Source organism: Pseudomonas sp. SZ57, from assembly GCF_009495975.1.
In the GTDB taxonomy this organism is placed as follows: domain Bacteria; phylum Pseudomonadota; class Gammaproteobacteria; order Pseudomonadales; family Pseudomonadaceae; genus Aquipseudomonas; species Aquipseudomonas syringae.
Genome location: NZ_WIBD01000005.1, coordinates 230,687 through 285,945 on the forward strand (window position 1 = coordinate 230,687; position 55,259 = coordinate 285,945).

Annotated in this window: 47 protein-coding genes and 1 tRNA gene (1 of these 48 cut by a window edge); 26 read left to right on the plus strand and 22 right to left on the minus strand. The window is 58.4% G+C overall.

Going from position 1 to position 55,259, the window contains the following annotated elements; translation table 11 throughout:
• The 3 genes from GE543_RS09270 to dibA form a co-directional block, all read right to left on the minus strand.
• Positions 1-349 carry the 5' portion of a sulfate ABC transporter substrate-binding protein gene (locus GE543_RS09270; protein ID WP_103696631.1) on the minus strand. 662 nt of this gene lie to the left of the window's left edge, so 349 of the gene's 1,011 nt are visible here — the first part of the coding sequence; the start codon lies at positions 347-349; its stop codon lies off the left edge, out of view.
• Between the two features lie 152 nt (positions 350-501).
• Positions 502-681 (minus strand): sulfur starvation response protein OscA, encoded by a 180-nt coding sequence (oscA, locus tag GE543_RS09275; RefSeq protein ID WP_003318679.1) that lies wholly within the window; start codon positions 679-681, stop codon positions 502-504.
• Between the two features lie 201 nt (positions 682-882).
• The gene (dibA, locus tag GE543_RS09280; protein WP_100073910.1) at positions 883-2,802 is read right to left on the minus strand and encodes a phosphodiesterase DibA; all 1,920 of its coding nucleotides are present in this window, start codon (positions 2,800-2,802) and stop codon (positions 883-885) included.
• Between the two features lie 153 nt (positions 2,803-2,955).
• On the opposite strand from dibA, the gene desA reads away from it, so the two are divergent.
• Entirely contained in the window at positions 2,956-4,140 is a 1,185-nt protein-coding gene (gene desA, locus GE543_RS09285) for a delta-9 fatty acid desaturase DesA (protein WP_004408828.1), read from the plus strand.
• A gap of 129 nt (positions 4,141-4,269) precedes the next feature.
• On the plus strand, positions 4,270-5,268 hold the full coding sequence (locus tag GE543_RS09290; protein WP_004408830.1) for a sensor domain-containing diguanylate cyclase: 999 nt from the start codon (positions 4,270-4,272) through the stop codon (positions 5,266-5,268).
• A gap of 478 nt (positions 5,269-5,746) precedes the next feature.
• Here GE543_RS09290 and GE543_RS09295 read toward each other — a convergent pair whose 3' ends face one another.
• The 5 genes from GE543_RS09295 to GE543_RS09315 all read right to left on the minus strand — a co-directional run bounded on the left by GE543_RS09295 (position 5,747) and on the right by GE543_RS09315 (position 12,546).
• Complete coding sequence (locus GE543_RS09295; protein ID WP_178118570.1) at positions 5,747-7,132, minus strand: response regulator; 1,386 nt, start codon at positions 7,130-7,132, stop codon at positions 5,747-5,749.
• Between the two features lie 159 nt (positions 7,133-7,291).
• Entirely contained in the window at positions 7,292-8,572 is a 1,281-nt protein-coding gene (gene gabT, locus GE543_RS09300) for a 4-aminobutyrate--2-oxoglutarate transaminase (RefSeq protein ID WP_003344741.1), read from the minus strand.
• 179 nt (positions 8,573-8,751) lie between these two features.
• Complete coding sequence (gene gabD / locus GE543_RS09305; RefSeq protein WP_003367662.1) at positions 8,752-10,194, minus strand: NADP-dependent succinate-semialdehyde dehydrogenase; 1,443 nt, start codon at positions 10,192-10,194, stop codon at positions 8,752-8,754.
• A gap of 285 nt (positions 10,195-10,479) precedes the next feature.
• Positions 10,480-11,115, minus strand: a complete 636-nt coding sequence (locus GE543_RS09310; protein WP_046235696.1) for a LysE family translocator — start codon at positions 11,113-11,115, stop codon at positions 10,480-10,482.
• A gap of 45 nt (positions 11,116-11,160) precedes the next feature.
• Positions 11,161-12,546 (minus strand): FAD-dependent monooxygenase, encoded by a 1,386-nt coding sequence (locus GE543_RS09315; RefSeq protein WP_178118571.1) that lies wholly within the window; start codon positions 12,544-12,546, stop codon positions 11,161-11,163.
• A 23-nt stretch (positions 12,547-12,569) separates the two neighbouring features.
• Between GE543_RS09315 and GE543_RS09320 the strand changes: the two genes are divergently transcribed.
• From GE543_RS09320 to GE543_RS27245, 3 genes are all read left to right on the plus strand, one after another.
• Positions 12,570-12,646, plus strand: a tRNA-Arg gene (locus tag GE543_RS09320).
• Positions 12,647-13,071: 425 nt separating this feature from the next.
• A complete protein-coding gene (locus tag GE543_RS09325; RefSeq protein ID WP_153221266.1) occupies positions 13,072-13,890 on the plus strand; it encodes a hypothetical protein in 819 nt (272 codons plus the stop codon).
• Positions 13,891-14,084: 194 nt separating this feature from the next.
• On the plus strand, positions 14,085-14,879 hold the full coding sequence (locus GE543_RS27245) for a DUF6615 family protein (RefSeq protein ID WP_218571920.1): 795 nt from the start codon (positions 14,085-14,087) through the stop codon (positions 14,877-14,879).
• Positions 14,880-15,003: 124 nt separating this feature from the next.
• Here GE543_RS27245 and GE543_RS09335 read toward each other — a convergent pair whose 3' ends face one another.
• Positions 15,004-17,982, minus strand: coding sequence for a TrlF family AAA-like ATPase (locus GE543_RS09335; protein WP_153221267.1), 2,979 nt, complete (start codon positions 17,980-17,982; stop codon positions 15,004-15,006).
• Between the two features lie 862 nt (positions 17,983-18,844).
• Positions 18,845-19,222: a DUF6678 family protein gene (locus tag GE543_RS09340; protein ID WP_153221268.1), complete on the minus strand. Its 378-nt coding sequence runs from the start codon at positions 19,220-19,222 to the stop codon at positions 18,845-18,847.
• Positions 19,223-19,597: 375 nt separating this feature from the next.
• Between GE543_RS09340 and GE543_RS27805 the strand changes: the two genes are divergently transcribed.
• Together GE543_RS27805 and GE543_RS09350 are read left to right on the plus strand one after the other, a co-directional pair.
• Entirely contained in the window at positions 19,598-20,008 is a 411-nt protein-coding gene (locus GE543_RS27805; protein ID WP_371927133.1) for a hypothetical protein, read from the plus strand.
• Between the two features lie 232 nt (positions 20,009-20,240).
• Positions 20,241-21,599: an MFS transporter gene (locus GE543_RS09350; RefSeq protein ID WP_011266195.1), complete on the plus strand. Its 1,359-nt coding sequence runs from the start codon at positions 20,241-20,243 to the stop codon at positions 21,597-21,599.
• 306 nt (positions 21,600-21,905) lie between these two features.
• Here GE543_RS09350 and GE543_RS27360 read toward each other — a convergent pair whose 3' ends face one another.
• From GE543_RS27360 to GE543_RS09365, 4 genes are all read right to left on the minus strand, one after another.
• Complete coding sequence (locus GE543_RS27360; RefSeq protein ID WP_046270774.1) at positions 21,906-22,328, minus strand: type I restriction endonuclease; 423 nt, start codon at positions 22,326-22,328, stop codon at positions 21,906-21,908.
• Complete coding sequence (locus GE543_RS27365; protein WP_046235712.1) at positions 22,306-22,527, minus strand: hypothetical protein; 222 nt, start codon at positions 22,525-22,527, stop codon at positions 22,306-22,308. Before GE543_RS27365 ends, GE543_RS27360 begins: the two co-directional genes overlap by 23 nt.
• A 465-nt stretch (positions 22,528-22,992) precedes the next feature.
• Complete coding sequence (locus GE543_RS09360) at positions 22,993-24,636, minus strand: RNA-binding domain-containing protein (protein ID WP_046235713.1); 1,644 nt, start codon at positions 24,634-24,636, stop codon at positions 22,993-22,995.
• 321 nt (positions 24,637-24,957) lie between these two features.
• Positions 24,958-25,584, minus strand: coding sequence for a TetR/AcrR family transcriptional regulator (locus tag GE543_RS09365; RefSeq protein WP_046235714.1), 627 nt, complete (start codon positions 25,582-25,584; stop codon positions 24,958-24,960).
• Between the two features lie 113 nt (positions 25,585-25,697).
• On the opposite strand from GE543_RS09365, the gene GE543_RS09370 reads away from it, so the two are divergent.
• The 7 genes from GE543_RS09370 (at position 25,698) to GE543_RS09400 (ending at position 31,159) form a co-directional block, all read left to right on the plus strand.
• On the plus strand, positions 25,698-26,618 hold the full coding sequence (locus tag GE543_RS09370) for an NmrA family NAD(P)-binding protein (RefSeq protein ID WP_046235715.1): 921 nt from the start codon (positions 25,698-25,700) through the stop codon (positions 26,616-26,618).
• Complete coding sequence (locus GE543_RS09375) at positions 26,615-27,769, plus strand: epoxide hydrolase family protein (RefSeq protein ID WP_046235716.1); 1,155 nt, start codon at positions 26,615-26,617, stop codon at positions 27,767-27,769. The genes GE543_RS09370 and GE543_RS09375 overlap by 4 nt, the downstream gene beginning before the upstream one ends.
• A gap of 148 nt (positions 27,770-27,917) precedes the next feature.
• The gene (locus GE543_RS09380) at positions 27,918-28,682 is read left to right on the plus strand and encodes a hypothetical protein (protein ID WP_153221269.1); all 765 of its coding nucleotides are present in this window, start codon (positions 27,918-27,920) and stop codon (positions 28,680-28,682) included.
• 58 nt (positions 28,683-28,740) lie between these two features.
• Entirely contained in the window at positions 28,741-29,511 is a 771-nt protein-coding gene (locus tag GE543_RS09385; RefSeq protein WP_003425715.1) for an SDR family NAD(P)-dependent oxidoreductase, read from the plus strand.
• A gap of 187 nt (positions 29,512-29,698) precedes the next feature.
• The gene (locus GE543_RS09390) at positions 29,699-30,136 is read left to right on the plus strand and encodes a GFA family protein (protein WP_153221270.1); all 438 of its coding nucleotides are present in this window, start codon (positions 29,699-29,701) and stop codon (positions 30,134-30,136) included.
• Positions 30,137-30,364: 228 nt separating this feature from the next.
• Positions 30,365-30,730: a histone-like nucleoid-structuring protein, MvaT/MvaU family gene (locus GE543_RS09395; protein WP_046270782.1), complete on the plus strand. Its 366-nt coding sequence runs from the start codon at positions 30,365-30,367 to the stop codon at positions 30,728-30,730.
• A 129-nt stretch (positions 30,731-30,859) separates the two neighbouring features.
• A complete protein-coding gene (locus GE543_RS09400) occupies positions 30,860-31,159 on the plus strand; it encodes a hypothetical protein (protein ID WP_003413920.1) in 300 nt (99 codons plus the stop codon).
• 129 nt (positions 31,160-31,288) lie between these two features.
• Here GE543_RS09400 and GE543_RS09405 read toward each other — a convergent pair whose 3' ends face one another.
• Both GE543_RS09405 and GE543_RS09410 read right to left on the minus strand, forming a co-directional pair.
• Complete coding sequence (locus tag GE543_RS09405; RefSeq protein ID WP_178118572.1) at positions 31,289-32,179, minus strand: hypothetical protein; 891 nt, start codon at positions 32,177-32,179, stop codon at positions 31,289-31,291.
• A gap of 94 nt (positions 32,180-32,273) precedes the next feature.
• The gene (locus GE543_RS09410) at positions 32,274-33,161 is read right to left on the minus strand and encodes an SDR family oxidoreductase (protein ID WP_153221272.1); all 888 of its coding nucleotides are present in this window, start codon (positions 33,159-33,161) and stop codon (positions 32,274-32,276) included.
• Between the two features lie 97 nt (positions 33,162-33,258).
• Here GE543_RS09410 and GE543_RS09415 point away from each other — a divergent pair, with 97 nt between their 5' ends.
• Both GE543_RS09415 and GE543_RS09420 read left to right on the plus strand, forming a co-directional pair.
• Positions 33,259-34,080 (plus strand): helix-turn-helix transcriptional regulator, encoded by an 822-nt coding sequence (locus tag GE543_RS09415; protein WP_046270784.1) that lies wholly within the window; start codon positions 33,259-33,261, stop codon positions 34,078-34,080.
• 228 nt (positions 34,081-34,308) lie between these two features.
• Positions 34,309-34,983, plus strand: a complete 675-nt coding sequence (locus GE543_RS09420; RefSeq protein ID WP_003413932.1) for an HAD family phosphatase — start codon at positions 34,309-34,311, stop codon at positions 34,981-34,983.
• 100 nt (positions 34,984-35,083) lie between these two features.
• Here the strand turns inward: GE543_RS09420 and GE543_RS09425 are convergent, their stop codons facing one another.
• Positions 35,084-35,332: a hypothetical protein gene (locus tag GE543_RS09425; protein WP_003318137.1), complete on the minus strand. Its 249-nt coding sequence runs from the start codon at positions 35,330-35,332 to the stop codon at positions 35,084-35,086.
• 83 nt (positions 35,333-35,415) lie between these two features.
• Positions 35,416-35,886: an Lrp/AsnC family transcriptional regulator gene (locus GE543_RS09430; protein WP_002555835.1), complete on the minus strand. Its 471-nt coding sequence runs from the start codon at positions 35,884-35,886 to the stop codon at positions 35,416-35,418.
• Between the two features lie 423 nt (positions 35,887-36,309).
• Between GE543_RS09430 and GE543_RS09435 the strand changes: the two genes are divergently transcribed.
• The 9 genes from GE543_RS09435 (at position 36,310) to GE543_RS09475 (ending at position 49,280) form a co-directional block, all read left to right on the plus strand.
• Positions 36,310-37,464 (plus strand): cysteine desulfurase family protein, encoded by a 1,155-nt coding sequence (locus GE543_RS09435; RefSeq protein ID WP_178118573.1) that lies wholly within the window; start codon positions 36,310-36,312, stop codon positions 37,462-37,464.
• Positions 37,465-38,682: 1,218 nt separating this feature from the next.
• Positions 38,683-39,489, plus strand: coding sequence for an energy transducer TonB (locus GE543_RS09440; RefSeq protein WP_256664740.1), 807 nt, complete (start codon positions 38,683-38,685; stop codon positions 39,487-39,489).
• A gap of 74 nt (positions 39,490-39,563) precedes the next feature.
• Complete coding sequence (locus GE543_RS09445; RefSeq protein ID WP_003425751.1) at positions 39,564-40,250, plus strand: MotA/TolQ/ExbB proton channel family protein; 687 nt, start codon at positions 39,564-39,566, stop codon at positions 40,248-40,250.
• Complete coding sequence (locus GE543_RS09450) at positions 40,250-40,651, plus strand: biopolymer transporter ExbD (RefSeq protein WP_002555939.1); 402 nt, start codon at positions 40,250-40,252, stop codon at positions 40,649-40,651. Before GE543_RS09445 ends, GE543_RS09450 begins: the two co-directional genes overlap by 1 nt.
• Positions 40,652-40,750: 99 nt before the next feature.
• Entirely contained in the window at positions 40,751-43,576 is a 2,826-nt protein-coding gene (locus GE543_RS09455; RefSeq protein WP_178118574.1) for a TonB-dependent receptor, read from the plus strand.
• Between the two features lie 144 nt (positions 43,577-43,720).
• Positions 43,721-45,604 (plus strand): extracellular solute-binding protein, encoded by a 1,884-nt coding sequence (locus GE543_RS09460; RefSeq protein WP_153221275.1) that lies wholly within the window; start codon positions 43,721-43,723, stop codon positions 45,602-45,604.
• A gap of 1 nt (position 45,605) precedes the next feature.
• Positions 45,606-46,673, plus strand: coding sequence for a microcin C ABC transporter permease YejB (locus GE543_RS09465; RefSeq protein WP_046236852.1), 1,068 nt, complete (start codon positions 45,606-45,608; stop codon positions 46,671-46,673).
• Positions 46,673-47,695: an ABC transporter permease gene (locus GE543_RS09470; protein WP_003437297.1), complete on the plus strand. Its 1,023-nt coding sequence runs from the start codon at positions 46,673-46,675 to the stop codon at positions 47,693-47,695. Before GE543_RS09465 ends, GE543_RS09470 begins: the two co-directional genes overlap by 1 nt.
• A 1-nt stretch (position 47,696) precedes the next feature.
• Positions 47,697-49,280 carry an ABC transporter ATP-binding protein gene (locus GE543_RS09475; RefSeq protein WP_153221276.1) on the plus strand — a complete coding sequence of 528 codons (1,584 nt, stop codon included), beginning with the start codon at positions 47,697-47,699 and terminating at the stop codon, positions 49,278-49,280.
• A gap of 9 nt (positions 49,281-49,289) precedes the next feature.
• On the opposite strand, the gene GE543_RS09480 is transcribed toward GE543_RS09475, so the two are convergent.
• The 4 genes from GE543_RS09480 to gabT (GE543_RS09500) form a co-directional block, all read right to left on the minus strand.
• Positions 49,290-50,786, minus strand: coding sequence for a methyl-accepting chemotaxis protein (locus tag GE543_RS09480; protein WP_178118575.1), 1,497 nt, complete (start codon positions 50,784-50,786; stop codon positions 49,290-49,292).
• Positions 50,787-51,166: 380 nt separating this feature from the next.
• Positions 51,167-51,655: an Lrp/AsnC family transcriptional regulator gene (locus GE543_RS09490; RefSeq protein WP_002555947.1), complete on the minus strand. Its 489-nt coding sequence runs from the start codon at positions 51,653-51,655 to the stop codon at positions 51,167-51,169.
• A 47-nt stretch (positions 51,656-51,702) separates the two neighbouring features.
• A complete protein-coding gene (locus GE543_RS09495) occupies positions 51,703-52,359 on the minus strand; it encodes an HAD family hydrolase (protein WP_032697504.1) in 657 nt (218 codons plus the stop codon).
• A gap of 81 nt (positions 52,360-52,440) precedes the next feature.
• On the minus strand, positions 52,441-53,745 hold the full coding sequence (gene gabT / locus GE543_RS09500; protein WP_153221278.1) for a 4-aminobutyrate--2-oxoglutarate transaminase: 1,305 nt from the start codon (positions 53,743-53,745) through the stop codon (positions 52,441-52,443).
• 285 nt (positions 53,746-54,030) lie between these two features.
• Here gabT (GE543_RS09500) and GE543_RS09505 point away from each other — a divergent pair, with 285 nt between their 5' ends.
• Positions 54,031-54,960 (plus strand): glyoxylate/hydroxypyruvate reductase A, encoded by a 930-nt coding sequence (locus tag GE543_RS09505; RefSeq protein WP_153221279.1) that lies wholly within the window; start codon positions 54,031-54,033, stop codon positions 54,958-54,960.
• The last annotated feature ends 299 nt before the right edge of the window (positions 54,961-55,259 follow it).

The window sequence follows — 55,259 nt, forward strand, 5'->3', positions numbered from 1 at the left end:
ACGGCGTGCTCGCGTCCGGCAAGCGGGTCTGCCAGTTTTCGGGCAGGGTCTTGCCGAGCTTGGCGATTTCGTCGATGTCACCGGCCAGTGCCAGGGTCACCACGTCGGCGCGCAGGCCGTCGATCACGCCACGCGCCTGCTTGCCCGAGCCGCCGTGGGATTGCTTGATCTCGACCTTGTCGTCCGGATGGGATTTTTTCCAGAAATTGACGAATTCTGCGTTGTAGTCCTGATACAGCTCGCGGGTCGGATCGTAGGACACGTTGAGCAGTTCGTAATCCTTGGCGACAGCCGAACCTGCGAAAACAGCACTGGCGAGAGCAGCCAGCGCAAAACGGCGAATGGACATAGATTGAAGCTCCTGGAAATGCTGTGTGTCGGCTTTTTTGATTTCTTCTTGGCGCGTCAGAACGGCATTCGCACGGGCGCGCTGCTTTTTTTCAGGGGGGTATCAGGAGTCAGGATGAAACCCTCCGGTTGACCAGTCGGGTGCTTGCGGCTTCAGCTCTGCTTGGCAGGGTTCTGCAAACGAAACTTTTCCTTGCGCTCGATCTGCACCACCTGTGCGTTGTGCACGGTGATTTCGACGGCACCAAAACGCAGGTCACGCAACGCACTCTGAATTTCACGCAGAATGGCTGCTTCGTCCTGACCGTCAACACTACGTAGAGATGCGCTCATTGTCTGATTCCTTGAGAAGTGAGAGGCCTGCCGTCGCGACTGGGGGCGATGGCATATGGCGGTGAAGCAATAATAGTGAGGTGCGGATATTCTTAAAAAGACTATTTAAGAATGCAGATATAACCAAAAGAACTTTAGAAAGGCGTGAGTCTGCTAGGGTGCATTGCACACCCTGGTCGGCGTTATCAGGGAGGGGCTGAACTAGTTGAACGCGGGCGCGTGCGTCCAATCAATCGACTGCGCCGCCATGGGCCGGGCAAACCAGTAGCCCTGGCCCAACTCGCAACCGTTGCTTAACAAAAATGAAGCCTGATTGGCGTGTTCGATCCCCTCGGCCAGTACACGCATGCCCAGGCTCGACGCCAGCGCAATGACCGCCCGTACAATCGCGATGTCATCCACGTCGCCCGGCAGCCCGGCCACGAAACCCTGATCGATCTTGAGCTTTTGCACCGGCATGCTCTTGAGCCGCAGCAGCGATGAGTAGCCTGTGCCGAAATCATCGATGGCCAGGCTCAGGCCCAGTTCACGCAGGCGATGCAATTGCTCGATGGCCTGTTCAGGGTCCTCCATGACGGCACTTTCAGTGACTTCCAGCTCAAGAAATGCCGGATCGAGGCCGGTCTCGTTCAAGACCTCAGCCACTTGCCGATCGACATCGCCACGACTGAACAGACGGCTGGATACATTGACCGCAACGGACGCAATCGAGACGCCTTCTGCCAGCCAGGTCTGCATCTGCCGACAGGCGGTATTCAATACCCAGGCGTCGATATCGGCAATGAGCCCGTTCTGCTCGGCAATAGGGATGAAGTCGCCAGGCGACACCATGCCACGGGTCGGGTGTTGCCAGCGCACCAGCGCTTCGACTGCGCAAATACGCCCGGTCACCAGGTCGTAAACCGGTTGGTAGAACACCCGCAATTGGTCCTGCTCGATCGCCTGACGCAACTCGCTGGCCAGTTGCACCCGTTGCTGGGCTTGGGCGGTCAGCTCTTCGGTGTACAGCGCAAACCCTTCGCGGCCATCGCTCTTGGCCTTGAACAGCGCCGAATCAGCATTGCGCAACAATTGCTCGGCAGTCAGCGCATCACCGGGAAACAGGCTGATACCGATACTGGCACTCACGAACAACTGATGCCCGGCAATCGGGTACGGCGCTTTGAAAGCATTGATCACCTGCTGCGCGAGCGCTGCGGCATGCACCATGTGCGTACAGTTTTTGACCAGCAGTGCGAATTCATCACCGCCCAGCCGCGAGACCGTCATGCCGCTGTCGGCCAGCGTATTGAGACGTTCGGCAGCCGCCTTGAGCACTTCGTCGCCGATGTTATGGCCAAGGCTGTCGTTGATGTTTCTGAAGTTGTCCAGGTCGACCACCAGCAGCGCACAGCCGCGCCTGCTGGAGCGCGCCGAGGTCAGCGCCTGGCTGATACGATCGGTCAGCAGCAGACGATTGGGCAACTCGGTCAGCGCATCATAATGGGCCAGTTGCGCCAGTTCCTGCTCGGAGCGCTTGATGGCCGTGATATCGGAAAACACCGCGACAAAATGCCTGGCCTGCCCGTCTTCGCCCTTGATGCTGCGGATGGTTTGCCATTGCGGATAGATTTCGCCGCTTTTGCGCCGGTTCCAGATCTCGCCGCTCCACTGCCCGGCACTCTGCAGTGAGTGATACATCTGCCGATAAAACTCGGGGCCATGACGACCGGACTTGAACTTGCTGGGGTTGAAACCCAGCACCTCGTCGGCCTGATAGCCAGTGATGTCCACAAAAGCACGATTTACATGGACAATACGCCCTTCGGCATCACTGACCAGTACGCCCTCACGCGTGCTGTCGAACACCACCGCCGCCAACAGCAGCCGGTCATAGTCCTGTTGTTGGCGCTCGAACAGCGCTTCACCGCCGATGATGGCCTTCAATTTGTCACGTGCAATGAAGATCATGACGGTGCTGAGCAGCGCCCAGCCATAACCGATCATCTGTTGTCCGACGGCCAGTCGAGCCGGATCCTTGACGAAAAAAGACAGCAGGGCGCTGCCTGTCGCGAACCACAGAATCGACAGCAGCCCATACAGAACGGCGGTTCGCAGCGCGTTACGGGAATAATCGGACATAAAAAACCGAGCCTTACGAAAGGTCTGGATTATAAAGCAAGAAACATCCTGCGACGCTTATCTGCAAGGGTGGCTGGTTTTCTGAGCAATGTCAGTGATAATGCTGTTGCGACTTTTTTCTTCACAGGTATTTCTACGAGGGCCAAACAGCCTATGTGGTACAACGGTTTGCTCGACCTTTCCGTCTGGCAGTTAATAGCGGTCACGCTGGTCATGACCCATATAACGATCATTGGCGTCACGGTCTATCTGCACCGCTATTCAGCCCACCGCTCACTTGAGCTCAATGCGGGTCTGAAACACTTCTTCCGCTTCTGGCTGTGGCTGACCACTGCCCAGAATACCCGCGAGTGGACAGCCATCCACCGCAAACACCACGCAAAATGCGAAACCGTCGACGACCCGCACAGCCCGGTCGTCAAGGGTCTGTCCACCGTGCTGCGCAAGGGCGCTGAGCTGTACCGCGAGGAAGCGCAGAACCAGGACACCCTGCGTATCTACGGCAAGAACTGCCCGGAAGACTGGATCGAGCGCAATCTGTATTCGCGCTACAAGCTGCTGGGTATCGCCCTGATGGCGGTCATCGACGTGGCGCTGTTCGGTGCTCTCGGTATCACGGTCTGGGCCGTGCAGATGATGTGGATTCCCTTCTGGGCTGCCGGTGTGGTCAACGGTCTGGGTCATGCGGTCGGCTATCGCAACTTCGAATGCCGCGACGCAGCCACCAATCTGGTGCCGTGGGGCATCGTGATCGGCGGCGAAGAGCTGCACAACAATCACCACACCTATCCCAACTCGGCCAAGCTGTCGGTCAAGCCTTGGGAATTCGACATGGGCTGGGCGTGGATCAAGGTCTTCAGCTTCCTGCGTCTGGCCAAGGTCCAGCGGGTTGCGCCTATCGCCCATCGGGTCGAAGGCAAGGGCCATATGGACATGGACACTGCGATGGCGATCCTCAACAACCGTTTCCAGATCATGGCGCAGTACCGCAAGCTGGTCATCGCGCCGCTGGTTGCCCAGGAACTCGGCAAGGCTGACGAGTCGGTGCGTCATCAGTTCCGCCGCGCAAAACGTCTGCTGTCGCGTGAGACAAGCCTGCTCGATGACAGGCATCACCTGCGTATCCAGACCATGCTGGAACACAGCCATGCGTTGAAAGTGATCTATGAAAAACGCCTGGCCCTGCAGCAGATCTGGGTCAAGACCAGCAGCAACGGTCACGACATGTTGTCGGCCATAAAAGAGTGGATTCACGAGGCTGAAGCCAGCGGTATTCACTCGTTGCGCGAGTTCGCCGACCAGCTGAAAACCTACTCGCTGCGCCCCGCCCACGCCTGAACCGTTGATCGGCGCGCCATCCCCTGGCGCGCCGGTCCCGGAACTTATCCCCTCTTCGTCTATCTCATCCACTTTCCCGCCAATCGGGATAGGGCGCCTCACTGGCCGTAAACGCTTGAGATGGTTCTTATGGAAAAGCAGCCTCCCACCTCCCTACCCGGCACACCGATCACTGATATGCCCGCAGCCGCAGAAACCCTGTTAGCCCTGATGCACGCTCAGGCAGAAGTCGCACGCCTGAGCGAGCGTGAACAATTGTTCAGCTCGTTGCTGGTGAGCGTGAACGCTGTTCTGTGGGCGTTCGACTGGGAAACCCAGCACATGATCTATGTCAGCCCGGCCTACGAGCGCATCTTCGGTCGTTCGGCGGGCCTGCTGCTGGCGGACTACAGCGAGTGGCGCGACAGCATCTACCCCGATGACCTGAACTACGCCGAGCGCAGCCTCAACGAGGTAATCGAGAAAGGCTCGATCGAGGACCGCGAGTACCGGATTATTCGTGCGGATGGCGAAGTGCGCTGGCTCAGCGACAAATGCTTCGTCAGTCATCGCGCCGACGCCAGCCAGCGTTTGATCGTGGTGGGCATCGCCGAAGACATCACCGAGAAGAAGCACCTCGAGGATGAGCTGCAACGCCTGGCAACCACCGATGTGCTGACCCAGAGCAGCAACCGCCGACACTTTTTCGAATGCGCCCAGCGCGAGTTCGAACTGGCCCGCCTCAATGGCACGCCGCTGGCGTTTCTGCTGCTGGACATCGATGATTTCAAGCTGGTCAACGACACCTACGGCCATCAGGAAGGCGATACCGTGCTGCAGCGCATCGCCGAAAGCGGTCGTTCGGCATTGAGGCGAGGTGACCTGTTCGGGCGTATCGGTGGCGAAGAATTCGCTGCGGTATTCCCCGGCTGCGCGCCGGACATGGCCATGCAGATCGCCGAACGCCTGCAACGCGAGATCCAGCGCCAGAACTTCCAGTCCGGAGGCACCACCTTCAGCATCACTGCCAGCCAGGGCCTGACCAACCTGGGCGCAGACGACCCAAGCCTCGAAACCCTCTACGGCCGCGCCGACGCCGCGATGTATCAGGCCAAACGCCAGGGCAAGAATCAGATCGTACTGGTCTGAAATGCCTTCTCGAAGGTAGAAAGCACGACTGGCCCATCGCGAACAAGGCGGATCGCCACCCCGGTCGCTCCTACAGGAGTACGCGGTACCTTGTGGGAGCGAGCACGCGGTATCTTGTGGGAGCGAGCTTGCTCGCGAAGAGTCCGGTGCAGTCGATGGATTTTCTGCGTCAGCAATACCGCCTTCGCGAACAAGTTCGCTCCTACAGGAGCATCCGGTACCTTGTGGGAGCGAGCTTGCTCGCAAAGAGTCCGGTGCAGTCGATGGACTTTCTGCGTCAGGAATACCGCCTTCGCGAACAAGTTCGCTCCTACGGGAGCACGCGGTACCTTGTGGGAGCGAGCTTGCTCGCGAAGAGGCCGGTGCAGTCGATGGATTTTTCTGCGTCAGGAATACCGCCTTCGCGAACAAGTTCGCTCCTTGGAGTACGCGGTACCTTGTGGGAGCGAGCTTGCTCGCGAAGGCGTCAGTGGGGTTTTTACTTTTCGGGCGGGCCCTGAACAGCGCCAGCCGGATCCTCGATCGCAGCAGGCTCTTCAGCAGGTGCCTCAGGTGCCAGGTCGAGCAGATCAGGCTTGTCTTCGACCACCTCGGCAGCCACCTCAGGCTCGCTAGTCAGCGGCCTCAGCAAACTCGGATCCGTCACACCTGTCAGCTTCTTGCGCAGGCGCTGCAAGTCACCGACGCTGAGCTTCAACAGCTTGGCCGACTTGGTCTTGATCAGCGTGGTGACACTTTCTTCCTCGCCCAGGCGCGCCATTTGCCCCGCCAGGTTCATTGCCAGCACTTCGCGTGTGTAGATGCCGGTATTGTACTGATACACCGCAGCGATCAGCTCACGCAGTTCCAGCGGCAAACGCCAGCGGGTGCGCAGAGCAGAACCGAAGGCAGCTGAATACTGCTCCAGAGACTGCCCGATCACCTGCTCATCCAGTTGGCCGCCAGCCAACAGCCACTCCTGCAGGCAACCCAATACCGCCAGATCGCCCAGCGACTGCAACAGTCCGGCACAGAAACAGCGCTCCGCATCCAGCTCCAGCATGCCGCCCAGGATGCGTGCGTAATCAGCCGTGCGTTGCGACAGGGTCCATAGCTCATGGGCCTTGGCCAGCAACGCATCATCGGTCAGCACCGCTATACGCTTTTTGCCCAGACCGGACGCGATATTGGCGACCTGCACCGGCCCGAGAATGGCCAGCGCCCCGCCCATGGTCTGAATCGGCTTGCCCAGATGCTGCGCCGCCGTGTTGGCGGCGGCGATCAATACAGCCGTGATGTGCGGATCATTGCGCAGTTCCTGCTCCAGCAAGGCGGCGTCGATGCCGCTGGCGGTCTGGCTGAGCGTCACCGCGGTGGCGACATCGACGAACAGCGGCGCTCCATCGGCGATGTCGCGGCGCTTGTCGAGAAACTTGGTCAGGGTCAGACCCGGCGTCAGCGCGGGCACTGCACCCGCAACCGGGGCACTGCGTTCCAGCAACAGGCCTTCAAGACGCTGGCGCAGCCCTTCGGTGTTCAGTGGTTTGGTCAGGTAGGCAGTCGGCGCCAGCGGCACGACCTCGCGCACGCTGGCGCTGTCATTGCGATTGCTGATCAGAATGAACGGAATGGCGGGCTGACGACGCAGATTGCGCACGCCCCGCAACAGGCTCAGGCCATCGATCCCCGGCAGCTCGCGGGCGGCGATGATCAGGTCCGGCAGGTGTTTTTTCATCCACTCGACGGCCTGTTTGCCATCGGTGCACATCTCCAGCTCGATATCCGCACGCACGCCCAGCACCAGGTCGCTGAGCGTCTCGCGAACCCACGGATCAGACTCGGCTATCAGTACGCGGGGAACGGCGGGCAAAACTACAGCGGTCATCATGACTCTCCGATGTCAATGCGACCACCTTAGCCAATGCAAACGTCCGGATATACCCAAAACAGCGAAATACCCTGCTCTAAAGCAAAAAAAACCCGTCGAAACGGGCTTTTTTTGTCTGTTTGGTCATAAATTAATCAATTCATGACTTCACACTTTTTACGCGATTTCAGCGAAGCATTCGTCAAGAATGGCCAGGCCGCGGTTCAGCAATTCGTCTTCGGCCGTCAACGGTACCAGCACGCGCAACACGTTGCCGTAAGTACCGCAGGACAGCAGAATCAAACCCTTGTCACGCGCCTTGGCAACCACCTGAGCCACGGCAGCTGCGTTAGGCTTGTGCGAGTCACCGCCTTCGAACAGCTCAACAGCGATCATCGCACCCAGCGCACGCACTTCACCGATAACCGGGTACTTGGCCTGCATCGCCTTGAGCGAGGTCACCAACTGCTCGCCAACCGCCTTGCAGCGCTCCAGCAGGTGCTCTTCTTCGAAGATGTCCAGCACCGCCAGTGCCGCAGCGCAGGCCACCGGGCTACCAGCATACGTGCCGCCCAGACCGCCGGGTGCGATGGCATCCATGTATTCAGCCTTGCCGCACACGCCCGCCAGCGGGAAGCCGCCTGCGATGGACTTGGCGAAGGTAGTCAGGTCAGCCGCAACGCCCATCTGCTCCATCGCGAAGAACGTGCCGGTACGGCCAGCGCCGGTCTGCACTTCGTCAGCGATCAGCAGAATGCCGTGCTTGTCGCACAGCTCGCGCAGACGCAGCATGAAGGCCTTCGGTGCCACGTAGAAACCACCCTCGCCCTGTACGGGTTCGATGATGATCGCAGCGATGTCCTTGGGCTCGGCGTCGTTCTTGAAGATGCGCTCGATGCTGGCGATGGAATCATCCACGCTCACGCCATGCAGTTCGCACGGGTACAGCGCGCGGAAGATACCGCCTGGCATCAGTCCCATGCCGGCCGAGTACGGCACGACCTTGCCGGTCAGACCCAGGGTCATCATGGTGCGGCCGTGGTAAGCGCCGGTGAAGGCGATAACGCCCGCGCGACCCGTCGCAGCACGGGCGATCTTCACGGCGTTTTCCACCGCTTCGGAACCGGTGGTCACCAGCAGGGTTTTCTTGTCGAAATCGCCTGGGACCTTGGCGTTGATTTTTTCGCACAGCTCGACGTAAGGCTCGTAGGCCAGTACCTGGAAGCAGGTGTGGCTCAGCTTGGTCAGCTGTTCTTGCACGGCGGCGATGATCTTCGGGTGCAGGTGACCGGTGTTCAGAACGGCAATACCGCCCGCGAAGTCGATGAACTCACGACCTTCCACGTCGGTAACGGTCGCGTTCTTCGCCGAAGCAGCGAAGATCGGGTGGATCTGACCAACGCCACGCGGGACGGCTGCATGGCGGCGTTGCATCAGGGATTCGTTAGTCTTGCTCATGTATTCCTCATTCGCCGCTCATCGGTCGGCGTGGGTCAAGGATCAAGCGGACCGGATCAACTGCGGCAGCATACGATGATCGACTGCTGCAGCCTTCAGGCCACCAGGAAACTGCGGTGCAACAAAAGCCGATGACACGTCGCTCTCGCGCGCCATCGGCTGCAATACCCAAGTGTCGGTCAGACCGACAGGCAGAGGTATTTGATTTCCAGATAATCTTCGATGCCGTACTTGGAGCCTTCACGGCCCAGGCCGGACGACTTGATACCGCCGAACGGTGCCAGCTCGTTGGAGATCAGGCCGGTGTTGATACCCACCATGCCATATTCCAGCGCCTCGGCGACACGGAACACGCGGCTCATGTTCTGCGCGTAGAAGTACGACGCCAGACCGAACTCGGTGTCGTTAGCCATCGCGATCACTTCGGCCTCGTCCTTGAAGCGGAACAGCGGGGCCAGCGGACCAAAGGTTTCTTCCCGGGCCACGGCGGCATCTTTCGACACGTTGACCAGAATGGTCGGTTCGAAGAACGAGCCTTCCAGGCTGTTGCCGCCGGTCAGCACGGTTGCGCCCTTGCTGACGGCGTCGGCGATGTGTTCCTTGACCTTGGCCACCGCCTTGTCGTCGATCAACGGGCCGGTGGTGACGCCTTCTTCCAGGCCGTTACCGATCTTCAGCTTGCCGACCGCCGCCTTGAGCTTCTCGGCGAACGCGTCATACACCGCGTCCTGCACGTAGATGCGGTTGGCGCAAACGCAGGTCTGGCCGTTGTTGCGGTACTTGGAGATCATCGCGCCTTCGACCGCCTTGTCGAGGTCGGCATCGTCGAACACGATGAAAGGCGCGTTACCGCCCAGCTCCAGGGACACCTTCTTGATGTCCTTGGCGCACTCGGCCATCAACTGGCGACCAATGTCGGTCGAGCCGGTGAAGGACAGTTTGCGCACGATCGGGTTGCCGGTCAGCTCCGCACCGATATCGCCTGCGCTGCCAGTCACCACGCTGAACACGCCCGCCGGAATGCCCGCACGTTCGGCCAGTTCAGCCAGGGCCAATGCCGAGAACGGCGTTTGCGACGCAGGCTTGAGCACCATGGTGCAGCCCGCCGCCAGTGCCGGGCCGGCCTTGCGGGTGATCATCGCTGCCGGGAAGTTCCACGGGGTGATCGCCGCGGTCACACCAATCGGCTGCTTGAGCACGATCAGGCGCTTGTCCGGCTGGTGACCAGGGATCACATCGCCATACACGCGTTTGGCTTCTTCGGCGAACCACTCGATGAACGACGCGGCGTAGGTGATCTCGCCCTTGGCTTCGGCCAGTGGCTTGCCCTGCTCCAGTGTCATCAGCAGACCCAGATCGTCCTGGTTCTCAATCATCAGCTCGAACCAGCGGCGCAGCTTATTGCCACGCTCCTTGGCGGTCAGCGCACGCCAGGCCGGCAGCGCCTTGTCAGCCGCCTCAATCGCCCGACGCGTCTCGGCTGCGCCCATTTTTGGCACAGTGCCGAGGATCTCGTTGTTGGCAGGGTTGTTGACCTTGATCGACTGACCACCGTCCGCGTCCAGCCACTGGCCATTGATGTAGGCTTGCTGGCGGAACAGTGTGGAATCTTTGAGCTGCATGTCGGCCTCCTAAACAGCATCGCCCGAGAGGCGACGCGAACAATTGATATCGATGCGCCCCATTGGAAGCCATCGTCAGGAAAACATTCCATCGGGTTCCAGCGCTGCGCCACGCATGAAAGCAGGAAGACCGAACAAGAGCGTTTGAAATCTCAAACGAATCCTAGGCATTGCGGGGGGAAAGGACAATAGCCCGTTCGAAAAAAAGAACGGGCGCAGGGAGGTGTGTGGTTTTCTGATCAGCGTCGAGCCGCGACGCAGAGGCATCTTGCAACCGCAACGCGATCAGGCTGCCCTGCCCTTCAACGTGAACAGGCTTAGCCCCAGGCCAATGAACGACGCACCAAACACCCGATTGACGTTCTGGCGCCTGCGGGCCGAATTGAGGTGGCGCTTGAGCGTCTGTGCCAGCAGCACATAAAAGATGTGAGCAACCACAGAGCAGCCGGCGAAGGTCACGATCAGCATGCCCGTCTGCTCCACCTGAAAGGTGCCGGGCTGAATGAACTGCGGCAGAAACGCGATGAAAAACAGGATTGCCTTGGGGTTGGTCAGCGCCACCGAGATGCCTTTGATAAACAGGCTGCCTGTGGACACCGCTTTGGGCACGTCGGCCAGCGCATCAAAAGCACTGCGCGCGCTACGCCACTGCTTGATCCCCAAATAAACCAGATACCCCGCGCCTGCGATTTTCAGCACCAGAAAGGCACTGGCGGACGCTACCAGGACCGCGCCCAGCCCGGCCGTTACCGCCGTGGCAACCACGATCAACCCCAAGGCGTTGCCGAGCGAACCGACCATCGCCCTCGCCGGCCCGTGGGTGATTGAATTCGACAGCGCCATGATCACCGCCGGCCCCGGCGTGAGCGTAACGAACAAGGCAATCATCGCGAAGCTGAGCCACTGTTGTAGCGATTCCATTTTTTATTCTCCCTGTGGCGCAGGCATTAACCCACGCCTGTAGCGCTATCGATAATCCGGAAGCGTGAACGACTGCACCGCCGGGGTCAGCGCCCTGGCAGCACGCTTGCTGATAAAGGGCGTTGCCACCAACCGCTGCACGGCGCGCAGGATCTTCACCCCGGTCTGACTGCGAGGGTGGACCAGACGCGGCACAAGTTTCGGCACGCTCTGCGACTTTTTCACCACAGGGCGCAGGACATATTCGTACGAGGCAAGCGCCTCGGCAATCGTGTCGGTCTTGGTGAGTTCACCCGCCAGCACATACGCGCCAATCAGCGACAACGAAGCACCGACCCCGCCCAGCGGCGTGACACACCACGCCGCATCGCCCAGCAGTACCACTGGACCATTCGACCAGCGATCGATTTTCACCTGACGCAAGTCATCGAACCAGAAATCCTCCGCAGCCTCCATCCCCTCCAGCAGGCGAGGCACCTCCCAGCGCGCGCCTGCAAACGACGCCCGAAGAAACGCCTTCTGCTCGGCAACACTGTTGCCGACCGTCAGGTGGCTTCGGCCCTGCACATTAAAGAACGCACGCGTCGTACCGCGATTGTCCGGACGAACACCCGCACTGCGACCGCCCACCGCGTTGTACCAGCGCGCGGTCTGACTATCGGTCGGCGCACGAGGCACGGTAAAGAACGCGCTGGCCAGGTCCATCCGGCGCGGCTGGTTCTCGCCGGGGAAAACCAGCTCCCGCGTGCGCGAACCGACACCTTCAGCAATGATCAGTAGATCAAAACGCTCCTCGCCACCGCCCTCGAACGTGACCGACACGCCCTCCGCATCGTGCTCGACCGAGACGATGCGATCACCGAAGCGATAGAACGCATCAGCAGACGACGCCTCATACAGCAGACGCGCAAGATCACCGCGCAACACCTCAAGCTCAGCCGTCGGGCCGTCCCCGTCCAGACCAGCCAGATCAATGCGCGCCGCCGTACGGTTATCCTCATCCACCCACGCAAGCCCCGTCTCGCCAGTGTTGAGCTCCTTCACCGCCTGCTCAAGCCCCATCAGGCGCAAGACCTCCCGAGCCGCACCCCGCACATCCACATTCTGCCCACCATCACGAAAGGCAGGCGCCTGCTCGACAACCGTGACATCGCAATCGCGCCGCGTCAGCCACCAGGCCGCGGCACAACCCGCGATACTGGCCCCGGTAATAAGAACGCGGCACGGGCTGCGCTCGATGCTTTTGAACTGATTGATAGGAGGCCCTCGGTGGAAACGAACTGACGGAGTGGTATGGGGAGCATCATGCACCAGCTGGCGGTTGTGCCGGTAGCGGTAGGCTGTTCCTTTGTGGGTGGAGGTGGGGGTGGGGTGATGGAAGGCGGATGATTTGTGTTGCACACCGCCCGCAACTGGACGCCCCGTACCCATGTGAGTATCATGGCGCCCGCGTCGCACCAGTAGCTCAGCTGGATAGAGTACTGCCCTCCGAAGGCAGGGGTCGTGGGTTCGAATCCCGCCTGGTGCACCATCTTTTGCAGTCTGGATATGTCTTGAGTTGTGGACAGTCTACGAAGAACTCCGAAAGCCCGCCTTGTGCGGGTTTTTTTGTTTTTTGTGATCAACTTTGCTGATCGGCGTTGGCATGCTAATTGGGGCGCTAGCGGTGCGTCGTTAAAACGCACGCGTAGGAGTTGATTAAGATTGCTTAGATAAACTGGCTGCTAACACGGGATGAAATAGGTGTATGAGCTGCGCATGGTTGGAAAGATGGCGCGCAGAGTACTTGGTAGCTCTAGAAGACCAACTGATGCGCAACCAGAATCAGCTCGCACGAGCGATCTATTTTCTATGGATCACCGGAGATACACATGAGGCCTGCCGATTGAAGCTTTTTAGACTTTTGTTTTTATTAAGCTAGGCTTTCACATTTGTGGATCCTGACAGGAAAGTAATATGGTCCCAACCATCATCAAAATTGCGCTGGATGGTCACGTTGATGATCTGTACACGCTCAGCTTGCTTTTTTCTAATGACTCGTATCCATCACTTCGTGTCGTGACACGCTTGGTCGGAGAGAAGGAGGGCTTATATGATCGGGTGAAAAATATTGATTGCCGAGACACGTACCTGACTGGAGATGGCTGTCTGCCTCTGATTTCGGCGGGTAGCGCCAAGGAAATGAGCTGGATGGCTTACGATATAATCGCACCGCTCAACGGCTATGCGACTCTTACAGATAGCAACTTTAAACCGGTGGTCCCAGTGTCAGTGTCATGGACGAGTGACGGGGCGTCAGGAGGTGCCAGCTTCGAATCTTTTGTATCGAATTTGCCTACCCGAGCTATCGTCAGTCGGCGGCATGATTTGATTGAGCACTTGATGCCAAGTCGTGTGAGTTTCATGTCGAATAATCCACTTGCAGCATATGCCGCTGCGGTTATCGCAGGCAGACCTTCCTGGGCAGATTATTACCGGCTGCTCGAGGACATCGCGGGGCATCGAGGAACGACACTTGATAAGCTTACGAAAATTGGCCTCGCGGAACGCCGGTCTTTAGACGAATTCAAGCGGGCAGCGAACAATCGTATATCTGGTCGTCACGGAGCATCAAAGCGAGATGAATCCGTTTCACAAGAAAATTTGATGACATTAACTGAAGCTCGTGAATTTACTCGACGAGTCATAACTGCTTGGTTTGATCGCGAGTGTGGCGGTAGGTTACCTCGAGATCGCGTTGATGGAGAGGCATTACGATTTGGCCTTGATGACTAGGGCCATCCTCGGCTCAGTGCGCATGATCCACCATAGACATATTTGTAACGACTTCGTAAACTTAATGCAGGTCTTGTCGTCTTTCTCCTCTACTATATCGCGGTTCTGACAGACGACAACACTCGTTCAGGGAGACGAAAAATATTCCCATCATATGTGTCGCCTATTTATAATTAGATTTACAAGGATAGTGAATGTTAAAACATCATTTGAATATAGTTTGCGACGATGTATGGCAGCGTCTCGAAAACTCTAAGAGGTTTGGAATAACTCAAGGGGAAGAAACTATTACAGATAATCTTCTGCTTTATTTGGCATCCCAAAAATTATCAACAATCAAAATAATTCAAACCCCGAAGCACAAGGAAAGTATCAAAGGGACTGATTGGGAGTGGTGGATCGGGAATAGTGAAAATGGCTTTCTTCGTTATGCAGTTCAAGCAAAAAAACTGGATGCAAAAACGGGCCGATATGCCTCGCTCAATCATAAGGTTGGTATAGGGGTATTAGCAGAATTTCAGCACAAAATACTTGAGGACTATGCGAAGGCCAATAATGCAATTCCTTTGTATGCATTCTACAATCATTTGGGTATTTCGGACTTGCCCAAAAGCTGGAACTGCCCCTTGCCTTTAGATTATTCAAAGTTTGGATGCACCGTCACACCGCTTGAAAATGTAAAGAAAGCCCTTTTAAATAAAGGTTGGCGCACATTCGAGAAGATACATTCATTTCCAGAGACCGTTCCACTGCGCTGCCTTGCTGTATGTCCAAATATATCTTCTACTTCAGTGCAGAGCGGAAAAACAAAGGTGCAGCGTCTGGGTGTGGAAGCTAAAGTTTACAAAAACCCTTGGGGGTGGATTAGTGAGATGGGGCACCTTCAGACGTTCGAACAAATGCCTCGGCAGTATTACGATCACGAGCTGGGCTATTATCCAAAACGAATATTAATTATAGAAACAAGCAAAATTAAATTCGATAGTTGATCGTAGATCTGGTGATCGTTCTGGTCATGACCGTAGTCATCGTAAATCATGAGTGCTATCGCAACCGCTCGCAGACCATAAGAAACTGAACGGAGTGGGAATGACTCCCCACCCCGCTCACACTTTACCGTTCTAATCTTACCCGCAGTCGTCTGGCTCGCTCCTGAAACGCAGTATTGCCCCCTTCCAGAATCTCACACACTGCTTTACGAACCTCTAAGCTCTCCAACCCGCCTGACACATAGGAAATAGGCGGTAGGCCACCTGAAGTATGGTGGCCCGAGCTTGCCACGATGATCTGGTCGGCGTCGATATTGATCACAAGGTTGGCGTTGTGGGTGACGATAATCACCTGACGCTTCGCTTTTGCGGCTATGAAGAGAGAGACCAACTCGTCGAAAACCGATTTAGGGTCGAGGTTCTCTTCAGGCTGGTCGATGATCAGAGGTCTATCATCTGCGTCGTCGAGCGCCAGATATAACAGGAGCAACACAATACCCCGCGTACCTGGCGACAGCTTTCTGATGTCGATACCGTCGTACAAAATCTCGTAGCTGACAGTCATGTGGTCAGTGCTGTAAAGCCAAGCTGCAAATTGCTTAGACCAAGCGCGGAACTCCCCTTGCTGGGACTGAGCAACTGGAGCATGAGCGATGAAGTCCCTGCGGTACTTATCCATGAAAGCGGCCATTGCGGTCTGGATTTCCAAAGCGGAACCCGTTTCCCATAAAGGCTTGAGCTCCCTTGTTGCAGCATCGATCAGCGATCCTCGGCCGTTGAACGGCCCGCCCTTTCTCCTATCGAGCAACTTTTCTTCGCCAATGATTCCCCATGCGGCGACATCAGCTGATCGACGAACTGATATGCCGAGCTTTTGTAGGGTTCCTGATGAGGCCTCCAGACGTACCATTAGCGGGTAGTAGAGATCGGCTAAGGCACTCTGCTCATTGATGATTGCTTCGAATACACGACCATATGTGTCGCTACGCTCGGCCTGGAGCACCTTACGCCGCGCTTCGGCCCCTTGGGCGTCTGTAAACCTGGTCTCAAGAGATTTGAGGATTGTGTTTTCTTGAGTGATACGGTCGGACAGAGCTTTGAACTGCTCTTGAATTAGCTTATCGGCGCTGAAAAGGGCTTCGAGTCTTGTCATCTCAGCAGTGATAGGTGCTAGTGCCAAAGACGTGATGTCCACGGTATCGGCGACTAGAGGAGTCAGCGGATCGCCGGGTGGTGGGGGAACGCCCCTAAGCTTTGCGATCTCTTCGTCAGCCCATTTGATATAGGCGGTCAGACTCTGGTCGACATCCCCCTTGTAAACCAGTAGGAACTGGTCCCACTGCTCTGGCCTTAGGCCGCTATTAGTGTGCCTCGCTTGTACCTGCCGAAGTATTTCAGGCGCACCTGTTGCTCGCATGCTCCGTACCTCGTCCTGTAACGCGACGAAGGTACGACGCTGATTACCGTAGTTCTGAATTCGGCTTCGTAGACTTTCGGCCGCCGTACTTAACTGGGCATGCCGAGTCGCATGCGTCTCTGTACCTTTGACCACAAGCTTCGCCAGATCGATGGAATACCCATGGAGCTGCTGCTTTTTCTGAGCAACTTGAGTTGTCAGCAAAGCAACCGAGCTTTCTTTCTCAAATTCGATCGCGATTCGCTCTGATATGTCATCAATTGCCGCAGCCTCCCGAGCGCGAGCTTGTTGAAAGCGAGCTGTTAGCTGATCGCGAAGTTGGTCAAAATCGATAGCTCCATCTCGACTATCTGGGGTGTGTGAATCAAAGATGACCCTCTGGATTTCGTCCACCAGACCGTCGGACATACCTTTTGCCGAGCACAGCTCTTCAACGAATTGCTGAGAAAGGTAGCGAGCCCGCGCAAAGGATATATGTCCATTAGCGTCCCTCCCATCAAGAGCGCGTTCGATGGAGGCTCCGCCTCCCCAGGTAAGAGTAGTGGATGTATCTCCCATTAACCGTCGAGCACGTGCCAAGAAGGATGGACTACTGTTCTCATCTGCCTTCCAACTCTCTTCGGTGATCGCATCACAGCCGGCAGCGATGATGTCGGCGAGAGCGGTTTTACCCGAACCTCGCGCGCCAATAATTGCCACAAGACCAGGATTTAGAGGAATGCTGGGTGATTCCGCCCAAGCCGCGTTATTGATTCTGACATGGGAAATGACTTGGGAAGGCATCGCAGAACGAGGAGGCAGTTCGCCAACGTGAGCGCGCCCCTCTGGGTCAATACAAGCCTGACGGAGGGCATCAAATTCAAGTGCCCCCTTGATCCACGAGAAACGTTTATCTACCGGCTGTCCCACCGATTTCTGGTCGTGGGAGTCGCTGCCGTGGAGGCATGGTTTGAGTCCGCCATAGCGAATGCGCAGATCCTCTGAAGTCATACTAGAACGTTGGCCGAGCCAGAACTCCCGTTGTGCAGAGCTGCTAGAAAAAATGATATGAGCGAACTTTTCTATTTCTTGGCGTATTGTCGCGTCCGCAGCCTGTCGAACTCCGGATGTTCCATCGCCCGCATTCCCGGCCACAGCGACTAGGATGTTCTTTTTCGCCCAGTCGCTTTCACCAAGCACCTTTCGCAGTTGGTCGAAGTTGACTTTAAATTGCGTCGCTCCGTGCCGTAAAGCAGCGCCATCAGCAACAATCGAAGGGTCAGCGCACTTCCCGAGCTTAATCAGTTCATCTCGCGTGCAGTCGAACCGATCACCCAAAGCTTGAAACTGAAGGCGTTTGAGGATTCGTTTAATCTCTGAGACATGATCAGGATCCTCTGGACTGACCAGCAGATGGATGTTCACAAAGCCGGATTTCGCGGCAACATCCAGGCGAAGCTCGATGTTCGGAAAGAGGAGCTGGACGCTTGGCAGCCTGCCAGCCTCTTTGTGCTCCAGAAAGGTCTCATAGGTGTCCGTGACGTAGTAGTCAGTAACAGCTATTGCCTCGACTGCAGGTATAAGTTCTTCAAGCGACTGAAGGTAGGTTTCCCAAGGATTTTCTGAGCCAAATTGATTGTTCAGAACCGTCCCCGGGGCATGAATGTGCGGCTCCCACCGATGCCATTCGGACCCGCGACTAATCATTTGAAATCCCCATTGCCAATCTCTCCGTACCTGGAATGCAAAACTGTCCCTGGAGCATAACGGAATGGCGGGACTGGTTCATATGGCTTTTTGCCCGCTCGCTTGCCCGGCTATTTTCCTGAGAAGGCCTTCTTGCATGGCCGCTCTCGGTCCAGTGTGTGTAAAAACGATTTTCGGCGAGATAGGTATCTAAAGACGGCCTGAAAATCACATCCCTACGCAAAATCTTTATCTGCTCATTTGCCGATAAATTTCAGATTTAACGTAGAGGCGTGCACTTCAATTTTGGAAAAGCGTTTTCACACAGCCTAGGCCGATAGCGGCCATCGTACACGGTTGTTCGGGCTTATGGACGAAGACAATTTTATACAGTTCCTAGTTGTTGCATCACGTGTACGCCACTCTAGGTTACGATTATTTTAGTCTTCATTTTTAACTGTATAGGTCAGTTCGCTGTAGCTGTAACACCAGTTACACAGCATTCCACAGGTCTTTGCCTTGTTCCCTGCGAAATGAGCTCCATCAGCGTGTAGAGACCGGCATAAGCCGTGGACTCTGAGCCTCTGCTGCATACCGGTCCGAGAGTCTCCCGGATCTTCAGTAGCCGACGCTTCTCCCGGCGTAGTGAACTTATCCAGACTGATGGAGAACCGAGCCTCTTTCCTGCAGCCTCTGATTTGTATGCGTCCGGTAATGCAGGCTAGGCTCTATACATAAAGTGGCTGCGCCCGGTGATGCTGCGTAAAAACAGGCGCGGAATGCTCATTTACAACCAGCAGGCTCCACTTCCTTACCTGTTTTTGCCTTGCCTGACCTTCCCTAGCCGACTTTTCGTACAGAGCCTAGGTGAAACTTCGGGATCTTAGCCCCATAAAGGCTGCATGCCAGGTCTGGTATAACCCCAAACACGTGGCACTCCATCCTCTAGAGAAAAGGGCAGATTGTACTTTCTTAGCGTAGAGAGTAGCCAATCGAGGGAATCCGCTCTGAGTTCGATCCACTCAATTTCTGCCACCGGATGGATGTGGTAATGCCATTCTCCATCCCATTCTGTGCAGTAATCGCTTGGAGCTAAGGCGCTGTGCAATCTGAACTCTGGCTTCATGTGCGGGGCATCAATCATTGCGTTGATCAGCTCAGCCCATCTGGTGTTGTTCATTACAGGAAAAATGGCACCCGTAGTCAGCAGCCGCCGAATTTTCGCTTTTGTAATCTCTTCGGGTTCAGGCAGTTGATGCATAAGATTCGCGCAGTGGTGTGAAGTGCTCAGTCTAACCCAACACACCTTGGAGTTATTAAACGAGCACCTATCCATGCGGTCATCACGGATAAAAGCGAGCGGCTAAGCGGCCATCCGATCCTAGCGGACGGTAAAAGCACATTTTACTTGTCGGAACAAAGGTCATTAGGCTGGATGGCAGTTCGGACCGGGTGATCAGGGAAACGGAGCTGACCGTCAAACAGCCACCTGATGAGCCTCAAAAGTAGGCCGCGAGCACGACCAGTAGCCGAGACCTTGTATGCTCACGTGTATGCCTACGAAAACCGAAGGCTGGTAGACCCAAAGAATCCGGGGCTTCCAGCCTCCAGTTCAAACGACGCCTGGAATCTGGACATGTCGTTGACCGTCTACAAAGAACTCCAAAAGCCCGCCTTATGCGGGCTTTGTTATTCCTGGCTTTTGGTGCTGCACGAGATCGTTATGTGCGCTCCGCACGTCATCGGCGAGAAGATGTTGGTCCAGCAAATGGCCCAAGCGAACAAGGAACTGAAAGCGGGCATCGAGGTACGCATGCTCGCCCCCCCCAACCGATGTCAGCAAAGGCCTCGGTATGTTCGCCGCCCTGAACGGTTCCGGAGATGCAGCAGCACTGGCACACCGCTCACCGCTTTTCTCACAACCCCAGGAAAAAGATGTACTTATTTTTATACACAATTCGAAACACCTCATCCCCCTAAATCCGAACTCCTCAGGCAATACAACCGGACACATTGTCGCACCCAAAAAAATGGCTTGCGGTTGTGATGAATCGTTTCATCTGGCATAAAAGGTCGGCTTCGGGCTCGAAAATCTAGGAAAACATAGATTAATGGGTCGACGATAGCTGCTCCAATGTCTGACCCCACGCGTCAAATAATCAAGCCAGTTTTGCTCGCTGCCCGAAGCGGATGCCTGTGCTATCCAATCTGTCTTTCAACCTCATCGAGGCCATTCCTACGGCGCGCCCAAACGTCGTGCAACAAAAAGGACCGGAAAATTGAGCGATCAATCCACTCCGAACACTCCACTCGTTAGATTCTGCGACAAAGTTGGTATTCCCTATCCCATGTTCTGGGGTTTTGTCGGCCTGTTGATCTTCATGATCGGCGATGGCGTAGAACTCGGATACCTTTCGCCCTTCCTCAGTGAACGCGGCATGCCCGGCGATGAAGTCGCCATGATCTTCACCCTCTATGGCGTCACGGTCGGTATTTCATCGTGGCTCGCCGGCGCGCTCTCCAATATCTGGGGCCCGAAACGGGTGATGTTCCTGGGATTGATTATCTGGAGCGTGTTTGAAGTGCTCTTCCTGGTCTACGGGCTGCAGGAATTGAGCTATTCCATGATTCTGCTGACCTATGGTTTGCGCGGTTTCGGTTATCCGCTCTTCGCCTACGGTTTTCTGGTCTGGATCGCGGCTTCCACGCCGTCCCGCAAGATGGGCATGGCCGTGGGCTGGTTCTGGGTGGCTTACGCCGCGGGCCTGCCAATGCTGGGCTCTCTGGTGGCGAGCATCGCTATTCCGTTGATTGGTGCATTGCTGACCTTCTGGCTGTCTTTCGCCCTGGTGGTCATCGGTGGTGTGATTGGTCTGGTCGGGATGCGCGAAGCTCATGGCATGCGCCGACTGGCGCCGGAAGGCGAGCGTCCGCTGGTGTCGATGGCCAAGAACATCACCATCATGTGGACCCGTCCCAAAGTGTCGTTGGCCGGTATCGTCCGCGTCATCAACACCTCGTCGATGTTTGGCTTTCTGGTGGTCATGCCAGGGTTCTTCATGCAAACCGTTGGCTTCACCCTGGAAGAGTGGCTGCGCCTGCTGACCATCGTGTTTGTGTTCAACATCATCGGCAACCTGGGCTCCAGCGTCATCAGCACCAAGATCGGTTATCGCAACACGATCCTGTGGTTTGGCGCAGTGGGCAGCACGATCAGCACGCCGCTGTTCTTCTTCATGCCGCAGGCGTTTCCGAACGACTTCCTGATCGCCTCGATCTTCGGCGCCTTCTACGGCCTGACCCTGGCGTGCTTCGTGCCGCTGTCGGCGCTTGCCCCTGCTTTGGCACCGAACAACAAAGCGGCTGCCTTATCGGTGTTGAGCCTGGGTGCAGGCGCGTCGACGTGGGTTGGCCCGGCTGTTGTTGCGATCTTCAATGAAAGCTACGGCATTGAAGGCGTGGTCTGGGCGTTCTCCGGGTTGTACGCACTGAGTGCTGTGCTGACCGTATTCCTGAAAGATCCGGAGCCGGTGCATGACCCGATTCTGATCAAGATCAAGCGTCGGATCAAAGTGTTCGCGCCGCGTCTGGATTATCGTTGGGCTCACGCTGAGGATCCGAAGCAAGGGCAAAGCTGATTCAGAGCCCCAAGCTTCGCAGGAAAGAGCCGCCGCAGGGTGCACACGCACTCTGCGGCGGCTTGGTTTTATTTGCGTGATTTAGGTCTGGGCACTCTGTTGAAATCTAGATGTGTTTTGGACAGTGGACAGTCTACGAAGAACTTTTGAGTACTAGCCATATGGACCGGACATGCTGAAACGCACCTAGCTCGCACATATCTCAGCCCAGCATGCCCCTCATGCTCTGCTGCAACGAAGACTTGAGCGCCGTATCACCGGCTACAAGGCGATAAAGCTCTAGGTACTGACGGCGGCGTATCAGCATCACTTCCTCGAAGATCTTCTCGAATGGCTACTGTCGCGATCCTGCTTGTACTGCTTCTGCCCGTGATAACGGGCGGTCTGGCCGGTCCAGGGGTTCTTCAGCTCCAGCGTGGCGAAGGGCAGCCCATTGATGAAAAGCACCAGGTCGATCTCTTCTAAGGTATTGCTCAGGGAGTAACGCACCTGGCGGGTGCTACTAAAGAGATTCGCCGCGAACTGGCGTTTGTTCCGCTCCGAGCTGCTCGCCAACGGCGCGGGGTACATGAGGTTGAGGTGCACATCGTCGATGGCCAGGCCGCGCTTTAGTAGGTGCAGCACGCCGTATTTTTTCGCCATCCGGTCGAAGCGCTCCAGAATGCGCAGGTCCCAGTCCTCGTAGCGCTGCTTGAGGCGTTCGAGCTCATCGCTTTGGCTGGCCTTCAAGGAACTGCCATAAACAGCGAGCATCTACGGCATAGCGGGCATTAAAGTCCTGGGCGCGGCCCAGTTGGTAAGCGTGATGGGTGCTGAGGGGCAATTCTGCCGCGCGGTCGCGGATCACATTCTGCTCTTCCAGGCAGGTGCCGGTCAGGTACTTTTCGATACTCGCTTCCAGCGCCTGCTCGTTGGTTTTGCTTACCATTCCAGCTTCCTTATCCCTTGTTCGCTTATTGGGGCCAGGCTCGCCCGGCGTGGCGCGCGAATGTCTAAAAATATCCAGCCAACGGGGTTTAGATATTCGTCGCTACTTACCTTTATTTCTACTAATTCATTGATTTATATAGGGTTAAAAGCTGGAGCAGGCTCGGTTGACAATCTGCAAAATGTCTAACACCCCGGCTAATTCGTCTAAAGCGCTCATGCAGCCAAATGAGCATTTTTTCCAAGGCCCTAATCTACAAAGTTTTAGGGTGCTGCCTGGAGGCGTTGGCCGCATCAGTCAAATGGCCGGCAAATTGAGCAGTGCAAGTGGGAGCGGCTAAAACCGCGCCTTTCCTTGGCCTGCCCGCTTGCAATGGCCGCTCCAGTCAAATGAGTTCGGGCAATGCCTCCAAGCATCTTTTGTCATCGCCAGACCATTTCCTGAATGTCTAAAAATGTCTAGAAATCAGCCTTTAGACATTTGCCACAGCTTACCCTTTGGCTCGATAACCCCTTGTTTTTTCAAGGATTGCAGCAAGTTCTTAATCTTGTGGGCCTTCTGTTGAATGTCTAAAACGTCCGGCAGTTTGTCTACGAGTAGCTTGTCGATGGCGGACCGTCTGGCCGATCCGGACTGTTGGATTAATTCGCAGATCAGACGCTTGTAATGCGTGTCATCGATGCCACGGTTAAGAATGTACTGAGCTAGATCGTCGCTGTGCCGCGCCACTTGAGCGGAGATATGGAAATTGGGCTTGCGCCCCTCGATCAGCCTCTGCGCCTTGAGATGGCGAACCTGTGCATCACTCAGTGATTTGTGCTTCTGCACCCTATCCAGCAGGATGATGTCGTCCAACGCCAGGTTGGGCAGCTCGGCGAGCTTGCGCGCATAGCTGATGTCCAGCACGCGCCCGGTGATGGTCACCTGCACGCGGTTTTGCTCCAGCTGGTATTCCGGCAGGGGGAAGAAGCGATTCTTCTGGATCAGGAACATTTTGCGGATGCCGCTGCCGATGGTGTCGATCATGTTCAGGTTGACCATGGCATCGGTGAGGAAGCGGTTGCGATAGCGGCTTTCCGGCGCGTCGGCCTGGATCACCTGCTCGACCGATCCGGGAATAAAAGCGCCGGGGTTGCTGAAGCACAGCTGTCCGTCCTCGAACTCCACCACCGAGACCTTGCCGCCCAACTGGTAGTCCTGATGGGCGATGGCGTTGTTGAGCGCCTCACGGATTATAAAGGGGTCGTACTGATCGACCTCTTCGGGGAACAGCGAGCTATCCGACATATAGCGGTATTTCAGGTTGCGGATCTTGCGGTACACCTCGTCGGCACTAGCCAGCAGCGGGCAAGAAAAATGCTGGTAGTCACGCTCTGAGCCGTCACGATCCTTGAGAATCCAGCTAATGGTGGGCGAGGCCGGATTGAGCCAGTGCGCTGCCTCAGGCTTACCCAGCAGCAGGATGGCGGTACGCGTGATCTGCCCCTGAATGGTCAGCTTGGATTTGTTGAGAAAGGTTTCATCGCTCCAGGCCGGCAGTTCGGCAGCCATCTTGGGATGCTTGGTGGCAAATTCGCGGCGAGCCAAGGCGATGGCCTCCGTACTCAAATCAGCCAGACTTGCGCCGGGACAAATGCCCGCACTCCAATCCTGCGGACGATTCTGGCCACGGATGCGCTCGATTTCTTCAAGCGACAGCGGCCCGAGGGATTCACCGTCGCGGCCATAGTAGTGGCCTTCCCAGGTTACCGGCAGGCCTTGCGGCGCGGCAGGAATCTCGAACAGCAATACGCGGCCATCAGGATGTAGAACGGTATGGATATCAATAAAGCTCAGGCGCTGGCTGACCTTATCGGCCACTTCCTTCTTCAGCGATTGCAGATCCTTGAAGGCCTCGCGGAACTGGCTGCCCACCACTTGTAGATTATCCTTCACACCAAATACCAGCCAGGCGCTGGGCACGCCTTTGAGATTGGCTTCGTTACTCAGGGCGGAGAAATATTTACCGAGCTTGCTGAAGTCATAGCCGTTTTTGGCCTCCTTAAACTCCACCACCTCGCTCTCGCCGCTACTGGCGAGTAAACGGTGCAACTGTTGCTCGGCATCCATTGCAGATACTCCAAATCAAAGCGCTGAATAGCAGCGCTGCTAGGCCGGTTATACCGCACCCACTTGCAAGCTAAGGAGCGCATCTTAACCAATGCAGCCGCGCTTTTGGCAGAGAAGACAAGCAAAGGGGTGACCTTGCCTCTGCACAGCAAACCGTCCTGGCCCCGACCATGCATTGCCACCTACAAGCGTGATGGTGCACCTATCAGGAATCGCGGCTCAGCTATCAGTAATGAGCAATGGCAGGCCTCTTGAGCCAAAGCCCCGGGAGGGCTTTACCGTCCAGCCCAATTACTTCAAAACACCTAAAACCCAACCCCCTCACCCCAACAACCCAGCACCCCCAACCATCCTCACCCCCCATTCCACCCGCTCCGGAATACCCTGAATCAGCACCCCCCGATCCTCCCCCAGCAGCGCTCTAAGCTGATGGGGAGCGAACACCAGATCAATGAATTGGCGGGCCAGCGCGTCAGGGTCGGTGGGTTGGTCCGGGCCTGCCAATATCGCCGAACGTACTCTGGTGAAACCGCCTTCCCACCCGATTCGGTTGACCTCAGCCGCCAGTAGCGGGGTGCGGCTAGAGGTGGCGATCACCAGGCGCATCATGGCCAGGGTATCGGCTTGCAGCGCATGTTCGAGGATGCCGTGGCCCACGTGCCGCAGGCGGCCTTCGAGTGGGAGCGCGGGGATTGTTTCGGCGGGCGCCAGCAAGGTGGCTACGTGGCGTCGCACCACGGCTTCGAACAGCGCTTCTTTGTTGGCGTAACGCGCGTAGAGGGTGGCTTTGCTGGCGCCGGCGGCGCGGGCGATGTCTTCGCATGAGGTGCCTTCGAAACCACAGGCCAGAAAGCGCTGCAGCGCGGCATCCAGCAATCGACGCTCGGCCTCGCCCGCCTGGTCTTGCCTGGGCCTGCCGCCTTTGGATTTGGTCTTGATCGCTGTCATGGCCGGCAACTTACAGCCCGCTTGTTTGTTCGTCAACTAAACGGTAACGTTCAGTTAAATGGAAGCAGGTAAACGCCGTTTCTACCTATTCATAACGACCAAGGAAGCGCTTTGTGAATGACGCGACTGCTTTACCCATCGTGGTTGCTGGCGCTACGGGAGATTTGGGCCAACGCGTCGTGCGGGCCTTGGCGGAGCGCAGTGCCCATGTGATAGCGCTGGTTCGGCCGGGTACTAAGCCAGCCCGGCTGAATGGCCTGCGCAACAGCACCACGACGATCACGCCTGTTTCACTGGATGACGCTCAGGGCCTGCGCCGTGCTATTGCCGGCTCGGGTTGTGTGGTGTCTACGCTCAACGGTCTGGAAGAGGTGGTCATCGGGCAGCAGGGCAGGCTGTTGGAGGCTGCGGTAGCCGCTGGCGTGCCCAGGTTCATTCCCTCGGATTATTCGCTCGACTACACCCGTACCCGGCCTGGCGATAACCGCAACCTGGACCTTCGCCGACGCTTCCTCACCCAGCTCGATGCGGCCGACATTAACGTGACCTCGATCCTCAACGGTGGCTTTCTGGAGTTGCTCGAAGGCGATGCGCCGATCGTGCTGCCTGGGCGCCGGGTGCTGCATTTCGGTGATGCACAACAGCCGCTGGACTTCACCGCCAAGGACGACGTAGCCGCTTTCACCGCCGATGCCGCGCTGGATTCTCACACGCCGCGCTTTCTGCGCATTGCCGGTAACAGCCTGTCGCCTGCGCAGATCACCAGCCTCCTCACCGAGCTGACCGGGCAGCGCTACCGTACCCTGCGCCCCGGCAATATTGGCACGCTGTCCACCCTCATCGGCGTAGTGCGTGCGCTCACGCCTGCCAGTGACAAGCCGTTCCCGGCCTGGCAGGGCATGCAATACCTGCGCGACATGATGAGCGGGCGCGGCAAGCTGCCCAATCTGGATAACGACCGCTATGGTCAACGTGAATGGGCGTCCGTGCGTGACACGCTGGCCCGTACCCATGTGCAAGGGAGCAACCAATGACCGACCTTATCGAACCCTTTCCTATTCAAATCCCCCAGGTGCAGCTCGACGATCTGGCTCAGCGCCTGGCGCAAACCCGCTGGCCTGATCCTGAAACGGTCTCCGACAACAGTCAGGGACCACGGCTCGAGCGACTGCGCGCGCTGGTCGAGCGCTGGCGTAATGGCTATGACTGGCGGGTCACCGAAGCCCAGCTCAATCAGTGGAACAGCAGCCGGGTCGAGATCGACGGCCTTGGGATTCATTTTCTGCACATCCGCTCGCCTCACCCTGACGCCTTGCCCTTGCTGATGACCCACGGTTGGCCGGGCTCGATTCTTGAGTTCAGGAAGATGATCGGGCCACTCACCGACCCTGTCGCCCACGGTGGGCAGGCCAGTGATGCGTTCCATCTGGTGATCCCGGCGCTACCGGGTTTTGGTTTCAGTGATAAGCCGCGTTCTACAGGCTGGGGCGTGGGCAAAACGGCGGCGGCCTGGGCGCAGTTGATGGAGCGTTTGGGCTATGGCCAGCGCTGGGCCGCTCAGGGTGGGGATTGGGGCGCGGCCGTGACCACCGCCCTTGGGCACATGCGCCCGCCTGGCCTGATCGGCATTCACCTGAACATGGTGATGTACCAAGCCACCGAGGCAGAAATCGCCCAGGCCACGCCTGAAGAACAGCGCATGTTGGCCGACGCGCAACGCTACGACCGAGAGCTTTCCGGCTACATGAAAGTGCACAGCACCCGGCCGCAGTCAGTAGGCTTCGCCCTGTCGGATTCGCCCGTTGGCCTGGCGGCGTGGGTATATGCGCTGTTTCAGGATGCCTCCGACAGCGGCGGCGAGCCTGAGCGGGTCATCGAGCTCGATGCGCTGATCGACGACATCATGCTGTACTGGCTGCCCAATGCCGGCCCCAGTTCGGTCCGTTTCTACTGGGAAGGGATGCGCGAAATGCAACAGCAAGGCCCTGCCCCTGCGATGCCAATCCCTGCGGGCGTGAGCATGTTTCCGGGCGAGCTGCTGCGCCTGTCACGGCGCTGGGCGCAGGCGCGTTTCGACGATCTGCGGTTCTTCGCGGAAGCCGAGCACGGCGGCCACTTCGCGGCCATGGAAAACCCGACGACGCTCACCGAGCATGTGCGTGAGACCTTCCGCCTGCTGCGTTGATACTTTTGCGGGCGTACTGAACATCTCGGAGGTGGAGCGACTCGCTACAACATGCGCTATCGGGCGATGGAGTAAGCGCTGACATGCATCGTTACCCACCGCCAAAAGGTTTAGCATTCAGCCCACCTTCGGATGTGAAGTTTTCTGCATGACGGCCTTCTACCTCAAGTTACTCATCACCCCCGCGCTCATGCTGGCCATCTCATTGGCGGCCAGGCGCTGGGGCACCGGCGTGGCAGGGCTGCTTTCCGGCCTGCCGATGACTTCGGCGCTGGTCATGCTGTTTCTCAGCCTTGAGCAAGGCACCGAATTCGCCTCGATGGCGGTGCCTGGGGCATTGGCCGGGCTGGCGGCGATTCAGGCGACTTACCTGTTTTATTTCCTGATCACTCGACGCGTTTCAGCGCTGACGGGATGCGTCCTGGCGCTCGCGGTGTATGGCGCGACAGCCTTTCTGATGAACCTGTTGGGCTTACTGGCGCTGTCGATCATTTTCACGCTGCTGATGGTTGCGTTGATCATCGGTGCCACCTCGCAACAGACACCGCCGGACGTAGCCTCATACGTGGCACTGCCGCGCTGGGTCATTCCGATGCGCATGCTGACGGCCACCCTTCTGCTGCTGGCGATTACTGCAAGTGCCACGTGGCTCGGGCCGGTGGTCAGTGGGCTGCTCGCGCCGATCCCGGTGATCGCCTGGCCGCTTGCAGTGTTCGTCCACGTGCAAGGCGGGCGTTATGAACTGGCGGCGATAATCCGCGGCAATGCCATTGGCGCCGTCGGTGTGGTGAGTTTCTACCTGACCCTCCGGTACTCCATATTGCAATGGGGCGCGCTTCTGTCTATCGCGGCTGCCGTTTTGCTGGCTGTCGTGGTGACGGCTGGGTTGGCGCGGTTGTTGGCGAGGCGGTAGGGCTATAGTTGCCCCAAAGAAGTCAAAAACACTTCAACCATGCTCCTCAAGGTGCCTTATGAGTTTGATACCCGAACTGAACAGCGAGGCTAACGTGCTGATATGCGGGGCCAGCCGAGGTATTGGCTTGGCACTGTGCGCGGCGTTGCTTGCTCGCGATGATGTGGCTCAGGTATGGGCGGTCGCGCGACAAGCCAGCACTTCCACAGAACTGGCAACGCTTGCAGAGCAATATGGCCAACGCATCAAACGCGTCGACTGCGACGCGCGCAATGAACAATCCCTCGAAGCACTCGTGAGCGAGACGCTGGATGGATGCGATCATCTGCACCTCGTCATCAGTACGCTAGGTATTCTTCATCAGGACGGTGCGAAAGCAGAAAAGGGTCTGGCACAACTGACACTTGCGAGCCTGCAAGCGAGTTTCGCAACCAACACCTTTGCGCCGATCCTGCTGCTCAAGCACCTACTCCCTTTATTGCGCAAACAACCTTCTACCTTCGCGGCGCTCTCCGCGCGGGTTGGCTCCATTGGCGATAACCGATTGGGTGGCTGGTACAGCTACAGAGCCAGCAAAGCAGCGCTAAACCAGTTGCTGCACACGGCCAGTATTGAGTTGAAACGCCTTAACCCGGCCTCTACTGTCCTGGCAATACACCCAGGCACGACTGACACGGAGCTGTCTCAGCCATTCCAGGCGAACGTGCCCGAAGGCCAACTGTTCGAACCGGCTTTCTCGGCGGATCGCATCATTGAGGTAGTAGGCGCACATGGACCGGCCGATAGCGGGACCTTCTGGGATTGGGACGATAAGCCTATTGTTTGGTGACTTATTTCACTTTTGAAAATTTAGAACCTATTCAGGCCTATGATATTTTCGATATCCACTGGTATGAACAGAGCACGGCATGATGATAAGTGATGCAGATTTGGCGGAAATGCTTCCTTCCGCGCTAACGGACGTCACTGTCGGGACCGATTCGCGGCACAGCCCATAGACGGAGTCACTGTTTTATATGGACATCTCTGACGGAACGTTACAAGGCACCTGCCATTGCGGCGCTGTACGATTTCAAGTTCGGCTTACTGACGGATTCAAGACCGTCCGGCGCTGCAACTGCTCCTATTGCCGGATGCGCGGTGCGGTCGCGGTTTCAGCAGCCCTGGAGGATATTGAGATCACTTCCGGCGAGACGATGCTCAAGCTCTATCAGTTCAACACCCTGCAAGCGAAGCATTATTTCTGCTCACAATGCGGGATATATACACATCACCAACGCCGCTCCAACCCGGCCCAGTACGGAGTTAATGTGGCCTGCCTCGAAGGAATCAGTCCATTTGATTTTGAAGAGTTTCCAGTCAACGAAGGGCGAATTCATCCCAAGGATAAAGCTGCTGGAAGCGGGTCGGACATCGCTGGATACCTGCGCTACATCCCTACCACTACTTCCTGAGATGAGGTAAATCGCTCAAGCGACCTCAGTGACCGCTCTGATCGAAAGCTACTGACGCGCGCCCGCAAAATCGCATTTTCTGAAAATAACTGGAAGCCCGGGCAATCTGGCTTATCGTGTTACTACAGCATATTGGAAGCCACTGCGCCTCTACGGAAAATAGGCTGAACTTGTAACGGGCACGATCTCTCTCACTAACTACGCACACCTGTTTATAAGGAAAATACCATGTCTAAACTCGCAGAATACCGTCAGCTGGAAAAGCATCTCGCCGAGCAACTCAAGGCACTGGAGACGATGAAAGGCGACCAGGGGCTCAAGAAGGAAATCGAGTTCGAAACCAAGCTGCGCAAGCTGCTTGAGCACTATGGCTTCAGCCTGAAGCACATCATCAATCTGCTGGACCCACAGAGCTCTTCCCGTGGCCAGACCGTTGAAAAACCTGCGGGCAAACGCAAACCGCGTGAACTCAAGGTTTATAAGAACCCGAAAACCGGTGAAGTGATCGAGACCAAGGGTGGGAATCACAAGATTCTGAAGGAGTGGAAAGCGGAGCATGGTTCCGATGTTGTCGAGGGCTGGCTAAAGAAGTAAAGCCTTGCCTGTCGATTGATTCAGGGCGTCGACTGTTCACCGTTGGCGCTGTTGAACAGCCGACGCCGGGAACGATCCGCGGCGGCTGTTCGTCTGACCTGTATCGACTCACTGAAAAGGTACAGCGCAATGGACAAGACGATCACTGTGGACCAACTGGCTTCCACTGACCTCAGATCAGTCAACGAAATATGGCTCGGCGGTACTCATACCGAGCTATGTCTGTGGCGTGGCAAACAAGTCCCTACCCACGACATGCTCAGCGAGGGCACCCACGATCAGAACGCCCGGCGCCTGTGCCTGCAACTGGTCGACCCCGACGATAAGGCTGCAGTAGCCAACGTCGAAGCACTCGTTCGCGAGCGGCTGGAAAGGATGGGGAGCCAGGGCGAGTTTTATCCGGCTGAGAATGCGGACACTCACCAGTAAATCGTTCTGATTTCACGCGATTCTGTAGGCCTTGGGGCCGTCTTGCCAGACTGTAGCTTTGTGACGCAGAGCGTCACGAACTGCGTGCCAACGCGGAGCATTGGCACGATGGTCATCTCAGCACCTCATTCAGGCCCCGACCGCTGAGCCTGTCAAAAAACGCGTCCGCACCTTTGCCCACACCTCGCCAACGGGCATAAAGAACAAAGAGCTCATCTTCAGCAATCCACGCGTTGCCTTGGGAACAGGCGTTACAGGCTCACTCGCACCATGTACTGCAAGCAAATACCGATAAACTCGACGACTGCTCATGGGCAGCAGTCCAAGCTGTTCAAGCAATGAAGGGCCTATCTCACTGATCATGCCGGTGACCATGATCCAAAGCCACACGATTTCGGCGCACAAGAACGTGCCGAGTAGGATATTGAAGCCTATTGTTCGCCAGTCTTGTACGGCGGCGAAAATGGCGTCGATGTTGCTGCCCAAGGTGATCATTGTTGTAAAGATCGCGGCGATGGCAAACAGCGTCCCGATGAATCGGGCAGGGTCTGGGAGACGAAAGAAAGCAGCGATGCGTGGCCCCATCGTATCGTTGCTGGCCAGCCGCTTGAGTTCTTGACGTTCTTCCCACAAGTGTTTCATCACTCTTGCCTTATCGACGAGCTCGGCAGAACTACAGCTATAACGGGTGCAAAACCATTGTTGCCGCAATTGCGAACGCTCCAAAGGTGTCGTGAGCGGTCCCGCGCCCATCTGATCTGCGCGAACCAACTCATAGATCTCAGCCAATCGAACTGCGCAGATCATGGATATCAGAAGCACAGGAATCAACGCCGGCATGTAGTCAGCTAGCTTGGTCCAAGGCAAAAGTATCAGTGTCGCGGAGAGTGCCAATATCCATGCGATCATCCAGATCAAACAGATACGAGCATCACGCCGACGCCAAGCCTCTTTGAAAGGCGCACGCTCAAATCGCTGAAAGTGTTCTTCTACATCCTTACGCAACTGGTGGATGCTCATGGTTTGCTTCCCTTGCATGGCAAACGCACGATTTTAGGTCGCCTGTTCGGTAACGTAATTAAACAAATTGTAAAAAGCAGCGTGTCTGCAGACACTACCCCTTCAAACACCTTCCCAAATCCTCAATCAAACCTGGGCCCTTGGGCTGCCACCCCAGGCGCTCGCGTGTCTTGTGACTCAAGCTGCTCATGTCCTTGGCCACGAATGTCGACAGCCAGCCAAAGTGTGCGGTGGCTTCATGGGCAGGCACGGCCAAGGTGGGCAGGCCGAGGTGTTCTCCGATGGTTTCGGCAATCAGGCGGAAAGTAATGTCTGATTCGGCAGTCGCGTGATAACGAGCCCCCGGATGATGTTTCTCCAGAGCCAGACGATACAGGCGCGCCGTGTCTTCAAGGTGCGCTGCAGACCACTGATTGAGGCCTTGGTCGATATAGGCTGAGCAGCCTTTTTCCTGCGCCTGTTTGATGACTTCGCTGACCAGGCCTTGTTTGGCCGGGTTGTGAATCTGCGAGAGTCGCATCACGACTACGTTGACGCCGCGTTGCAACAGCGCCTGCCCGGCGAGTTCCGATGCGACGCGAGGGTTGGGGTGCGCCGGGTCGAAATGATCTTCGTCTGCGGCCTGCCCAGGTGCTGACGAGCCCATCGCGGTGCTGGAGGTGATAACCAGTGGTCGCTCGGAACCTGCCAGTGCAGAACCCAATGCGTCGATAACGCGAGCGTCTTTCTGGCAGTTGGCGACGAAGTGCGCGAAGTTGTGATCAAACGCCGTGTGAATCACCGCGTCGCACTTCTCTACGCCACGCTGAAGGCTGGACAGGTCTTCGATATCACCGCGATGCGGTTCGGCTCCCATGGCAAGCAGAGCTCGATCCCCCTCTTGCGAACGTGTCAGACCTACTACCTGATGGCCTGCGTTGATCAGTTCCCCAGTGACGCGAGTGCCAATAAAGCCTGTGGCGCCGGTTATAAATACGCGCATAGTCAAATCTCTCTTTGCTGAAGTCGGCAGAGTGCGCGTAACGTTTATCCCGTAAAAGACGTGACGTTATCAGGGTATAGAAACCAACAGGATCATCATGGCCAACCCGCTGGGAACATATTTGAAGGACTGTCGGGCGCGTCTGGACCCTGCGAGTCTGGGGCTTTCCACCACGCGTCGACGCACGCCAGGTTTGCGTCGTGAAGAAGTTGCCCAGCGCGCCAATATCAGCGCGACGTGGTACACGTGGCTGGAACAAGGTCGCGGTGGCGCGCCTTCTGCTCAGGTTCTGGACCGGATCGCGCAAAGTCTCCTGATGACCGAGCCCGAGCGGCAACACCTGTTCATGCTCGCTTTTGGTCACCTGCCCGAAGTGGTCTACAGCGCGCCCGAAGGCGTATCGCCGCGCTTGCAGCGCATTCTGGATACGCTCGCGTTCAGCCCTGCTTTTATCAAGACTGCCACTTGGGATGTTCTGGCCTGGAACAACGCTGCGGCAGCTGTATTTACTGACTACAGCCTGCTGCCCGTAGAGCAGCGCAACATCCTGCGCCTGATGTTTTGCAACGCTGGCACACGAGCAAAGCAGGACGACTGGCAGGCCGTCGCGCGCTTTATCGTCGCCGCATTCAGAGCCGACGCGACCCGTGCCGGTGCTGCCTCGGAACTCCGCGAACTTGCTGACGAACTCTGCACGCTCAGCGCCGATTTTGCTGCGTTGTGGCGCGACAACGATGTGCGTTCACAGGGCGAAGGCACCAAGCGCCTGCGGCATCCGGTTCATGGGCTGATTGAACTGGAGTATTCGGGGTTCGCAGTGGATGGCCGGCCCGATCTGTCGATGATTGTTTATAACCCGGTCACCGAGGATGACGCAGCGCGGGTTCAGGCGCTGGTGGAGGGTTACGTACAGCGTTAATGCGGCTTTAGAACCATCAGGCTTTTCTGCTGCCAGATCGCCCTCCCGCCCGAAAGATCGAACCGCCATTCCATCACGTACTCGAAAGTGTGTGACCTCAAAAAACCAACCCTTTCCCGCCATTTGGCAACGCCGTATTGAAGCCCCCCGGTACCGCCGAACAGGTATCGACTCACAACGCTCCGGACCTCGCCAGATGGTCAATCCGCATTCAAAAAGAGTAACCCTATGAGACCCCAGACTTCCTTCATCTTCGACCTGGACGGCACGCTGACCGACAGCGTTTATCAAAACGTCGCCGCCTGGAAAGAAGCGCTGGATGCAGAAAAGATCCCGCTTGCGATGTGGCGTATTCACCGCAAGATCGGTATGAGCGGCGGGCTGATGTTGAAATCACTGTCGCGTGAAACCGGCTTGAACATCAGCGAAGAACAAGCCGAACGGCTCAGCGAGAAACATGCTCAGGCTTACGAGCGGCTGCAAGGACAGATCATCGCATTGCCCGGCGCCGTTGAGTTGCTGGAGACGCTCGACAAGGAAAACCTCAAGTGGTGCATCGCCACCAGCGGCGGGATCGATACGGCGACGATCAACCTCAAAGCGCTGAAACTGGACATCAACAAGATCAACATCGTAACGCGCGATGACGTGAGCTACGGCAAGCCTGACCCCGACCTGTTCCTGGCGGCTGCAAATAAGATAAACGCTCCGATCGACGAGTGCTTGGTGATCGGCGATGCGATCTGGGACATGCTCGCGGCGCGTCGCTGCAAGGCAACCGGCGTGGGTCTGCTGTCGGGCGGCTACGACATCGGCGAGCTTGAGCGTGCTGGCGCGTTGAGGGTGTATGAAGACCCGCTGGATCTGCTGAATCATCTGGACGAGATTGCTTCTCGGCCTTGAATCTACGGATTCATCGTTTCCAATCCATGTGAGCAGCTCAACGTACCTGCAGAAACACGTTTGAGCTGTTACACCACCTCAGCGCCATATTTGTACTCCCTCAGCCCGGCAGAGTGCCGCCGCCCTCATCCGAGACGCTATCGGCGTCGTCCACTTCCGGCTCACCTTCATCGTAAGTCTCGTCGTGTTCCGTACGCTTCTTCACCTCGTCGCCTTTTTTCGGGCCGACACCGGGTCTGTTCGCGTTCATGGCGAGGACCGGGTCTGCTTCGCGGTCGTACTGGCCGAGTTGCGGGCTGGCGGGGTCTTCTTTGGGTACGCTGTCTGTGAGTATGTGATCGGTTGTCATGTCAGCCACCTTTTTCGTTTGCCAAAGAAAGTGGACGTGGCATCGGGCTGAGGGTTCGATTCAATCGATGAGCGTGGCTGCGCTCAGCCGCCAAACGATGCGTATTGCAAGGGCAGGCCGGTGGTGAATTTGATCTGTTCCATGGCGAAGCTCGAGCTCACGTCGCTGATGCCGGGGATGCTGATCAGTTGTTTGTACACCGCGTCGTACCCTGCGATGTCGGCTACGACGATGCGCAGCATGTAGTCGGTGTCGCCCGCCATGCGATAGCACTCGACCACTTCAGGCAGCTCGCCGACGGCGGCGTGAAACTGTTCGAGCCAGGCGGCGTTGTGCTGGTTGGTGCGGATGGCGGCGAAGACGCTGACTGACACGTTCAGCCGTTGTGGATTGAGCAGCGCGACCCGGCGGTCGATGATGCCGGCCTCTTCCAGCTTCTGGATACGTCGCCAGCACGCGGTACTGCCCAGGCCGATACGCTCGGCGATGTCCGCCACCGAACGGGTGCAGTCGGTTTGCAGGATGTCGAGAATTGCCCGGTCGAATTTGTCCATTAGCGGTTTCCTGCGTTAGTCGCTCTACACTGATCGTGAGGAACGATGGTGTCTGACTGCGATTCTGCGCCTCACACAGCATGACTATCGTGCCAATGCTCCGCGTTGGCATGCCTTTCGTGACGCTCTGCGTCATCCAACGGTGCAGCACCTTGAACCCCGGGATTGGACGCGGAGCGTCCAGGACTGCGTTCCCACGCGGAGCGTGAGGAACGATGGCGTCTGGATGCGATTCTGCGTCTGAAGCAGCATCCTAGAATTTTTAATCGTATAAATCCAAGCAAAAGCGAATAACTTTTCGAATTGGTTGCCCATGCCCGTGCAAATATCAATAAATTTTCGCGCGCGGATCAGTAATCTTTCAAGCAGTCGGTCTGGTAATGCCAGTCCTTGATTTTGACTCGATTACAAAGCGAATTGCCCATGACCACTTCTGCGCTCTATCTGGATTACGCCGCCACCACACCTGTCGATGAACAGGTCATCGAAGCCATGGTTGCCTGTATGGGGCGCGAAGGTCATTTCGGTAATCCGGCTTCCAGCGGGCACGGTTATGGGCAGGTGGCGCGGCAGGCCGTTGAACAGGCGCGCACACAGGTGGCCGATGCGGTGGGTGCGCCTGCGGATACCATCGTCTGGACCTCCGGCGCTACCGAGTCCAACAACCTGGCGATCAAGGGCATCGCCCATGATGCCAGCGCGCAACGCCGGCACATCATCACCAGCGTCCTGGAACACAAGGCCGTGCTCGACACCGTCAGCACGCTGGAGCGTCAGGGCTTTCCCGTCACCTGGCTGAAACCGGACGCTCAAGGCCTGATCCAGCCTCACGCTGTACAGGCTGCATTGCGCGAAGACACGCTGCTGGTGTCGCTGATGCTGGTGAACAATGAGCTGGGTACGCTGACCGATATCGCCAGCATTGGCGCCCTGGTGCGCGAGCACGGTGCGCTGTTTCATGTGGACGCTGCGCAGGGCGTCGGCAAGGTGAAGATCGATCTGGCGAGCCTGGCCGTCGACCTGATGTCGTTCTCGGCGCACAAGGCATACGGCCCCAAGGGCATTGGCGCGCTGTACGTGGGCCCGCGTGCGCATTCACTGTTGAAAGCGCAAATCCACGGCGGCGGACATGAAGGCGGCTTTCGTTCGGGCACCTTGGCCACCCATCAGATCGTCGGCATGGGGACGGCCTTTGCCTTGGCGATCAGCCAGGCCGACACTGAAAACCGTCGTATCGAAGGGCTGAGTCGTCACCTGCGCGAAGGCCTGTTGAGTCTGCCGGATGTGCAACTCAATGGCTGCCCGCAACAACGCATACCGCACACCCTGAACCTGTGCATCACCCGCAGCGGCTTCACCAGCGCCCAGTTGTCCCACAGCCTGGCGTTGTCCTCGACGTCCGCGTGCAACTCGGCCAGCAATGCACCCTCGCATGTGCTGCTTGCTCTGGGCATGGACTCTGCCAAGGCCCTGGCCAGCGTGCGCGTCAGCCTTGGCCGCTACACCACGCAGGCAGATGTCGAGCGCGCCATCGAGGTGTTCAGCAAGGCGCTCAGCGCACCTGCTGCGTTCTGGTAATTGACGACACCTACAGGCCGCCCGAATCGAGGGCGGCTCTCTCCCGGCGCACCCGCGCCAATCTGCCGAGTTGATACCCGCCGGGGTCAGTGACTGCGCCCTGCAGCCGCAAAAACTCGTCTCCAGATGAAAATGTACTCCTCCAGATACAAAAAGACACAAATTGGCACAGTTCTTTCAAGTGGAACGGTCGTGCCATAAACCAATGGTGCGCGCTGCATTCATGGGGTGCCTACACGCACCAAAGTGCAGTTCACGGATGTCAGAGCGTCCACAAACAGTGCAGGGGAGCAGACCACAAGTCTCGCTGCCCGCCAGGAAAGGAATCTAGCTGTGCCCTATCAGTCTTGCGTCAGACCACCGTTACGCCGGCAATCCACAGCTTGGGCAGCACCTGCCTCAAGCGATGCCTGCACGGTCGCTTCACCCTTGTCCCGATCTGCGCGTTGTTATTCGACGGCCCTGCACGTCTGGACTTAAGACATTTTGCGTGTGCCTTGAAAGTTCTGATGATGAATCAGGACCGTGTGCACCCGTGCGCGTAATAAGTACACAAGGGGCTGTTTTTAATTAAAAGACGGTCGACCTATAAAGAGTGTCCGACACTTTATTTTGAGTGGTTTCATTTTGCCATCACCTATGGAATGGCTTTATTTCAACAACGCTAACTGTCCACACAACCGCGTACCTACACGGAGCATTGTTTTTATGAAGCGCTGATAAACTAACGCACCAACGTGATCCTCGTGACACAGTATTGGTGCATCAAACAAAGTGACTTGCAGGTCATGATTTTCGAACGCGTCTGCTCAAGCAGAGGGTCATTGTTTGTCTGTTTTTTTGTTCGACGTTTTATTCATCTGTGCGGTTTTGAAGTCAATGAAGTCGGGAATCGATAAATAGTTATACGAATGCGACACCCCCTCTGCATCAATGGTTCCAGCTAGGGCGTTCTGGCACAGCGGTTGCAATGTAAGCATTCAGGAACATCGCTGTACGTCCCCGTACATGACGATAAGAAAGCAAGGATCTGCAATGTCAGTGCCCTGATTCAAGACGTCCTTTAACCGTTTGAGTTCGCCGTGTGCGCACCCACCGCGTTGCCCTGCCCATCAACAATGTGCAGGTCTTCATCAATCGAACAGTTACCCATTGTTCGAGCGGATTTTTATTGCCCTTTAACTACCCGAGGGAGCGTTAATGAATGATGCGGTAATAATGAAAGCGGTTCCCTCTCCCTCGCCCGATGACACTTCGACGGCGTGGCAGGGTATTCCTTTCAGCGCCAATACGTCACGCCCGGGCGGTCTTAATAAGCCGCAAGTAATGGTGTTGATTGCTGCGTCGGTACTTATTCATGGTGTGATCTGGTGGTACATACAAACGGCCCAGCCAGACGTGCCGGAAGTTGCGCCACAAGTTCCGGAAATGACCATTGAACTGACCAGCCCGACACCACCCGCCCCGGAACCGCCGCCGCCCGAGCCACCACCTCCGCCGCCGCCTCCACCGCCTCCCCCCGAACCGGAACAACCGGTCGAGGACCCGGACGCGGTCGAACCGCCGCCCAAACCGGTGGAAAAACCCAAGGTCGAGAAGCCCAAGCCGGTCAAGAAGGTCGAGCCGGTGAAAAAGCCGACGCCGCCTGCGCCCAAGCCTGCCGCTGCGCCCAGCCCGCCCGCGCCGCCAACACCTGCGCCCGCGCCGCCGGCACCTGCTGCGCCACCGGCTCCGGTCAAGGAAAGCGCTGCGGTATCCGGGCTCGCCAGCCTGGGCAATCCACCGCCGGAATACCCGGGGCTGGCGTTGCGACGCAGTTGGGAAGGTCGCGTGATTCTGCGCATCAAGGTGCTGCCCAACGGCCGCGCCGGGGCTGTAGAGGTGACCAAATCCAGCGGCAAACCGGTACTGGACGAAGCGGCCGTGGAGGCTGTGCGCAACTGGAAGTTCATACCGGCCAAACGCGGTGACACGCCGATAGAAGGCTTCGCGACGCAGACCATCGACTTCAAGTTGCCGGAATGATCCGGCGCATGACAACCGACTATTCAATTATCAAAGCTGGTGAGGTTTAAACCATGAACGCATCGCTCTCTTCCATGATCGTCCCGGCCGTGCTCTGGGCACTGATTCTGTTTTCCGTATTGAGTTGGGCACTGTTGCTGATCAAGTCGGCGCAGTATGTCCGCCAGAAGTCCCAGAACAAACAATTCACCAAAGTGTTCTGGAGCGCGCCGGACCTGCTCACCGCTGCCGAGCATTCTGCGCAATACCCCGGCGCGCTGGCACGTATTGCCAACAGCGGCTTTGAAGCCATGGCGGTCGATGAGTCGCCGCGCACCACGCAACAACTGGCGCACACCATCAACCGCTCGGACCGTCTGGAGCGCAACCTGCGCCAGCAGATACAAAAAGAGCGGCGCGCGCTGGAAAGTGGCCAGGCGATTCTCGCCAGTATCGGCAGCACCGCGCCCTTCATCGGCCTGTTCGGTACGGTCTGGGGGATCATGGAGGCGCTGCAAAGCATCGGCGTGACCGGCTCGGCCAGCCTCGAAGCGGTTGCCGGCCCCATCGGTCACGCGCTGGTCGCCACCGGTGTGGGTATCGCCGTCGCCGTGCCGGCAGTGCTGATCTACAACTTCTTCCTGCGCCGCCTCAAGCTCGCCGTGGCCGACATGGATGACTTCGCCCACGACTTCGACGCCCTCGCCCAGCGCAGCGCCTTTGCCGTCACGCGCCAGCCCATCGCCAGCAAGAATGGTCATGCCGTTCGGGAGGCCAGCTAATGTCTTTCTCCACTCAGGACAGCGATGAAGTACTCAGCGAAATGAACGTCACGCCGCTGGTCGACGTGATGCTCGTGCTGCTGGTGGTGTTCATCGTCACCACGCCGCTGATGACCAATGCGATCAAGGTCAACCTGCCCAAGACCGACGCAGTCGCCCCCGCCGAGAAGAAAAACCCGGTGGTGGTCAGCGTCGATCAGGACGGCAAGTTCTACCTCGCCAAATCGGAAATCGCCCCGGAGCTGCTGGAAAAAAGCCTGCAGGACGAAAAGGCCAAGGACCCGGAAATCCGCGTCCAGTTGCAGGCCGACACCGCCGTGAATTATGGCCAGGTGGCCAAGGCCATGGCCTCCATCGAACGCTCCGGCATTACCAAGATATCCGTCATGACAGCGAAATGACGCTCGACTGACCGGGTGGCTTCGCCTCGCGAAGCCGTCTGACCCGACCCCCGTGAATGCGGTTGTCCGTGGGCTGAAAAGCCCCTGGAGGGGAGCGGCTTGCTGGAAAAAGAAGAAGTGGAACTCCCGCTCGGCACAACCGCGTCGGGAACAGAGGGCTCACAAGGCCATTTCAATAATGTCTGGATCAAGTCGGAACTAACCATGCTGATGAATCTTCCCGGTTGTACCCTCAAACCACTGGCCCTCGCGGTCCGGCGTCATCCACGTGCCCTGCTCTGCGCATTGGCCATGGGCATGAGCGGTGCCCAGGCGGCAGACGCCGTCGATGCAGACACCAGCGGCTCGGCCGTGCCCACCAGTGCAGCGGTTGTGCCTGCCACGACCCAGTTGCAACGCGTAGAAGTGACCGGTTCGGCGATCCGCCGGGTCGATGCCGAAACCGCCGTGCCGATTACCATCCTGCGCGCCGACGACCTGAAGAAACAGGGCGTGACCACCACCCAGGAAATGGTCCAGCGCATCACCGGCAGCCAGTCGATCAACAACAGCGCAGGCTCGGTCGGAGCCGGAACAGGAGGCGCCTCCTTCGCCGACATGCGCGGCATCGGTGCGAACAAGACGCTGGTGCTGCTCAACGGCCGACGTCTGGCCAACAATGCGTTGTCCGGTGTGGGTACGCCCAACGGCAGCGCCATCGACCTGAACATGATCCCGTTCGCTGCGATCGACCGCGTGGAAGTGCTGCGTGACGGTGCCTCGGCGCTGTACGGCACCGACGCCATCGGCGGCGTGATCAACTTCATCACCAAAAAGTCCCTGACCGACGGCAGCCTGACCCTCGGTGGCGAGACGCCGACCGCCAGTGGCGGCGGTGCGACCAAGGACATGAGTGCCAGCTGGGGCTTCGGTGATCTGGAAGAAGACCGCTTTAACGTGATGGGCGTCTTCAACTACAACAAGCAGCAGAATCTGGACGCCAATGACCGCTCGTTTGCCAAGGATTACGTACCGGGACGCGGTCTCAACCAGACCTCCGGGACGGCATATCCCGGCAATTATTTTCAGGGCGACAACTCCGCCAACCCGCTGGGCAGAAACTGCAGCGGCCCCAGCCTGATAGCCAGCAACGGCATCTGCCGATTCAGCACTCGCGAATACATCGACCTGATCCCGCAAACCGAAAAGACCTCTTTTTTCGGCAGGGCTACCGGCAAGCTGGCCGACGATCATAACGTCAGCCTCGAATACTTCTGGGCCCGCAACAACAACCACACCGATATCGGGCCAGCGCCTCTCACCGGGCTGTCACTGGACTCGTCGTCCCCCTTCTATCCCGGTAACGGCATCACTCCGGCCCCCACCGATTTCACCCTCGACCCGACGCAACCGGTCAGCACCGCCTGGCGAGAAACGGCAGCAGGCCCACGCGGATCGAGCGACCAAAACACCAGCCAGCGTTTTCTGCTGAATTTCGACGGTCTGGTGGGTGGCTGGGACTACAACGTTGGCGCTTCTTACAACCAGAACAAAGTGTTGTCATCACTCACCGATGGTTACATCAGCGATGCTGCAATGCTCAATGGCCTCGCCAACGGCACCCTCAATCCGTTTGGTCCGCAGACCGCTGCAGGTCAGACGCTGATTGACGCCAGTCAATACCATGGCCAGTACTCAAGCGCCGTGGGCCGAGTGGCCGGGCTGGATGCGCGCATCAGCCGGGAAATCGGTGACTGGTTCGGTGCAGGCCCTGCCGGCATTGCGCTAGGTGGCGAATACCGAAAAGAGAAAATGCATCAGGAGTACGAAGCGTTCGTCAACGACGTCAGCAGTCTGGGCGCAGATGCCGCAGGCAGCGTCGAAGGTGACAGGAGCGTCAAGGCGGAATACGCCGAACTGAATGTCCCCGTGCTGGACAGCCTTGAACTGACCGCCGCCGTTCGTCACGACAAATACAGCGACTTCGGCAGCACCACCAACCCGAAATACTCGTTCCGCTACCAGCCGTTCAAGCAACTGGTTGTCCGTGGTGCCTACAGCGAAGGCTTTCGAGCACCTTCGCTGTACGAACTGTATGCCCCGCGTAGCACGACTTTTACCCAAGGCTATTACAACGACCCGGTGCTGTGTGCCGGTGGTGTCGTCCAGCCTGGTGGTAACGCCGGTCGTGATTGCCAGCAGCAGTTCCTCAACAATGGCGGAGGCAACACCGAACTGGCCCCGGAAAAAGCCCGCAACATGACCCTGGGCTTCGTCTATCAGCCGGTCAACAACCTGTCGATGGGCCTGGATTTCTGGTGGATTCACATTTCCAACCAGATCCAGGCGTTCCCCGAGTCAACTGTGTTTGATGACCCCAACACCTACGCCGACCGCTACGTGCGCGCTGCCGATGGTTCAATCGCCAACATCGTCACCGGCAACGCCAACCTGGGCATCGTCAAGACCAGCGGTGTCGACGTAACCCTCGACTATCGCTTCCCGAACACGCCTTACGGTCAGTTCGGTCTGGGCATGACCGGCACCTACGTCACCCGTTATGACTTCCAGAACATCATCGACGGCCCGTACACCGATAAGGTCGGCGACTTTCAGGGCGACGGCGTGATTTCGCGCTGGAAACACGTCCTGACCGGTACCTGGTCACTGGGCGATACCCGCGCCTCCATAACCAACCGCTTCACCAGCGGCTACAACGACTACGACCGTACCACCAATGCGCGGGTCGCGTCGTATGCGCTGTGGGACATGTCGGTGGGTCATACCTTCGACAAGGTGCTGGATATCGACGCCGGTGTGCGCAATATGTTCGACCGCAACCCGCCGTTCTCCAACCAGGCCTACAACTTCCAGTCCGGCTACGACCCTCGTTACGCCGACCCGCTGGGCCGCACCCTGTTCGCCCGCGCGACTTACCACTTCTGAGTGTGACGACGTGGCCCATACACGCTCCGTGGGCCACGTCAGATTGCGAGCTCGCCCCCTCCGGCCCAGGTTTCATCCGCCTTCCCCGGCCGGGGGCTTTTTCGCAGTGTTCCGTCATTCAGTGCGCACGAGGAAAGCCCTACCATGTCGCGTCTTAACCGTTTTCTGCAGCGCCTGCTTCTGGGTGTTGCGCTGTGCAGTGGCTGGCAGACTGTGCTGGCGACGCCGACCCACGCCTTGACCGTCTATGGCGAGGCGCCGAAATACCCGGCCGGCTTCCAGCACTTCGATTACGTCAACCCGAACGCCCCCAAGGGTGGTTCGCTGACCCGGTCGGCGGAAGAAATCGGCCAGTTCAATTACCTCAATCCCTATGTCGATCAGGGCATCAATGTGCGCGAGGTCGACAGCTGGGTGTACTCGCCACTGGCCTATCGCTCGCTGGATGAGCCGTACACGGTGTATGGCCTGATCGCGGAAAAGATGGAGATGGACCCGGACGGTCTGTGGATTCGTTTTTTCCTCAACCCCAAGGCGCGTTTCGAGGACGGCAAGCCCGTCACCGCCGAAGACGTGCGCTACACCTTCGAGCTGATGACCACCAAGGGCAGCTTCAGCTATCGACCGATGTTCGCCGACGTCAAAGAGGTGACAATCGAAGGCCCGCTGCAGATTCGCTTCGACTTCAAAAACAATCTCAACCGCATGCTGGCGCTGGACATCGCCAGCATGCACATCCTCCCCGAACACTGGTGGAAGACCCGCGACTTCGCCAACGGCGGCGGTTTCGAACCGCCGCTGGGCAACGGGCCGTACCGGGTCGCCAAGGTCGACGCCGGACGCAGCGTCACCTTCGAGCGGGTCAAGGACTGGTGGGGTAAGGACCTGCCGGTCAGCCGTGGTCTGTACAACTTCGACTCGCTCACCGTGAACTACTACGGCGACACCGAAATCGCCCGCCAGCTGCTGCAGGCCGGGACGTTCGACTACAACCGCGAGTTCTCCTCTTCAGGCTTCGTGGTCGGCTACAGCGGCCCGGCGATTGACGACGGGCGCCTGCAAAAGCGCATCCTCGCACCGCAACGTCCGGTCGCCGCGCAGGGCTTTGTGTTCAATCTGGACAAGCCCATGTTCAAGGACCGCCGCGTGCGCGAGGCGCTGTCGTTGCTGTGGGATTTCGACTGGATCAATCGCCGGGTCATGCGCAATTTCTACGTGCGTGAACAAAGCTACTTCCCGAAAAGCGACATGGCCGCCACCGAGCTACCGACCCCGGCCGAGCTGAAGATCCTCGAACCCTTGCGCGGCCAGGTTCCGGACGAGGTGTTCAGCAAGGTCTATCAGCCACCGAAAACCGACGGCAGCGGTTACATCCGTGACAAGCAGTTGCAGGCCCTCAAGCTGCTGGCCGAAGCCGGCTGGCATCCGAAGGACAGCAAGCTGGTCAACGCGGCGGGCGAGCCGATGGTGTTCAGTTTTCTCGATGGTCAGGGCGGCTTCGACCGGCTGATTCTGCCCTTCAAGCGTACGCTGGCGCAGATCGGCATCACGCTGGATTTTCTGCGCATCGATTCGGCGCAGTACATCAACCGGCTCAATGCGCGGGACTACGACATGATCGTGGTCAGCCTGCCGAAAAACGGCAATCCGATCATTTCCCCGGGCCGTGAGCTGTACAACCTGTATGGCTCGCAAAGCGCCACCGAAGTGGGCAGCTCCAACGCCATGGTGCTGCGCAATCCTGCCGTGGACACGCTGATCGACGGGCTGGTCAGCGCCAATACGCGCAACGACATGGTGCTCTACGCGCGGGCGCTGGATCGGGTCCTGCAGTGGGGTTACTACATGATTCCCAACTACTACTCCAAGGGCACGCCGCTGGTGTTCGCCAACCGGTTCGGCATGCCGGACGTGGCACCGATCTATGACGTGGGCCTGGAAACCTGGTGGCAGATCAGCCCGACGCCGCTGACCAATGCTCAGGCCACTGCGCTGACCGGCAAACCTGCCGCCGCCAAGGAGTACTGAGATGCTGGCTTATGTGATTCGACGCCTGCTGCTGATCATTCCCACGCTGCTGGCCATTCTGATTGTGAATTTCCTGATCGTGCAGGCCGCCCCCGGCGGACCGGTCGAGCAGGCCATCGCGCGCATTCAGGGCTTCAGCCCCAACGGTGTGGGCGGCGGCGGGGGCGAAGTGGCTGCCTCCGGCACCGCCAGCCGCAGCACACGCGGGCTGGACCCGGCGCTGATCGAGCAGATCAAGCAACACTACGGTTTCGACAAGCCGATGCACGAACGGCTGTGGCTGATGCTCAAGAACTACGCGCAACTGGACTTCGGCACCAGCTTCTTCCGCGGTGCACCGGTCACCGAACTGATCGCGCAAAAGCTGCCGGTGTCGCTGTCCCTCGGGCTCTGGGCGACGCTGATCACGTACCTGATTTCCATCCCGCTGGGCATTCGCAAGGCGGTGCGGCATGGCAGCGCATTCGATGTCTGGAGCAGCACGCTGGTGATCATCGGTTACGCCACGCCCGCGTTTCTGTTCGCCATTCTGCTGATCGTGGTGTTCGCCGGGGGCAGTTACCTGAGCTGGTTTCCGGCGCAGGGGCTGTTCTCGGACAACTTCGACAGCCTGAGCGCCTGGGGCAAGGTGAAGGACTATCTGTGGCACCTGGTGCTGCCGGTCAGTTCGCTGGTGATCGGCGGGTTCGCCACGCTGACCATCCTCACCAAGAACAGCTTTCTCAACGAGATCAGCCGCCAGTACGTGGTCACGGCGCGCGCCAAGGGCCTGACCGAGCACCGCGTGCTGTACGGCCATGTGTTTCGCAACGCCATGCTGCTGGTGATCGCCGGTATTCCACAGGCCTTGATCGAAGTGTTCTTCGCCGGCTCGCTGCTGATCGAAACCATCTTCGGCCTCGATGGTTTGGGGCGCATGAGTTACGAAGCAGCCGTCTCGCGCGACTACCCCATCGTGTTCGGCACGCTGTTTCTGTTCACGCTGTTCGGCCTGCTGATCAAACTGATCGGTGACCTGTGTTACACGCTGGTCGACCCACGCATCGACTTTTCCGCGAGGAGCGCCTGATGTTCGAGTTCTCTCCCCAGACCCGGCGCCGCTTCGACCTGTTCAAGGCCAACCGTCGCGGTTGGTGGTCGCTGTGGATCTTCATCGGCCTGCTGCTGGTGTGCCTGTGCGGCGAACTGATCGCCAACGACAAGCCGCTGCTGATCCGCTACGACGGGCAGCTGTATTACCCGGTGCTGCACACCTACATGGAAACCGATTTCGGCGGCGAGCTGCCTTTCGAACCGGACTATGCCAGCGACTACGTGCGCAAGCTGATCGCCGCGAAAAACGGCTGGATGCTGTTCGCGCCGATCCCGTTCAGCTACGACACCATCAACTATGACCTGGACGCGCCATCGCCCAGCCCGCCGGACCACATTAACTGGCTGGGCACCGACGAGCAGGCCCGTGATGTGCTGGCGCGGGTGCTGTTCGGCGCGCGGATATCCATTCTGTTCGCGCTGCTGCTGACCGCGATCAGCACGGTGATTGGGGTGTGTGCCGGGGCGATTCAGGGTTACTACGGCGGCATGACCGACCTGATCGGCCAGCGCATTCAGGAGATCTGGTCGGGGCTGCCGGTGCTGTACCTGCTGATCATTCTGTCCGGCTTTGTGTCGCCCAGTTTCTGGTGGCTGCTGGGGATCATGGCGCTGTTCTCCTGGCTGTCGCTGGTGGACGTGGTGCGTGCCGAGTTCCTGCGTGGGCGCAATCTGGAGTACGTCAAAGCTGCCCGCGCATTGGGTCTGACCGACGCTGCGCTGATGTGGCGACACATCCTGCCCAACGCGATGACCAGTACCCTGACCTACCTGCCGTTCATCATCACCGGCGCCATCGCCACCCTCACTGCGCTGGATTTTCTCGGCTTCGGCATGCCGGCGGGCAGTGCGTCGCTGGGCGAGTTGATTGGCGAGGCCAAGCGTAATCTGCAAGCGCCCTGGCTGGGGCTGACCGCGTTCGTGGTGCTGGCCCTGATCCTTTCTCTGCTGGTGTTCATCGGCGAAGCCTGCCGCGACGCGTTCGATCCTCGGAGCTGACATGCACGACAACCTGATTGAAATTCGTGACCTGCGGGTCGCCTTCAACGGCCGCGAAGTGGTGCATGGCGTCAGCCTCGACATCCGCCGTGGCGAGTGCCTGGCGCTGGTGGGCGAATCCGGCTCGGGCAAATCGGTCACGGCGCATTCGATTCTGCGCCTATTGCCGGCGAAAACCGTCAGCACCCAGGGCTCGATTCGTTACGACGGGCTGGACCTGGTCAGCGCCAGCGACAAGCAGTTGCGCAGCCTGCGCGGCAATCGAGTGGCGATGATTTTTCAGGAGCCCATGAGCTCGCTGAACCCGCTGCACACGGTCGAAAAACAGATCGGCGAAATCCTCGTGACCCACAAGGGCCTCAAGGGCAAGGCTGCGCTGAGCCGCACTCTGGAGTTGCTGGAACTGGTCGGCATTCGTGATCCGCTGTCCCGTCTCAAGGCGTATCCGCATCAACTGTCGGGCGGGCAACGGCAGCGCATCATGATTGCCATGGCGCTGGCCAACGAGCCGGATCTGCTGATCGCCGACGAGCCGACCACCGCGCTGGACGTGACCGTGCAGGTGAAGATTCTGGAGTTGCTCAAGTCCCTGCAACAGCGGCTGAATATGTCGCTGCTGCTGATCAGCCACGACCTCAATCTGGTGCGGCGCATCGCCCAGCGGGTCTGCGTGATGCGTGAGGGCGAGATCGTCGAGCAGGCCGATTGCCAGACCCTGTTCGACAGCCCGCAGCACCCTTACAGCCGTCTGCTGATCAATGCCGAGCCGGATGGCGAACCGGTGCCGTCCACGCACAGCAACACGCTGCTGTCGGTGCAGGACCTGAAGGTCTGGTTCCCGCTGGGCAAGGCCTGGTTCAAACGTGAGCCTCAGTATGTGAAGGCGGTGGACGGGGTGAGTTTCGAGCTGCTCAAGGGCAAGACGCTGGGCATTGTCGGCGAGTCGGGTTCGGGCAAGTCGACGCTGGGCCAGGCGATTTTGCGCCTGGTCGATTCAGAGGGCAGCATCCGCTTCGGCACCAAGGAACTGAGCCTGCACAGTCAGCACCTGATGCGCCCGTTGCGCCGCCAGCTGCAGGTGGTGTTTCAGGACCCGTTCGGCAGTCTCAGCCCGCGCATGACTGTGGAACAGATCATTGCCGAGGGCCTGGTGACGCACACCATCGGTACGCCGAAAGAGCGTGAACAGACCGTGATCCGCGTGTTGCAGGAAGTCGGCCTGGACCCGGCCACCCGGCATCGTTACCCGCACGAGTTTTCCGGCGGGCAGCGCCAGCGTATTTCCATCGCGCGGGCGCTGGTGCTTGAACCGGATCTGATCCTGCTCGACGAGCCGACCTCGGCGCTCGACCGGACCGTGCAAAAGCAGATCGTCGCCCTGCTGCGCGACCTGCAAATCCGTCATGGCCTGACGTACCTGTTCATCAGCCATGACCTGGCGGTGGTTCACGCCCTGGCCCATGACCTGATCGTCATCAAGGACGGCAAGGTCGTCGAGCAGGGCCCGTCCCGCGAGATCTTCGCTGCACCGCAGCAGGCCTACACTCAGGAACTGCTGCGTTCGTCGGGGCTGGTGTTCGCCTGAGCGCGAAAACTACGCGTGAAAGCTCTGGCCCAGCGCTTCCAGGCGGATAGCCAGTGGCGACAGGCTCTGGCTGCTGGTCGCCAGCACACCGATATTGGCGGCGGTCTGTTCGGCGATGGTCTGCACCGAGCGCAACTGGTCGGCCATTTCCCGGCTGACGGCGGACTGTTGTTCGGTCGTCGTGGCAATCAAGCCGTTAAGCTGGGTGATATGGCCGATGCCTTCGCCGACGGCGCGCAGGGATTGCGAAGCGCGCTGGCTGTCCTCGACACAACGCCCGACGCCCTGCAGGCTGTCGTTCATGGCCGTAGCGGCCTGACGACTGCCTTTTTGCAGGTCTTCGATGATGGTCTGGATCTCCTTGGTCGACGACGCTGTGCGCTGCGCCAGGTTGCGCACTTCATCGGCCACCACCGCAAAGCCTCGGCCCTGCTCACCGGCGCGGGCGGCTTCGATTGCGGCGTTGAGGGCCAGCAGGTTGGTCTGCTCGGCAATGCTGCCGATCACGTCCAGCACCTTGCCGATCTGTTCTGACTGGTTGGCCAGGGCTTGTACGGTTTCATCGGTGGTCGTGATGCGTGCGGCAAGCTGGGTGATTTCGCTCTGCGCACGGTCGACACTGTCGCGCCCGTGAGCGACCTGATCGCTGGCGTCACCGGCCCGCTGCACGGCTTGCGCGACGTGGCTGGAGATATCGTTCATGGCATCGCCCATGCGCTGCATCGCGCCGGTCATGCGCGCGATTTCACTGAGCTGATGCTGCGCACCGGTTTCCAGCGTACTGCTGGCCTTGGCAAGGTCATGACCCAGTTCGCCAAGCCCGCGAGTGTCACGCACCACGCCGTCGACCAGGCCGGTGATCTGCGCCAGAAACTGCTCGAAACGCTGCGCCAGCGAAACATGTTTGCCCGACTGCTGGTTGGACTGGCTATCGGTAGAGAACTGGTTGGTGGTGGCCAGCATCCGGTCCAGCATGTCCTGATTCTCGACCGCCTCGGCTTGGTTCTGTACCGCGAGGTAGACCAGAATCGCGCTTTCAACGACCACATACACCGCATGCACAAGCACCATGCTCCAGCCGAAGCCGTGGTGCATGACGTACACCGGGAAGCCGGAATGCTGCAGGGCATGGAAGCCGACATGGTGAATGGCGATGGTGACGGCAGCGACCAGAATCGGCAGCCAGTCGCGGTAGAAGGTCAGCACCGCCAGCAGGACGAAGATGCCGAAATGTATCTCGACCTGCCCGTGGGCCTGATTGATGTGCAGCGCGGTCATGACCATCAGCCCGACGCCGAAACAGCAACGCATCAATCGGGTGCCGCCGATGGCCCGATACAGCCCGGTCAGCACCACCGCGGTGCCGCCACCGACGACGACTGCCTGGGTGAAGGTGTCGAACCAGAACGCCAACCCGAGCGCGTAGATGAACAACAGCCAGATCAGACCCAGCATGATCCGGTCGGCCTTGCGGTAATGGTCAAGGAAACGAGGGGCTACGGGCATCGAACACATCCTTTTGAAATCCATGGCGACAGGGGCTCCTGCCGGTTTTTCAAATCTGCACGAGCAAAAGCCCGGCCAAAGTGCCGTCCGGATAGTAGCCCTATGCCAGAAATTCAGACATACCTATTCTTTGCCCAGTATTCACGGCTGCGTATGCGGTGTGGCGCAGATCTGTGACGCGGAGCGTCACGCCAGGCATTCCCACGCTGGAGCGTGAGGAACGATAGTCGTCAGGTAGATCGCGGAACGGGTGGGGCACGATGTGTCCGGGCGAACGCTATCGTGGCTCAGCGCTATACACACCGTGCGAACGCTATCGTGCCCATGCTCCGCGTGGGTATGCCGTTCTGGACGCTCTGCGTCCTCTCCGGGCTAGCGCTTCAGTGGCGCAACAGTTTGCGCAGCGGCACGCCGTCTTTCATGACCGGGGATTTGATGACGATGTAGCTGAAGTACTTGGAGATGCCGATGTTCTTGTCCAGCAGCTCTTCGATCACTTCCTGGTAATGCTGAATGCTGCGGGTCATGAAGCGCACCAGGTAATCGTAGCCGCCGCTGATCAGGTGGCATTCCAGCACTTCGTCGACGTGACGGATGTTGGCTTCGAATTTGGCGAAGTCTTCGCGCTTGTGGTCGCTGAGGGAGATTTCCGTGAACACGGTGACCGATTCGGTGATCTTGGCCAGATTAAGGTGCGCTTTGTAGCTGGAAATGTAACCTGCCGACTCCAGGCGTTTGACGCGTTGCAGGCAAGGGCTCGCGGAAAGTCCGACGGCATCGGCCAGGCTGACGTTGGTCATGCGCCCGTCTTTCTGGAGTTCTACCAAAATATTGATATCAATCCGATCCAGTTTGACCAAGCCTTCCATTACCTACCTCATGTATTGCCATTCACGGTGCCTACCTTCTAGCAAAATCAGCGCCGTAAAGACAGCTGATGCTGAGCGACCAGATCAGCCATGCTGTTGATGCAGATATCCGCCGTGCAGGGCTTGCTGTGCTGTTCCCGACCACGCCGGATCAGGCACAACCCACCGCTTGCCAACGCCGAGGCCGGTGGGCGTGACACTATCAGGGTCTCACGCGGCTCCAGATCCATATCGGCAAGCCAGCCCGTGTCTTCCAGCGGGTGGGTGGTCAATGACAGCAGGCTGTCGGGCTCAAGCCCCAGTCGCTCGCACAGCAGGCCGCGATCTTGCAGGTCGCGGTCGGCGTACACCAGCAATCGATAGAACTTGCGCAGGTAGAGCATCGCGCCGGGCGCATCCTCGAACAGCGTCCAGTTCGGCACCGAGCGGGCGAAGCTCATGCCTTCCTCCCAACTCGCCTTGATCCCCAGTCGTTCGGCCAGCTGTCGATGCGCAAAGCACAGCAGCCCGCTGAAACCCAATTCGTCAAAGCGCGGGTACAACGTGCGGATGACATCATTGAATTCAGTGAGTACCTGGTCTTTGCCGGGTGTGTTCAGACCGTTGTCCAGCAACGGCTGCAACGCCGTCCAGACACCGGAATCACGGTCCACCAGCACTTCATCACAATCGATCAGCAGTGCGCGGTAATCAATAAGCCCCATGGCAGGCAACGTCTCCATTCAACAATGATCCCCAGCGCGGGTGATCGCAGCGTCTGACGACAGCCGCGACCACGCTTGCGCTCAGCTGGACTTCAATACTCGTGCCAAGGCAGCGTCAAGAATGCCCAACGCCTCATCGATCTGCTGCTCGGTGGTCACCAGCGGGGCCAGGAAGCGCAGGACGTTGCGGTACACGCCGCACTTGATCACCAGCAGGCCACCGAGGCGCGCCTGGTCGATGATCTTCTGGTTGAGGTCGGCGTCCGGGCTGCGGGCTGCGTCATTCTTGACCATCTCCATGGCGAGCATGAAACCGGTGCCGCGCACGTCGCCGATGCAGGCGTAACGCTCTTTGAGATTGAGCAGACCGGCACGCAGGCGTTCGCCCAACTGTTCGCCGCGCGCCAGCAGGTTTTCCTGCTCGTAGGTGTCGATCACTGCCAGTGCCGCGGCGCAGGACAGCGCATTACCGCCGTAGGTGCCGCCCAGGCCGCCCGGAAGCGGTGCATCCATGATCTCGGCACGCCCGACCACGCCCGACAGCGGCATGCCGCCCGCGAGGCTCTTGGCCACGGTCACCAGATCCGGCTGGATGCCCGAATGCTCGAAGCCGAACCATTTGCCGGTACGCCCGAAACCGGACTGGATTTCATCGGCAATCAGCACGATGCCGTGTTGTTCGGTAAGGGCACGCAAGGCCTTCATGAACTCGACCGGCGCAGTCAGGAAGCCGCCGTCGCCCTGCATCGGCTCGATTAGAATCGCCGCCACACGCTCCGGTGCGACCTGAGTGGCCAACAGCTCGTGCAACGCCGCCAGCGCCACTTCGGTGGTCACGCCGCGGTATTCGTTCGGGTACGGGGTGTGGAACACCTCAGGCGCCATCGGGCCGAAATTCTGTTTGTACGGCTGGCTCATGCCGGTCAGCGTGGTGCCGAGCAGCGTACGGCCATGAAAGCCGCCGCGGAACGAGATGATCGCCGGGCGATTGGTGTGGGCGCGGGCGATTTTCACCGCGTTTTCCACGGCTTCGGCGCCGGAGGTGAAAAGCACTGCCTTATGATCGATGCCGCTCTGGCCTGCGATCAACAGGCTCAGGCGTTTGGCCAGGTCGATATAGGGCTGGTAGGAGGCCACCTGAAAGCAGGCGTGGGTGACTTTGGTCAGCTGCGCCTGAATCGCCGCGACCACGTTCGGGTGGTTGTGGCCGATGTTCAACACGCCGATACCGCCGACGAAATCCAGATAGCGCTTGCCATCGACGTCCCACAATTCAGAACCCTGGGCGCGGTCGATGACCAGCGGGTGGGCCGTGACAATGCCACGCGGCACAAACTGGTCGCGCTGGCGGATCAGATGAGGGGTGTCGTCGACTTTGCTGTTCATGGTTTTACCTATCATGGGCCAGGCAGCCGGCGGGGGTGGCTGCAATGCTGTTCAGGTTAAGCGTTCAGCGAAATGATCTACGCCGAACTTGCACCCTCAGATGTCCATATCGACTGTTTTTCGCCTCGCAAACGGCAGATTCCTTCATGCCCGCACATCACCATGCAATCTGCCGGGCAGCGGCGCTTTTCGGACATTGGAGAGGCCTGGAAGCAGGCGTTTCGACAGATCGTGCTTTGCTTTTACGGCATGATGAGGCTCATCTTTCATGCTCAGGAAACGCCCATGCCCGCCCTGCTCTACAAAGCCGATCCCGCACGTGCCGAACGCTGGCGCGTCCTGTTTGCCGAGCACGCGCCGGACATTGAATGGCGCGTATGGCCAGACATCGGCGACCCGGCCGACATCCACTATCTGGGCGCCTGGCTGGCGCCCGATGATCTGCAGGAACTGCTGCCCAACCTGAAAGTGCTGTTTGCCCTGTCGGCAGGTGTGGACCAGCTGGACCTGAGCCGTATTCCGAAATCACTGCCGGTGGTGCGTCTGCTGGACCCTGGCATCAGTCACGCGATGTGTGAATACGCGACCTTCGCCGTATTGAGCCTGCATCGGGAAATGCTGCGTTATCGGCAGCAGCAGGTTGAAGGCGTCTGGAAAGCCCAACCGCTGATACCGGCGAACCAACGGCGAGTCGGCGTGATGGGGCTGGGCTTGCAGGCGCAGCATATTCTGTCGAGCCTCAAACCCTTCGGTTTCCAACTGTCGGGCTGGGCGCGCAGCGAGCATCGAATCGACGCTGTGCAGTGCTATGCCGGGGAAGAGCAACTGGACGCATTTCTAGGGCAGTGCGACATTTTGCTGTGTGTGCTGCCGCTGACCGGGCAGACCGAAGGCATCCTCAATCGCCGGCTTTTCGAGCAATTGCCCAAGGGGGCCGCGCTGATCAATATGGGCCGTGGCGGGCATCTGGTGGAAGCGGACCTGCTTGAAGCGCTGGACAGCGGCCAACTCAGCGCTGCGGTGCTGGATGTGCTGCAGCAGGAACCGGCAGCAGCCGACCATCCGTTCTGGGTACACCCGAAGATCCTGCTGACCCCGCATGTGGCGGCCATGACCCAGCCGGAAAGCGCATTTCCTGGCCTGCTCGATAACATTCGCCGCTTTGAACGCGGTGAAGCGATGCAAGGACAGGTGGATCGCGGCCAGGGTTATTAACTGATAATCGCCCCGATGCTCTGAACTGACCCCAAAAGGTTGGACGGTTGACTATCGTTCCCACGCTCCGCGTGGGAATGCAGTTCGTGACGCTCTGCGTCACACAGCGGTTCTGTGATGTCAGGTGGATTGATGTTCGGCTCAGGTCACCTTTTCGCCCCTCGGCGACTCACTTTGAGGGACCAAAGTGAGCAAAGTCCTTCGCTCCTGTTTCCGGCCCGACTTCGTCGGGTTACGTCGTCCAGACACAGATCCGGGGTCGCCGCAACGGGCCCTCCATGGCCCAGACTGTGTAAAAA

Excerpts from the sequence above, each read along its gene's own strand:
- oscA (WP_003318679.1), bottom strand. The coding sequence starts at position 681 with ATGAGCGCATCTCTACGTAGTGTTGACGGTCAGGACGAAGCAGCCATT.
- dibA (WP_100073910.1), bottom strand. The coding sequence starts at position 2,802 with ATGTCCGATTATTCCCGTAACGCGCTGCGAACCGCCGTTCTGTATGGG.
- desA (WP_004408828.1), top strand. The coding sequence starts at position 2,956 with ATGTGGTACAACGGTTTGCTCGACCTTTCCGTCTGGCAGTTAATAGCG.
- GE543_RS09290 (WP_004408830.1), top strand. The coding sequence starts at position 4,270 with ATGGAAAAGCAGCCTCCCACCTCCCTACCCGGCACACCGATCACTGAT.
- GE543_RS09295 (WP_178118570.1), bottom strand. The coding sequence starts at position 7,132 with ATGACCGCTGTAGTTTTGCCCGCCGTTCCCCGCGTACTGATAGCCGAG.
- gabT (WP_003344741.1), bottom strand. The coding sequence starts at position 8,572 with ATGAGCAAGACTAACGAATCCCTGATGCAACGCCGCCATGCAGCCGTC.
- gabD (WP_003367662.1), bottom strand. The coding sequence starts at position 10,194 with ATGCAGCTCAAAGATTCCACACTGTTCCGCCAGCAAGCCTACATCAAT.
- GE543_RS09310 (WP_046235696.1), bottom strand. The coding sequence starts at position 11,115 with ATGGAATCGCTACAACAGTGGCTCAGCTTCGCGATGATTGCCTTGTTC.
- GE543_RS09315 (WP_178118571.1), bottom strand. The coding sequence starts at position 12,546 with ATGGGTACGGGGCGTCCAGTTGCGGGCGGTGTGCAACACAAATCATCC.
- GE543_RS09325 (WP_153221266.1), top strand. The coding sequence starts at position 13,072 with ATGGTCCCAACCATCATCAAAATTGCGCTGGATGGTCACGTTGATGAT.
- GE543_RS27245 (WP_218571920.1), top strand. The coding sequence starts at position 14,085 with ATGTTAAAACATCATTTGAATATAGTTTGCGACGATGTATGGCAGCGT.
- GE543_RS09335 (WP_153221267.1), bottom strand. The coding sequence starts at position 17,982 with ATGATTAGTCGCGGGTCCGAATGGCATCGGTGGGAGCCGCACATTCAT.
- GE543_RS09340 (WP_153221268.1), bottom strand. The coding sequence starts at position 19,222 with ATGCATCAACTGCCTGAACCCGAAGAGATTACAAAAGCGAAAATTCGG.
- GE543_RS27805 (WP_371927133.1), top strand. The coding sequence starts at position 19,598 with ATGTCGTTGACCGTCTACAAAGAACTCCAAAAGCCCGCCTTATGCGGG.
- GE543_RS27365 (WP_046235712.1), bottom strand. The coding sequence starts at position 22,527 with ATGGTAAGCAAAACCAACGAGCAGGCGCTGGAAGCGAGTATCGAAAAG.
- GE543_RS09360 (WP_046235713.1), bottom strand. The coding sequence starts at position 24,636 with ATGGATGCCGAGCAACAGTTGCACCGTTTACTCGCCAGTAGCGGCGAG.
- GE543_RS09365 (WP_046235714.1), bottom strand. The coding sequence starts at position 25,584 with ATGACAGCGATCAAGACCAAATCCAAAGGCGGCAGGCCCAGGCAAGAC.
- GE543_RS09375 (WP_046235716.1), top strand. The coding sequence starts at position 26,615 with ATGACCGACCTTATCGAACCCTTTCCTATTCAAATCCCCCAGGTGCAG.
- GE543_RS09380 (WP_153221269.1), top strand. The coding sequence starts at position 27,918 with ATGACGGCCTTCTACCTCAAGTTACTCATCACCCCCGCGCTCATGCTG.
- GE543_RS09385 (WP_003425715.1), top strand. The coding sequence starts at position 28,741 with ATGAGTTTGATACCCGAACTGAACAGCGAGGCTAACGTGCTGATATGC.
- GE543_RS09390 (WP_153221270.1), top strand. The coding sequence starts at position 29,699 with ATGGACATCTCTGACGGAACGTTACAAGGCACCTGCCATTGCGGCGCT.
- GE543_RS09395 (WP_046270782.1), top strand. The coding sequence starts at position 30,365 with ATGTCTAAACTCGCAGAATACCGTCAGCTGGAAAAGCATCTCGCCGAG.
- GE543_RS09400 (WP_003413920.1), top strand. The coding sequence starts at position 30,860 with ATGGACAAGACGATCACTGTGGACCAACTGGCTTCCACTGACCTCAGA.
- GE543_RS09405 (WP_178118572.1), bottom strand. The coding sequence starts at position 32,179 with ATGAGCATCCACCAGTTGCGTAAGGATGTAGAAGAACACTTTCAGCGA.
- GE543_RS09410 (WP_153221272.1), bottom strand. The coding sequence starts at position 33,161 with ATGCGCGTATTTATAACCGGCGCCACAGGCTTTATTGGCACTCGCGTC.
- GE543_RS09415 (WP_046270784.1), top strand. The coding sequence starts at position 33,259 with ATGGCCAACCCGCTGGGAACATATTTGAAGGACTGTCGGGCGCGTCTG.
- GE543_RS09420 (WP_003413932.1), top strand. The coding sequence starts at position 34,309 with ATGAGACCCCAGACTTCCTTCATCTTCGACCTGGACGGCACGCTGACC.
- GE543_RS09425 (WP_003318137.1), bottom strand. The coding sequence starts at position 35,332 with ATGACAACCGATCACATACTCACAGACAGCGTACCCAAAGAAGACCCC.
- GE543_RS09430 (WP_002555835.1), bottom strand. The coding sequence starts at position 35,886 with ATGGACAAATTCGACCGGGCAATTCTCGACATCCTGCAAACCGACTGC.
- GE543_RS09435 (WP_178118573.1), top strand. The coding sequence starts at position 36,310 with ATGACCACTTCTGCGCTCTATCTGGATTACGCCGCCACCACACCTGTC.
- GE543_RS09440 (WP_256664740.1), top strand. The coding sequence starts at position 38,683 with ATGAAAGCGGTTCCCTCTCCCTCGCCCGATGACACTTCGACGGCGTGG.
- GE543_RS09445 (WP_003425751.1), top strand. The coding sequence starts at position 39,564 with ATGATCGTCCCGGCCGTGCTCTGGGCACTGATTCTGTTTTCCGTATTG.
- GE543_RS09450 (WP_002555939.1), top strand. The coding sequence starts at position 40,250 with ATGTCTTTCTCCACTCAGGACAGCGATGAAGTACTCAGCGAAATGAAC.
- GE543_RS09460 (WP_153221275.1), top strand. The coding sequence starts at position 43,721 with ATGTCGCGTCTTAACCGTTTTCTGCAGCGCCTGCTTCTGGGTGTTGCG.
- GE543_RS09465 (WP_046236852.1), top strand. The coding sequence starts at position 45,606 with ATGCTGGCTTATGTGATTCGACGCCTGCTGCTGATCATTCCCACGCTG.
- GE543_RS09470 (WP_003437297.1), top strand. The coding sequence starts at position 46,673 with ATGTTCGAGTTCTCTCCCCAGACCCGGCGCCGCTTCGACCTGTTCAAG.
- GE543_RS09475 (WP_153221276.1), top strand. The coding sequence starts at position 47,697 with ATGCACGACAACCTGATTGAAATTCGTGACCTGCGGGTCGCCTTCAAC.
- GE543_RS09480 (WP_178118575.1), bottom strand. The coding sequence starts at position 50,786 with ATGCCCGTAGCCCCTCGTTTCCTTGACCATTACCGCAAGGCCGACCGG.
- GE543_RS09490 (WP_002555947.1), bottom strand. The coding sequence starts at position 51,655 with ATGGAAGGCTTGGTCAAACTGGATCGGATTGATATCAATATTTTGGTA.
- GE543_RS09495 (WP_032697504.1), bottom strand. The coding sequence starts at position 52,359 with ATGGGGCTTATTGATTACCGCGCACTGCTGATCGATTGTGATGAAGTG.
- gabT (WP_153221278.1), bottom strand. The coding sequence starts at position 53,745 with ATGAACAGCAAAGTCGACGACACCCCTCATCTGATCCGCCAGCGCGAC.
- GE543_RS09505 (WP_153221279.1), top strand. The coding sequence starts at position 54,031 with ATGCCCGCCCTGCTCTACAAAGCCGATCCCGCACGTGCCGAACGCTGG.